The organism is Citrobacter sp. CK191 (genome assembly GCF_030333435.1).
Classification (GTDB): domain Bacteria; phylum Pseudomonadota; class Gammaproteobacteria; order Enterobacterales; family Enterobacteriaceae; genus Citrobacter_B; species Citrobacter_B koseri.
The window spans coordinates 173015-230685 of sequence record NZ_JAOWFX010000021.1 but is presented as its reverse complement, the minus strand read 5'-3'; the positions used below and the strand labels follow the sequence as shown (position 1 = coordinate 230685).

The following is a 57671-nucleotide window of genomic DNA, read 5'->3' as shown; positions in this document are numbered from 1 at the left end:
GACATCCCCACGGAGATAAAAAACAACCCCAGCAGCAGCCCTTTGAACGGATCGATGGCCGTTTCCAGCTCATGACGGTATTCGCTTTCCGCCAGCAGCACGCCTGCGATAAACGTACCGAGCGCCATCGACAGCCCCAGCGCATCCATAAATAAAGCAGACCCCAGCACCAGCAACAGAGTGGCGGCGGTAAACACCTCGCGCACGCCGGAATCGGCGATAAAACGGAACACCGGGCGCAGCAAATAGCGACCGCCAATCAGCATCCCGGCAAAGGCCAGCACCTTCATGCCGACCTTAATCCAGTCAAAATGTTCATCTGCCGAGCCAGCCAGCAGCGGCACCAGCGCCAACGCGGGGATCACCGCCAGATCCTGAAACAGCAGCACCGAAAAACCCAACTGGCCGGATTCGCTGCGGTTCATCCCCTTTTCCCGCATCAGTTGCAGCGCCATCGCGGTCGATGACATCGCCAGACCAATCCCGCCGATCACCGCCGCCTGCCACGAGAAATCGGTAAGCATCAGCAGCCCGGCCAGCACGACAGCGCTCAGCATCACCTGGGCCGCCCCGACGCCAAAGATAGAGCGACGCAGTTGCCAGAGTTTGGAAGGGTTGAGTTCCAGGCCGATGATAAACATCAGAAAGACAACGCCCAGCTCAGAAAAGTGGAGGATTTCATCAACGTCGCTGATAAATCCCAGCCCCCAGGGGCCAATCGCAATCCCTGCCAGCAAATATCCCAGAACCGCGCCAATACCCAGCCGCGATGCCAGTGGCACCGCAGCGACCGCCGCGAAGAGGAACATCACCCCCGCCGTCAATAAATCAGAACCTTCCATTAGCGACCTCCCGCCAGAACAGGGTTTGCCAGCCATTCGCCGTAGGCTTTCGCGTGGCTGGCCAGTTCCTGCTCACTTTGTCGCCTGGCCCAGTAGATAATAATCGGACTCATCCAGTGCATCCGGCACATCGCCGCCGTCAGCTCAAATGGCCGCAGCACATCGGTCATCGGATAGCGGTTCAGCGCATCGTAGCGATACGCGCTTTCCGGCTCGCCGGTGGTAATCACGCTCCGCCAGTACTTTCCCGCCAGTTGGTTCCCCCCTGGGCCACTGGCGAAACCACGGCTGAGCACGCGGTCTAACCACTCTTTAAGCAGCGCCGGACAGCTATAGGTATACAGCGGATGCTGGAAAACAATCACGTCATGTTCACGCAATAGCGCCTGCTCATGCGCGATATCGATAAAAAAATCAGGGTAGTGCGCGTAGAGATCGTGCACCGTCACATTACTGAGTTGCATGGCCGGTTTAAGCAGCACCCGGTTCGCGACCGAGTCCTGAGATTCTGGATGGGCATACAGCAGCAGTACCTTTGCTGGCTGGGACATCATCCCCCTCCCGGTTATTTTGTGTATCGTTATTGTTTTGGGCTACCATTGCGCTCCGGCGCGGCAGAATGCCCGCATATTACATTATCATAATGATAAATTAACATAGTCTGAACATACGGCGCCTTATGATTGTTTTCTCCTCGTTACAAATTCGTCGCGGCGTGCGCGTCTTGCTGGACAATGCCACCGCCACCATCAACCCGGGACAGAAAGTCGGCCTGGTGGGTAAGAATGGCTGCGGTAAATCTACCCTGCTGGCATTGCTGAAAAATGAAATCAGCGCCGATGCAGGCGGCGTGACCTTTCCCGGTAACTGGCAACTGGCGTGGGTGAATCAGGAAACACCCGCGCTTGCGCAGCCCGCGCTGGAGTACGTGATTGATGGCGATCGCGAATACCGCCAACTGGAAGCGCAGTTGCACGACGCCAACGAACGTAACGACGGGCACGCCATCGCCACCGTACACGGCAAGCTCGACACCATCGACGCCTGGACCGTGCGCTCACGCGCCGCCAGCCTGCTCCACGGCCTCGGTTTTAGCAACGAACAGCTTGAACGCCCGGTCAGCGATTTCTCCGGTGGCTGGCGCATGCGCCTTAACCTGGCCCAGGCGCTGATTTGCCGTTCTGACCTGCTGCTGCTCGATGAACCGACCAACCACCTCGATCTTGATGCCGTTATCTGGCTGGAAAAATGGCTGAAGAGCTATCAGGGCACTCTGATTCTGATTTCGCACGACCGCGACTTCCTCGATCCGGTGGTAGACAAAATCATTCATATCGAACAGCAAACCCTGTTCGAATACACCGGCAACTACAGCGCATTTGAAGTGCAGCGCGCGACCCGGCTGGCCCAGCAGCAGGCGATGTACGAGAGCCAGCAGGAGCGCGTGGCGCATCTGCAAAGTTATATCGACCGTTTCCGCGCCAAAGCGACAAAAGCGAAGCAGGCGCAGAGCCGTATCAAAATGCTGGAGCGTATGGAGCTTATCGCCCCCGCGCATGTCGATAACCCGTTCCACTTCAGCTTCCGCGCGCCGGAAAGCCTGCCCAACCCGCTGCTGAAAATGGAGAAAGTGAGCGCCGGGTATGGCGATCGCATCATTCTGGACTCCATTAAGCTGAATCTGGTGCCCGGTTCACGCATCGGGCTGTTGGGGCGCAACGGCGCCGGTAAATCAACGCTCATCAAGCTGCTGGCGGGCGAGCTTGCGCCTGCCAGCGGTGAAATCGGTCTGGCGAAGGGCATTAAACTCGGTTACTTCGCTCAGCATCAGCTGGAGTATTTGCGAGCGGATGAATCGCCGCTGCAACATCTGGCGCGGCTGGCGCCGCAGGAACTGGAGCAGAAGCTGCGCGATTACCTCGGCGGGTTTGGCTTCCAGGGCGATAAGGTCAGCGAAGAGACCCGTCGCTTCTCCGGTGGTGAAAAAGCGCGCCTGGTGCTGGCATTGATCGTCTGGCAGCGCCCTAATCTGCTGCTGCTTGATGAACCGACCAACCACCTTGACCTCGATATGCGCCAGGCGCTGACCGAAGCGCTCATCGAATTTGAAGGCGCGCTGGTGGTCGTCTCGCACGACCGTCACCTGCTACGCTCCACCACCGACGATCTCTATCTGGTTCACGACCATAAAGTCGAGCCGTTCGATGGCGATCTGGAAGACTATCAGCAGTGGCTGAGCGACGTGCAGAAACAGGAAAACCAGCCTGATGACGCCCCGAAAGAGAACGCCAACAGCGCCCAGGCGCGTAAGGATCAGAAGCGTCGCGAAGCCGAACTGCGTGCCCAGACCCAGCCGCTGCGTAAAGAGATCGCCCGTCTGGAAAAAGAGATGGAAAAGCTGAACGCGAAACTGGCGCAAGCGGAAGAAAAACTGGGCGACAGCGAACTGTACGACCAGAGCCGCAAAGCGGAACTGACAGAATGCCTGCAACAGCAGGCCAGCGCCAAATCCGGGCTGGAAGAGTGCGAGATGGCCTGGCTGGAAGCGCAGGAACAGCTTGAGCAGATGCTGGCCGACTAACTTCGGGAATATGACGATGAATCCGCTGATAACCAACGATATCACCTTTCGCAAGTTAAGCATCTTCATGACGTTTATGGAGAAAGGCAATATTGCCCGGACGGCGGAGGCGCTGGATATCAGCGGGGTCAGCGTTCATCGCGCACTGCATACGCTGGAAGAGAATGTACGCTGTCCGCTGTTCGTGCATAAAGGACGTAATCTGATCCCGCAACCGGCGGCGTGGACGCTGCTGGAGTATTGCCAGGAGGTCAGCCAGTTGATGGCGCGCGGGCTGGAAGAGGCGCGCAAAACGGCAGGGATCGGCCAGGGGCGTCTGCGCGTGGGTACGCTCTACTCTCTGACGCTGGAAACCGTCCCGCATCTGATCATGGGGATGAAACTGCGCCGACCGGATCTCGAACTGGATCTGACGATGGGCTCCAACGAAGCGCTGCTGAGAATGCTGGAAGACGGGATGCTGGATGCGATCCTGATCTCCATTTCGGAAAGCGCTATCGATCGCAACAGTCTGGAAGTGCTGCCGCTGTTTCATGACGATATTTATCTCGCCGCACCGGCGACGGCAACGCTTGACACCTCCTCGCCCGCCGATCTGCGTGATTACCGGGATCAGAAGTTTGTCTCACTGGCGGAAGGCTTTGCCACCTATGCGGGCTTCCAGGAAGCCTTTCATATTGCCGGGTTTGAACCAGAGATTGTCACCCGTGTGAACGACATCTTTTCGATGCTTAGTCTGGTGCAGGCAGGCGTCGGTTTCACTCTGATGCCGGGACGCATGAAGAAGATGTACGAGAATTCCGTACAGTTGCTGAAGTTGTCGCAGCCGTACCAGATGCAGCAGCTCATCGCCATTGTCTTTGCCCGCAACCGCGAGCGCGACCCTAATCTGCTGGCGCTGGCCGCCGAAGGGCGCATGTACGCGCGTAGCCTTAATCCGGGCGCCTGATCGCCGGATGGCGACGCTGCGCGCCTTATCCGGCCTACAACTACAACGGGTGCGAGCCGTAGGCCCGATAAGCGCAGCGCCATCGGGCAACCGCACTAGCCTCTAAGCCGTTTTGCCAGATGCACCGCGACATCCACCCCGCTGCGCTCCAGCGAAACAGACTCACCTTCCCACTCCGCCTGTCGCGTTAAGCAGGTCAACACGCCGCCGGGCGGCATTTCAATCGCCAGCCGCGCCTCGCGCTCGTTGGCGGAGATCGCCGCGTCCTGCCAGCGCACCGTCCGCGCCATGTTCATCGCCAGGTCGTCAGCAATACGTTCCGGCTGCCACAGCACGCGCCCGGTACTACCGCTGAGGTATGCACAGCGCGGACGGGAGAGCGTCACATGACGGAACGCCTCCACCAGCCGCTGTGCCGGTTCCGCCAGCAGAGCGCAGTGCGACGGCACGCTCACCGCCAGACGGTGGGCTTTACTCGCGCCTTTATCCAGCGCCCGCTTCGCAACATCCGCCATCGCCTCATCGCTACCGGCAATCACAATCTGGGTTTCCGCATTCAGGTTAGCGATAAAGGTTCCACTGCCTGCAACCAGCGACTCCACCTGCGGCAAGGTCAGCCCCATAATCGCCGTCAGGCCGTAACCGTGCGGATACGCCTGCTCCATCAAATCACCGCGCAGGGCCACCAGCGTCAGCGCGTCGGTAAACTCCAGCGCTCCGGCGATCACCGCCGCTGGATATGCGCCGATGGACAGGCCGCTGACAATATCCGGCGCAACGCCGCGACGTTCCAGCTCGCGCGCCCACGCCACCCCGGCAATCAGCAGAGCAAGCTGTACCGCCCGGGTGTGTTGCAGCGCGTCCGGGGTATCAAGCGTATTCGCCTCCGCCCCCAGCACCTCGCGCGCCAGCGCTAACTCCGTTCCCGGAAGGTTTTGCAGCATACCTGCATGCTGCGTCCCCTGTCCCGGAAAGGTAAACAGGATTTTCATTTACTCCTCCCTGTGCCACGGGTCGCTGACCAGCCGCGGCCCCTGCGACGTTTTTAACAGCGCTTTGCCATCGCGCAGCCATTCGTTCAGCGCAAACGCGCCGTGCGGCGTTTCCACCTGGGTATCCGCACGGCAAAGCCCGCCCGTCAGTTGCTGCCGCCATTTCTCCAGCAGCTCGCGAGAGAGCGGCTGCCGGGCGCGAATCAGCAAATCCAGATCGCTTGCGGCGTGGATCACCGGGAGCCCGGTCGCCAGCGCGTAGCCGGTACTGCCGGTAATCCCCCACGTCCACGGCCATGCCTGTTGCGTCAGTAATAACGCCACCTGAACCGGTGGCTGCGAGATAAAGGGCGAGCGCAGCAGCATCTGTGGGTCAACCAGCGATTCCGGCGTACAGACGCGGGTAATGGCGTCCGATTGAGCCCAGCCCGCCGCGCGCTGGTCGCGCTTTATGCCGCGAACGCCGACGGGAATGCGCCCCTGCGCATCAACATCACGCCGTACCACCACCGGCAGGCGGGTATGCCAGACGTCATCCACCCAGGATTCCGTGACACCTTCCAGCGCGCTCCGCGCGTTAAGCCAGATAAGATCGTGGGGGCGTAATGTTGTGTTCATGCTTTAGAGTCCTGAAGTCAACGAGATAAACAACGGCAGCGACAGGATACACAGGACCGAGCTTAACAGCAGCACGGCTTCTGCATCCGGCGACTGCACGCCGAAGCGATTACCGAACACCACGCCGAAGAAACCGGCAGACAGCGCAATCATCAGGATAGCGGTGATCGCCACCGAGCCATGCAGGCCGAAAATCAGCACGATCCCCCAGGCAATCGCCGGTTGAATCAGCAGCTTGGCAATGGTGGAGGTAATAACCATCGTGTTGATCTGCAACTTACGCGCAGAAAGGATCACCCCGGTCAGGAACAGCGCCGCCGCAGTGGCGGCCAGGCCCAGCGGTTTAATCGCCGCCAGCACCAGCTCCGGCATCTTGATACCGATAGCGGAGAGAACAACCCCCAGCAGCGGCCCCATCACGATCGGTTTCTTGATTGAACGCCACATCAGCACCGGCAGCATCGACAGGGTAGAACCCGAGTTGCCGCCTTCCGCACGCGCTTTCTCACGCTCCAGAATCAGCAGGCAGAACGGCGTCATCAGCACGGAACCGCAGGCGATGGAAACCGCGACGGAGAGCGACGTTGACGGCCCTTCGCCCAGCACGCTACCGAGAATCGGCAGGCCAAGCGCGGCGTAGTTTGGCAGAGCGACGGTCAGGGTCAGCACGGCCGCATCCTGCGGTGATTTTTTAAATACCTTCGTTGCCAGAAAATAGATAGCGGCGTAGGTGATCCACATCGCCAGCGTCAGCACCAGAATCAGCGGCGACTGCGCGACAATACCCGTCCAGGGCGTTTGTACCGTGGCGCTAAACAGCGCAGCGGGGAGTGCAAAATCCATGACGAAAATGTTGAGCAGGGAAACATTCTTGTTATCAACCATTTTGGCCTTCCCGGCCCAAAACCCCAGCAACATGATGACAAAAATCGGTGCAAGAGCATGAACAATCACGTAAGTCATAAATCACCTGTAATGAATAAAAGAGTTAGCACGGACGCGATGATTATTATTTTCAGGGTGCAGGTCGCCTCACGGACGCAACGGGCGCGCCCGTGGGGTTATGCATCTGGCAGGTCTCTTTTACTTACCAGCTCGCCCGCATGCGTTCGCGTACAAGAGCAGAACTACGACGATTGTCGGCACCCAGACGGTTTTTCAGCGTCGGCTCCTGACGAGCATCGCTGATGGCCTGTTGCAGAGTGGCCGTCACCAACGTCAGATCGTTTGCCGAAGGAGCATCTGGATTACTGATATCCAGCAGACTGGAGAGCAGTCCCAGCGTGGCGTAGTTACTGATGTCGTACGCCATCGGCGGAATGGTGGCCGCCAGTTTTTCCAGCGACTCGACGGTACGCAGGGTGATACGTGCCGCAGACTCTTTACCCATCGCGTGGATCAGCACGCCTTTGTCGTTGAAGGCAATCAGGCGGTTGGCCTGATAACCGTGCGCCAGAAACGCGCCGGACATCGCCTTGCCGACGATAAGGCCAATCACCGGATGCCCTGCCAGACGCGCATTGGCATACGCCGCTGCCGCACCGGCCAGCGCCTGGTGAATACCAAATCCCTCTTCACGGCGACCGTAGGCCTGGCTGGGCACATCAATCACCGCCACGATCGGGCGCTTAACAGTGTTATCAGCATCGGCAGCCACGGTTTCGCTGACCACTTTTGCAAGCGTCCAGCCTTCCAGCAGACCAACCTCGCCTTTTGCGGCGCGTGGGTAATGGTTGTTAGCATCCGGCACTACCGCGATAAAGCGCGCCGTTTCACCGTTCAGCTCACCGTCTGCGGCCTGCACGGAGGGGCACAGCCCTTCGAGCCGTCTGGCGTTCGGTACGAGGGCTTGCAGCCATAACTCGCCACGGCTTATTGCGTTACTCATCATTTCACCTCCCGGGCAAAGAGCGCGTTAATCTGTTCTGAATCGGCCTGTTTGCGGGTGTCGAAATGGCTCAGACGGTTCAGATAATCGTCGTAGTTATCGGTGCGGTGTTTTGCCGGAACGCCTTTCGCCAGCGCATCGTTCATCGCCGCTTTCACCGCGTTGATGCCATCGCCAACCAGCGCATCCACCAGCCCGCTTTGATAGCGCACTTCGCCACCGGTCATGCTCCAGATAAACGGGCGGTCACGGGAGTCATACTCTTCAATCCCGGCTTCCTGTTCGATAACCTGCGGGCCGTTCAGACCCAGACGCGCTTCGCGGGTGACAATCAGATAGCTACACAGCGCAGCGGCGATAGACATCCCGCCGAAGCAGCCGACAGTCCCGGCCACAATGCCGACCACCGGGGTGTAACGACGCAGGTCAACAATCGCCGCGTGGATGTCGGCAATCGCCGCCAGGCCGAGGTTGGCTTCCTGCAAACGCACGCCACCGGTTTCCAGACTCAACACCGCCTGCGTCGGAATGCCGTTACGGTTATCTTCCGCCGCCAGCTCCAGCGCCGCCGCCATTTTAGCGCCGGACACTTCGCCCATACTGCCGCCCTGGAATGCGCCCTCAATCGCCACAACCACCGCCGGTTTGCCGTTAATAGTGCCTTTCGCCACGACCATGCCGTCATTGGCCTGCGGCACGATGCCCTGCGCGCCCAGCCACGGCGACATCACGCCTTCAAACGGGTCGAGCAGTTCGCGGTAGCTGCCTTCATCCAGCAGCGCATGGGCGCGCTGACGCGCTTTTAATTCGATAAAACTGCGGTCATCACGCATAGCTCACCTCTTCAAATACCTGTTCGATACGAATGCGCGCTACGCCCGGCGTCGCGCCGAAGTCGTGGATGGTCAGTTTGCCTGCCGGCAGGCTGCTGACCGTTTGCAGACGGGTAAACAGCGCTTCCCAGCGGCTGCGGCTGTTATCGACGGAAGTAGTGATATCAATGGTTAACGTCTGGCCCTGGTCGGCGGTGAATAACACCTCCATATCCCCGGAGCCGACAACCCCTACCAGCGCCCTGCCGCGTAACGCGCGGCTGGCTGGCACGGTCAATGTGATTTTTTCCATAACATCCTCTTAATGCTTTGAATAAGACGTTTCGACGCGATCGAGAAACAGGGTGGCGGCGAGCAAGTCCGCCGCGCCGCCCGGCGAGGCGTTCAGCGCCAGCATCTGACGGTCTAAACGGGCCAGCGCCTGCGCCCCTGCCGGGTGCGCGCTGCCGCCCGCATGGAGAACGGCGCGCGCGCCGTGCTGCATGGCATCCAGCCCCTCCATCCCGGCGCGAGAAAGTACGCAGGTGTCGGTCAGCGAGGTCATGATGGCCATCAGCGCATCCAGCCGGGCGTGCATTTCGCTGCTGCCGTTCTGTCGGCTTAGCCGAAGCTGCGGCAGCGCACGCTGCATAATGTGTGGAAACGCCTGCTGTGCCTCTTCTCTGGCGCCCGGTACGCGATAACGGTGGGTGGCGCGCAGCCCTTTACTGAAGACTTTCGGCGCGGCGTCATCCGGCAGTTTTGCCAGTTCAGCGGCGGTTGCCGTCACCTGCTGCGCCCTGCCCGCGCCGCCGTGCATCGCCACGGCGCTCACCAACAGCCCCAGCGCCCAAATCGCGCCACGGTGGGTGTTCACGCCGCCCGTTGCCGCCATCATCAGTTGCTCGCCTTCGCGACCGAGTCGCCCTATGGTTTGTCTGAGCGCAATATCAGCCGGACGCCGCCAGCTTTGTTGCGCCAGCGCCTGAAACGTGGAGGTCAGGCTGTGCGCCGAGCGCTCCATCAGCGCAAGCGATAAATCGTGGTGCGCGCCGTTCCCCCGACTGTCCACCAGACCGGGTTTCGGGCTTAATCGTGCTTCGTCGATCAGACACTGCGTGGCGGTTCGCGCTAGCCATTCGGCACCGCCTTCAACCTGAATCCGGGGCAGAAGTTTCATTACCAGCTCCGAAATTTCACAGGTGGGTTGTAGAGCCCCCCGGACCATTCCACCAGGTCGGCAACGCTACCGGCCGCCAGCAGAGAACGGGTGGCGTCGGTACGACGAATGCCCATATCTTCCGGGTAAACCACCTTGCCGTTCTGACGCAGTTCGGCGACGCGCCGGGCGTCTACACCCAGACCGATATCGGTAATACCAGCCACCGCCGCAACCATCGCGCGGCGCTCTTCCAGACTTTCCGCCCGGTAGAGATAAGCGATACCTTCTTCGGTCAGAACGTGGGTCACGTCGTCGCCGTAGATCATCACCGGCGCCAGCGGCATACCGGAGGCTTTCGCCACGTCAACCGCGTCCAGTTTTTCCACGAAGGTCGGTTTCACGCCTGCCTGGAAAGTTTCCACCATCTGCACCACCAGCTTTTTACCGCGCTGCATGGGGTCAGGTTCGGTGATCATGTTCAGCCAGGCCGGGGTAGCATGACGGCGACCGTGCGGGTCGTGGCCCATGTTTGGCGCGCCGCCGAAGCCGGACAGACGACCGCGAGTCACCGTTGAGGAGTTAGCCAGGCCATCAACCTGCAACGTGGAGCCGATAAACATATCGACCGCGTACTGACCCGCCAGCTGACAGAAGGCGCGGTTAGAACGCATGGAGCCGTCGGCGCCGGTAAAGAACACGTCAGGACGGGCGCGGATGTACTCCTCCATCCCCAGCTCGCCGCCGAAGCAGTGCACGCTTTCCACCCAGCCGCTTTCAATCGCCGGGATCAGCGTCGGATGCGGGTTCAGCGTCCAGTGTTTACAGATTTTGCCGCGCAGACCGAGTTGCTCGCCCCAGGTGGGCAGCAGCAGTTCAATAGCGGCGGTGTTGAAGCCGATACCGTGGTTCAGCGACTGCACCTGATGCTCTGCGTAGATGCCTTTAATGGCCATCATCGCCATCAGGATATGTTCCTGTTTGATCAAGCGCGGGTCGCGAGTGAACAGCGGTTCGATAAAGAACGGTTTGTCGGCAACCACCACGTAGTCGATCCACGAGCCCGGAATATCGACGCGCGGCAAGTCGCACTCGTCATCCACCAGTTCGTTCACCTGTGCGATAACGATGCCATCGTGGAATGCGGCGGCTTCCACCAGCGCCGGGGTATCTTCGGTACTCGGCCCGGTGTAGAGGTTGCCTTTGCGGTCAGCTTTGTAACCGGCAATCAGCGCCACGTTTGGCGCCAGGTCGACGTAAAGACGGGAATAAAGCTCGATGTAGGTGTGGATGGCGCCAATTTCCAGCAGGCCATCTTCCAGCAGTTGCGAGATGCGCAGACTTTGGGTGCCGGAAAAAGAGAAGTCCAGCTTGCGGGCGATACCCTTTTCGAAGATATCGAGATGCTCGCTGCGCCCAACGCTTGGCATGATCATATGCAGGTCATGCACTATCTGCGGGTTGACCTCCGCCAGCATGCGGGACAGGAAATCTGCCTGCTTCTGGTTATTCCCTTCTAATACCACGCGGTCACCCGGCGCGATCAGTTTTTCCAGCATTGCGGTCAGGTCTGCGGTTGGCAGCACCTTGCCCTGCACCGGAACAGAAGCCAGACGCCGCTGCTTCTCGGTGCGGCGCGTGTTCCAGACTCGTGCTGGCGTTTGCCCAGATAACATTATTAACCTCCTGATTCAGCTAATCATTTTGATTGCTTAACACTGGAAAGAGTGTGCGCCCTGGTGAGAAAGTCATCAATTAAGCGTAGAGAGGAATCATTAGCCTGAGAGTAATAATTTGAGTAATGAATTGTGATTAAGATCAGCGTCAGGAAGGTGTAAATCCGCTCCCCCTGCCTCATTTTCATAAACACCAGGGGAAAGTGACGGTATAGTAGGCGGCAGATTTAAAAAAACATCGCATAATTTATGACTCAAATAACCTCCCCCGACCTTGATATCACTGGTCACGATAGTGCGGAGTTCGTGCCAATGCGCGGTATCCGCAACCGCCACCTGCAAACCATGCTGCCGCGACTCATCCGCCGCAAGGTGAAGTTCGATGCGCACTGGCAACGTCTGGAATTACCGGACGGCGATTTTATCGATCTGGCCTGGAGTGAAGATCCACAGCACGCGAAGCACAAACCGCGTCTGGTGGTTTTTCACGGCCTGGAAGGCAGCCTGAACAGCCCGTACGCTCACGGGCTGATTGAAGCGGCGCAAAAGCGTGGCTGGCTGGGCGTGGTCATGCACTTTCGCGGCTGTAGCGGCGAACCGAACCGGCTGAACCGCATTTATCACTCCGGCGAAACGGAAGACGGCACCTGGTTTTTACACTGGCTACAGCGTGAGTTTGGCGCCGTCCCCACCGCCGCCGTCGGCTATTCGCTTGGCGGAAATATGCTGGCGTGTCTGCTGGCGAAAGAAGGCCGCGAGATCCCGATTGACGCGGCGGTCATCGTTTCCGCCCCCTTTGTGCTGGAAGCGTGCAGCTATCATATGGAAAAAGGGTTTTCCCGCGTTTATCAGCGCTATCTGCTCAATCTGCTGAAGGCCAACGCCGCGCGCAAGCTGGCGGCATACCCCGGCACACTGCCGATTAATCTGGCACAGCTCAAATCCGTGCGCCGGCTCCGTGAATTTGACGATCTGATCACCGCGAAAATTCACGGCTTTGCCGACGCGATAGACTATTATCGTCAATGTAGCGCCATGCCGATGCTCAACCAGATCGCCAAACCGACGCTCATCATCCACGCGAAAGACGATCCGTTTATGGATCATCATGTGATCCCGAAACCGGAAAATCTGCCGCCGCTGGTGGAGTATCAGCTCACCGAGCATGGCGGGCATGTTGGATTTATCGGCGGGACGCTGCGTCGCCCGGAAATGTGGCTGGAGTCGCGGATTCCCGACTGGCTGACAACGTATCTGGAGGCGTCATCATGATGATCCCCTGGCAAGAGCTGTCTTCTGAGACGCTGGACAATTTGATCGAAAGCTTTGTGTTGCGTGAAGGCACCGATTATGGTGAACATGAACGTTCGCTTGAGCAAAAGGTCGCCGACGTCAAACGACAGCTACAGTGCGGAGAAGCTGTTCTGGTGTGGTCTGAACTGCACGAGACGGTCAACATTATGCCGCGTGGACAGTTTCGCGAATAATCCGCCGCTGACGGCCGACTATACTAAAACTTTTGTTGATTCATGGAGTTGTTATGTCTGCCAAACATCCGGTGATTGCGGTAACAGGGTCCAGCGGCGCGGGGACCACGACCACCAGCCTCGCGTTTCGAAAAATTTTCGCGCAGTTAAATCTGCGCGCAGCCGAGGTGGAAGGCGACAGTTTTCATCGTTACACACGCCCCGAAATGGACATGGCGATCCGCAAAGCGCGCGACGCCGGGCGGCATATCAGCTATTTCGGCCCTGAAGCCAACGACTTCAGCCTGCTGGAACAAACTTTTATTGAATACGGACAGACGGGCAAAGGCCAGGCGCGTAAGTATCTTCATACCTACGATGAAGCCGTGCCGTGGAATCAGGTGCCGGGGACGTTTACCCCGTGGCAACCGCTGCCGGAACCCACCGATGTGCTGTTTTATGAAGGGCTGCACGGCGGCGTGGTAACGCCGCAGCATGATGTCGCGCGTCATGTCGATCTGCTGGTCGGCGTAGTGCCGATCGTCAACCTGGAGTGGATTCAAAAGCTGATTCGCGATACCAGCGAGCGCGGCCACTCCCGCGAGGCGGTGATGGATTCCGTTGTCCGCTCAATGGATGACTACATTAATTTCATTACGCCGCAGTTTTCCCGCACCCACATTAACTTCCAGCGCGTGCCCACCGTCGACACCTCCAATCCCTTCGCCGCGAAAGGCATTCCTTCGCTGGACGAAAGTTTTGTGGTCATTCATTTCAGAAATCTGGAAGGGATTGATTTCCCGTGGCTGCTGGCGATGTTGCAGGGGTCGTTTATTTCCCATATCAATACGCTCGTGGTGCCGGGCGGCAAAATGGGGCTGGCGATGGAGCTGATCATGTTGCCGCTGGTTCAGCGACTGATGGAAGGGAAGAAAATCGAATAATCTGTTCGATGTTTGCCGGATGGCGGCTGACGCCTTATCCGGCCTACAGAGTGCGTTTGATATATGCCGGATGGCGGCTGGCGCCTTATCCGGCCTACAGGGTGCGAATTCGTAGGCCTGATAAGCGTAGCGCCATCAGGCAACCGGCATCACGCCGCAATCACTTCATACGAATGGGTAATATTCACCGCTTTTTCCAGCATCAGCGCCACTGAGCAATACTTCTTAGCCGAAAGATCGACCGCCCGCGCAACCGCCGCGTCTTTCAGGTCATTGCCGGTCACAATGAAATGCAGATTGATATGCGTAAACAGGCGCGGCGCTTCTTCACGGCGTTCGGACGTCAGCTTCACTTCGCAATTCGTCACATCCTGACGCCCTTTCTGCAAAATAGAAACCACGTCGATTGCGCTACAACCGCCTGCGGCCATCAGCACCATTTCCATCGGGCTTGGCGCTTTATCACCGGAGTTGCCATCCATTAAAACCTGGTGGCCGGAGGCAGACTCTCCCAGAAAGGTTAACCCTTCAACCCACTTTACACGCGCTTGCATATTCGGAACTCCAATGTGTCAATTTTCCTGACAGATTACGCGCACATAACAAATCTCGCAACGGAAGGCGACCTGCGTCATGCTGAAGCGAGACACCAGGAGACACACGGCGAAAGCTATGCTAAAACAGTCGGGATGCTACAGTAATACATTGACGTACTGCATGTATGCAGAGGACATCACATTCAGGCTGCAGTACATTTTCGACAGCCCCCTTCCCAGGAATTCGGGAAACCTATTTTTGCAAACCCAGAGGCAGTGTCGTGTTCTGGCTCTGGAGACAGCTTATAACAGAGGATAACCGCGCATGGTGCTTGGCAAACCGCAAACAGACCCGACTCTCGAATGGTTCTTGTCTCATTGCCACATTCATAAGTACCCATCGAAGAGCACGCTGATTCACCAGGGTGAAAAAGCGGAAACGTTGTACTACATCGTTAAAGGCTCAGTGGCAGTGTTGATCAAAGATGAAGAAGGGAAAGAAATGATCCTTTCTTATCTGAATCAGGGCGATTTTATTGGCGAACTGGGCCTGTTTGAAGAGGGTCAGGAACGCAGTGCCTGGGTACGTGCCAAAACGGCCTGTGAAGTCGCTGAAATTTCTTACAAGAAATTCCGTCAGTTGATCCAGGTAAACCCGGATATTCTGATGCGCCTGTCTTCCCAGATGGCTCGCCGTCTGCAAGTGACATCTGAGAAAGTCGGTAACCTCGCCTTCCTCGACGTAACGGGCCGTATCGCTCAGACCCTGCTGAACCTGGCGAAACAACCTGACGCGATGACTCACCCGGATGGCATGCAGATCAAAATCACCCGTCAGGAGATCGGCCAGATCGTTGGCTGCTCCCGTGAAACCGTGGGGCGTATTCTGAAAATGCTCGAAGATCAGAATCTGATCTCCGCTCACGGTAAGACCATCGTCGTCTACGGCACACGTTAATCCCGTCGGAATGGCGCATTACCGGGTAATGCGCCATTTTTGTTTGCACCGATGTGGCGAAGACTGATTTACCATCCTGAGATCAACTACGCACTACGGCAAACGCTGGTGCTGTGCCTGCCTGTGGCTATCGGCCTGATCATCGGCCAGTTGCACCTGGGACTGCTGTTCTCGCTCGTTCCCGCCTGCTGCAACATTGCCGGTCTAGATACCCCGCATAAACGCTTTTTCAAACGCTTAATCATCGGCGGATCGCTGTTTGCCGGATGCAGCCTGATTACGCAACTGCTGCTGGCGCGCGACATCCCCCTGCCGCTGATCCTCACCGGGCTGACGCTGCTGCTCGGCGTCACGGCGGAAATCAGCCCACTGCATGCAAGGCTGCTGCCCGCTTCACTGATTGCCGCCATTTTCACGCTAAGCCTGGCGGGGAACATGCCGGTCTGGGAGCCGTTGCTCATCTACGCGCTCGGCACGCTATGGTACGGGCTGTTTAACTGGTTCTGGTTCTGGCTGTGGCGCGAACAGCCGCTGCGCGAGTCGCTCAGCCTGCTGTATCGCGAGCTGGCCGACTATTGCGAGGCCAAATACAGCCTGCTCACGCAGCATATCGATCCAGAAAAAGCGCTGCCGCCTCTGCTGGTGCGCCAGCAGAAAGCGGTGGATCTCATTACCCAGTGTTACCAGCAGATGCACATGCTGTCGGCCCAGCACAATAATGACTACAAGCGTCTGCTGCGCGCCTTCCAGGAAGCGCTGGACTTACAAGAGCATATCTCCGTCAGTTTGCATCAGCCGGAGGAGGTTCAGAAGCTGGTGGAGCGCAGCCACGCAGAACAGGTTATTCGCTGGAATGCGCAAACCGTCGCCGCCCGCCTGCGCATCATCGCGGATGACATTCTGTATCACCGTCTGCCCAGCCGTTTTTCGATGGAGAAGCAGACTGGCGCGCTGGAAAAAATCGCCAATCAGCACCCAGAAAACCCTGTCGGGCAGTTTTGCTACTGGCACTTTAGCCGTATTGCCCGCGTATTACGCACTCAGCGTCCGCTGTACGCACGCGACCTGATGGCCGATAAACAACGTCGCCTGCCGCTGCTGCCCGCGCTGAAAAGCTATTTATCGTTTAAATCGCCCGCGCTGCGCAACGCCGGGCGAATCAGCGTCATGTTAAGTATCGCCAGTCTGATGGGCAGCGCCTTACATCTGCCCAAGCCGTACTGGATTTTGATGACCATCCTGTTCGTCACGCAAAACGGCTACGGCGCGACGCGCGTGCGCATTCTGCACCGTTCAGCGGGTACGCTGGCCGGTCTGGTGGTGGCGGGCGTCACGTTGCACTTTCGCATTCCTGAAGGCTACACGCTGGCATTAATGCTGATCATTACGCTGGTGAGCTATCTGACCATTCGCAAAAACTACGGCTGGGCGACGGTTGGTTTTACGGTGACGGCGGTCTATACCCTGCAACTGCTGACGCTCAACGGCGAACAGTTCATCGTGCCGCGATTTATTGATACGGTCATTGGCTGCCTGATTGCTTTTGGCGGGATGGTCTGGCTCTGGCCGCAGTGGCAAAGCGGCCTTTTACGTAAGAATGCCCACGACGCGCTGGAAGCGGACCAGGAGGCCATTCGGCTGATCCTCAGCAACGACCCGCAGCCAACGCCGCTGGCGTACCAGCGAATGCGGGTGAACCAGGCGCACAATACGCTGTTTAACTCGCTGAATCAGGCGATGCAGGAACCGGGGTTTAACACGCACTATCTGGAAGATATGAAACTGTGGGTAACGCACAGTCAGTTTATCGTTGAGCACGTCAACGCCATGACCACGCTGGCGCGCGAGCATACGATGCTGACGCCGGATCTGGCGCAGCGCTATCTGGAATCCTGCGAAATTGCGCTCCAGCGCTGTCAGCAGCGGCTGGAGTATGACGCGCCGGGCGGTTCCGGGGATGTGAATATTCTGGAGTCATCGGAGATGCTCTCCCACGGGCCGCTCAGCACGCTGGAACAGCATCTGCAACGCGTACTGGGGCACCTGAATACCATGCACACCATTTCGTCAGTGGCATGGCGCCAGCGCCCGCATCACGGCATCTGGCTTAGTCGCCGGTTACGGGATATGAAGGGTTGACGTTGTTTGCTGTTTGTTGTTTGTTGTTTGCCGGATGGCGGCGCAAGCGCCTTATCCGGCCTACAGGGAAAACGCGATTTGTAGGCCGGATAAGCGTAGCGCCATCCGGCAATCAGCCAGCCACTTTCGCCACCGCCTGCGCAAAACGCTGCATCCCTTCGTCAATATCCGCCTCTTCCACCACCAGCGACGGAGCAAAGCGCATGACATCCGGCCCGGCATTCAGCACCATAACGCCTTCATGCGCGCCAGCGTAAAGGAAATCCCGCGCCCGGCCTTTATACTGCGGCTTCAGTTCCGCGCCAATCAGCAGCCCCATGCCGCGAATATCGCTGAAAATGTCATACTGCTCGTCAATCTTCTGCAAATGCTGAACAAACCGCTCGCGTTTAGTCTGAACGCCGCTCAGCACGTCAGACGTATTGATGATATCGAACGCGGCCCCGGCAACGGCGCAGGCCAACGGGTTGCCGCCGTAGGTGGAACCGTGCGACCCAACGTGGAACGCGGACGCAATCTCCTGCGTGGTCAGCATAGCGCTGACCGGGAAGCCGCCGCCCAGCGCTTTCGCACTGGTAAGAATATCCGGCGTCACGCCGTAGTGCATATAGGCGAACAGATCGCCGGTGCGCCCCATACCACACTGAACTTCATCAAACACCAGCAGCGCCTGATGCCGATCGCACAGCTCGCGCAGGCCTTGCAGAAACGCTGGCGTTGCGGCGGTGACGCCGCCTTCTCCCTGGATCGGCTCCACCACCACCGCGCAGGTATGGTCATCCATCACCGCTTTCACCGCGTGCAGGTCGTTGAAAGGAACATGGATGATATCCGCCGGTTTAGGGCCAAATCCGTCGGAATACTTCGGCTGACCACCAACGGAAACGGTAAACAGCGAGCGGCCATGAAAGGCGTTATGGAAGGCGATGATTTTGGTTTTAAACGGGCTATGACGCACACAGGCATAGTGGCGCGCCAGTTTGAAGGCGGTTTCGTTGGCTTCGGTGCCGGAGTTCATAAACAGCACGCGCTCGGCAAAGGTCGCGTCGATCAGTTTACGCCCCAGACGCAGCGCAGGTTCGTTAGTAAAAACGTTGCTGGTGTGCCACAGCGTTTCACCCTGCGTTTTCAGCGCATCCACCAGCGCCGGATGGCAATGCCCTAAGGCGGTAACTGCAATCCCACCCGCGAAATCAACGTACTCTTTACCCTGCTGATCCCAGACCCGGCTGCCCTTGCCTTTTACCGGAATAAACTCTGCCGGTGCATAAATCGGCAGGATAACTTCATCGAAAGTCGCGCGCGTAATTGCAGTTTGTTCAGTTGCCATCTTATGCCCATCCAGCTAAATGAAATTTCAGTCATAAAATATGCATAAAAAATCACTGGATGGCAACCACAAATCAGCGCGACAGGAAATTAGCCAGCAGTTGATGTCCCTGCTCGCTCAGAATACTTTCCGGGTGGAACTGCACCCCTTCCAGATCCCACTCCCGGTGGCGAATCCCCATAATTTCCTGCGTGTCGCTCCAGGCCGTAACGTCAAAGCAGGCGGGAAGCGTTGCAGGATCGATCACCAGCGAGTGATAGCGCGTGACGGTGAGCGGGTTCGATAGCCCCTGAAAAACGCCCTGGCCGTTATGGGTGACGGGAGAGGTTTTACCGTGCATCACTTTAGCCGCCCGCACGATCGTCGCACCAAAGGCCTGCGCCATCGCCTGGTGTCCAAGACAGACGCCGAGCATGGGAAGGCGTCCGGCATAATGGCGGATCACCGCCAGGGAGATGCCCGCGTCATCCGGCGTACAGGGCCCCGGCGAGATCACGATTTTTTGCGGATTCAGCGCGTCAATTTGCGCCAGCGTCAACGCGTCATTTCGCCTGACCAGGACATCAGCGCCCAGTTCGCAGAAATACTGATACAGGTTCCAGGTAAACGAATCATAGTTGTCGATCAGCAGAATCATGGCGGCTCCGGTACGTAAGAACCGCGCTATTCTACTCAGTTTCCTGGGCTTCGCTTACCCCTTTACGAAATATTGCCTGTAATCCCGACAGGTCGCCCATCGCGCCGCTCTGGTTCGCCTGGCTCCATTCGGCCACCTGAATGCCGCTCCAGCTCAGGATATAACCGGCGTGGAGCGCCAGTTGCTCAAAGAAGATGCGCTGCGCCAGTCCGCTGCCGATGCGAAAAGGATGCAGCACGTTAATTTCACAGTAGTAGTGCGCCAGACGATCGGCGAATTTCTCTTTCGTCAGCCCGACCAGATATCCCTCTTCTTCCAGATCCTGCATCAGGGCGTTGCCCTCTTTTTCGATGTAGGCAAAATGGCAAAAACGGGTATCTCCTTGATATATATCGACCTCGCGCAGTTGTCCGGCCCAGTCAAAAACATCCTGATACAGCTGACGATGAATGGCGCGAAGGTGAGGCAGTCCGCGCACCAGGGGGCCAGGTTCAATCGTCGCGGCACGCAGTGCGGTCAGTTCATACGCCGCCTGCTCCAGACGCTGAACCTGCCGGATGCCTAAGCGGTTACGCATGATATTCAGGCCGGGATACAGATAGGGGTCGCGTCCATCACCAAACTTATCGCTCATAGTGCCTCCTTAATTCTGCCAGGCGCACCAGTGCTTCTTCGGCGGTCAGGGTAACTAACGGGATATCCACCCCTTCCAGACGTCGACTCTCCTGGAAATTGATATTTCGTCGTTGTTCCCAGAGGCGAGACTTTTGTTTATCGGTGAGTTTTTTCACGAGACCTCCCTGAATGTGCCTGCACTTGCCACAAGTATAAGCAGCAAATTCAGGTTACGCAGAGGTCAGGAATCGCGCGGGCATTGCTGGCCCGCGCAGAATGCCATTACGGCAGGACTTTGGCGGAAAGGATAACTATCGGTTTTGAAGGAACATTTTGGTAAGGGCCGACATCGTGCGTCTGCACCTGAGAGATTTTGTCAGCGACATCCATCCCTTTCACAACTTTACCAAATACGGCGTAGCCAAAATCGCGCTGGCCGTGATCCAGGAAGGCGTTGTCGGCAACGTTGATAAAGAACTGGCTGGTTGCGCTGTCTTTATCTGCGGTACGCGCCATCGCAATGGTGCCACGGGTGTTGCGCAGCCCGTTGTCCGCTTCGTTCTTGATCGGCGGGTTAGGTTTCTTTTGCTGCATCTGCTCGTTAAAACCGCCGCCCTGCACCATAAAGCCGGGGATCACACGGTGGAACGTGGTGTTGTTATAGAAACCGCTGTTGACATAATCGACAAAGTTTTGCACTGAAACTGGCGCTTTCTGGCTATTCAGTTCCAGTTCAATATTTCCGGCGGAGGTCGTCAGCAGAACATGTGGGTCACCTTTCGCTGCCAACGCTACAGGAGAGAGAGCAGAAAGAGCGAGAACAGCTGCAACAGCCGCCAGAGTCGATTTGAGCATGAGATTTCCTTAACGAGAGCAGTAACAAAAGCAAGTAGATTGATTCTAAAGAGCCTTCAAGGAGCAGGCCAGCCCTTTACCTAATTTTACGTATCTGAAACAAATGTAACCTTACGATTTTGTTGTGCTTTTCGGCATATTAATGTGATCAATGTCACGTTAAAAAATGTAACGCTTACAGTAATTGCTAATAAACATTTAAATACATCACTAAAACGCCTAAAATCTGCCCGCTCACGGCGCTGTCAACGCGCTTTACACCTCTATACACAGGCCAGTCATGACTAACAGCAATCGCATCAAGCTCACATGGATTAGCTTTCTCTCCTACGCCCTGACAGGCGCGTTGGTAATTGTCACCGGGATGGTGATGGGAAACATTGCAGAGTATTTCAACCTGCCCGTTTCCAGTATGAGTAACACATTCACCTTTCTTAACGCCGGTATCCTGATCTCTATTTTCCTGAATGCCTGGCTGATGGAAATTATCCCGCTGAAAACGCAGCTGCGTTTTGGCTTTGTGTTGATGGTGCTGGCCGTGGCCGGGCTGATGCTCAGCCATAGCCTGGCGCTTTTCTCTGCGGCAATGTTTGTACTGGGTCTGGTGAGCGGTATCACCATGTCGATCGGTACTTTCCTGATCACCCAGATGTATGAAGGCCGTCAGCGTGGTTCTCGCCTGCTGTTCACCGACTCCTTCTTCAGTATGGCCGGGATGATCTTCCCGATGGTCGCCGCTTACCTGCTGGCGCGCAGCATTGAGTGGTACTGGGTATACGCCTGCATCGGTCTGGTCTACGTGGCGATTTTCATCCTGACCTTCGGCTGCGAATTTCCGGCGCTGGGTAAACACGCGCAGAAAACGGAAACGCCGGTGGTAAAAGAGAAATGGGGCATTGGCGTCCTGTTCCTGTCCATCGCCGCGCTGTGCTACATCCTCGGTCAGTTAGGTTTCATCTCCTGGGTGCCGGAATACGCCAAAGGCCTGGGCATGAGCCTGAACGACGCCGGTACGCTGGTCAGCGATTTCTGGATGTCGTACATGTTCGGCATGTGGGCCTTCAGCTTCATTCTGCGCTTCTTTGATCTGCAACGTATCCTGACGGTACTGGCGGGTCTGGCGGCGGTGCTGATGTACCTGTTCATTAAGGCCCAGCCGGAGCATATGGCGTGGTTTATTCTGACGCTCGGCTTCTTCTCCAGCGCCATTTACACCTCAATCATTACGCTGGGTTCGCAGCAAACCAAAGTGCCGTCGCCGAAGCTGGTTAACTTTGTGCTGACCTGCGGCACCATTGGCACCATGCTGACCTTCGTGGTGACAGGCCCGATCGTGGCGCACAGCGGCCCGCAGGCCGCGTTGCTCACCGCAAACGGTCTGTATGCCGTAGTGTTTGTGATGTGCTTTATCCTCGGGTTTGTTACCCGTCATCGCCAGCATAACGTGCCAGCAGCGCACTGATGATGATTTGCCCGGTGGCGCAAGCTTACCGGGCCTACATGTAACTTGTAGGCCGGATAAGACGCATAGCGTCGCCATCCGGCTTTTTAGCCCGGCTTTTTAATCCTGCTTTTTCGCGCAATTTCCCCCTCCTCCTGACGGCGTAGACCTCGCATTCTTTAGAGGTAGACCTTCTTACGCCAATAACCCCTCATTTTGTACGTTATTTGCACAACAACGAAATGTCTGACAATTCCGTGACTTATAAAAATGCTGACAAATCAGCAATATACCTCTTAAGGAGTATATAAGGCCGAATTTGATTTACATCAATAAGCGGGGTTGCTGAATCGTTAAGGTAGGCAGTAATAGAAAAGAAATCGAGGCAAAAATGAGCAAAGTCAGACTCGCTATTATCGGTAATGGTATGGTCGGCCATCGCTTTATTGAGGACCTTCTTGATAAATCCGACGCTGCCAATTTTGACATTACCGTGTTCTGTGAAGAACCCCGCAAAGCATACGACCGTGTCCACCTGTCTTCCTACTTCTCCCACCACACCGCTGAAGAGCTGTCTCTGGTGCGTGAAGGCTTTTATGAGAAGCACGGCGTTAACGTTCTGGTCGGCGAACGCGCCATTACGATCAACCGTCAGGAGAAGGTCATCCACTCCAGCGCGGGTCGTACGGTCTATTACGATAAACTGATCATGGCGACCGGCTCCTACCCGTGGATCCCGCCAATTAAAGGTTCCGAAACCCAGGACTGCTTTGTTTACCGTACCATTGAAGATCTCAACGCCATTGAAGCCTGCGCCCGTCGCAGCAAACGCGGCGCGGTGGTCGGCGGCGGCCTGCTGGGTCTGGAAGCCGCTGGCGCGCTGAAAAACTTAGGCGTCGAAACCCACGTTATCGAATTTGCCCCCATGCTGATGGCAGAACAGCTGGATCAGATGGGCGGCGAGCAGCTACGCCGTAAAATCGAAAGCATGGGCGTGCGCGTACACACCAGCAAAAACACCAAAGAGATCGTTCAGGAAGGCACCGAAGCGCGTAAAACCATGCGTTTTGCCGACGGTAGCGAGCTGGAAGTCGATTTCATCGTTTTCTCTACCGGTATCCGCCCGCGTGACAAACTGGCAACCCAGTGCGGCCTGGACGTCGCTCAGCGCGGCGGTATCGTGATTAACGACGCCTGCCAGACGTCTGACCCGGATATCTACGCGATTGGCGAATGCGCCAGCTGGAACAACCGCGTGTACGGTCTGGTCGCGCCTGGCTACAAAATGGCGCAGGTTGCCGTTGACCACATCCTCGAAACCGAAAACGTGTTTGAAGGCGCAGACCTTAGCGCCAAGCTGAAGCTGCTGGGCGTGGACGTCGGCGGCATTGGCGATGCGCATGGCCGCACGCCGGGCGCGCGTAGCTACGTTTACCTCGACGAAAGCAAAGAGGTCTACAAACGCCTCATCGTCAGCGAAGACAACAAAACCCTGCTCGGCGCGGTGCTGGTGGGTGATACCAGCGATTACGGCAACCTGCTGCAACTGGTGCTGAACGCGATTGAACTGCCGGAAAACCCGGACTCGCTGATCCTGCCGGCACATTCTGGCAGCGGTAAGCCTTCCATTGGCGTTGATAAACTGCCGGACAGTGCGCAAATCTGTTCCTGCTTTGACGTCACCAAAGGGATGCTGGTCGCCGCCATCAACAAAGGCTGCCACACCGTTGCGGCGCTGAAAGCGGAAACCAAAGCCGGTACTGGCTGCGGCGGCTGTATTCCGCTGGTTACTCAGGTTCTGAACGCCGAACTGGCGAAACAGGGTATTGAAGTAAACAACAACCTGTGTGAGCACTTTGCGTACTCGCGCCAGGAACTGTTCCACCTCATCCGCGTGGAAGGCATTAAAACCTTTGAAGAACTGCTGGCGAAACACGGTAAAGGCTACGGCTGCGAAGTGTGTAAACCGACCGTCGGTTCTCTGCTGGCATCCTGCTGGAACGAATACATTCTGAAGCCACAGCACACCCCGCTACAGGATACCAACGACAACTTCCTGGCGAACATCCAGAAAGATGGCACCTACTCCGTGATCCCGCGTTCTGCGGGCGGCGAAATCACGCCGGAAGGTCTGGTGGCCGTAGGTCGCATCGCGCGTGAGTTTAACCTGTACACCAAAATTACCGGTTCTCAGCGTATCGGTCTGTTCGGCGCGCAGAAAGACGATCTGCCGGAAATCTGGCGTCAGCTGATTGAAGCGGGCTTCGAAACCGGTCACGCGTATGCCAAAGCGCTGCGTATGGCGAAAACCTGCGTGGGCAGCACCTGGTGCCGCTACGGCGTGGGCGACAGCGTCGGCTTCGGCGTCGAGCTGGAAAACCGTTACAAAGGCATCCGTACCCCGCACAAAATGAAATTTGGCGTCTCCGGCTGTACCCGTGAATGTGCGGAAGCCCAGGGTAAAGACGTGGGGATTATCGCCACGGAAAAAGGCTGGAACCTGTACGTCTGCGGTAACGGCGGGATGAAACCGCGTCATGCGGACCTGCTGGCGGCGGATATCGACCGCGAAACGCTGGTTAAATACCTCGACCGCTTCATGATGTTCTACATCCGTACCGCCGACAAACTGACCCGTACCGCACCGTGGTTAGATAACCTGGAAGGCGGCATCGACTACCTGAAGTCGGTCATCATCGACGACAAACTGGGCCTGAACGCGCATCTGGAAGAAGAGATGACCCGCCTGCGTGAAGCGGTGGTGTGCGAGTGGACGGAGACCGTGAATACACCGTCTGCGCAGGTTCGTTTCAGACACTTTATCAACAGCGATAAGCGCGACCCGAATGTTCAGGTGGTTCCTGAGCGTGAACAGCATCGTCCGGCAACGCCGTACGAACGCATTCCGGTAACTCTGGTGGAGGAAAACGCATGAGCCAGTGGAAAAACATCTGCAAAATCGATGACATTCTGCCGGAAACCGGCGTCTGCGCGCTGTTAGGCGAAAAGCAGGTCGCCATTTTCCGTCCATATCACAGCGACCAGGTGTTCGCGATCAGCAACATCGACCCGTTTTTTGAATCCAGCGTGCTGTCGCGCGGGTTGATTGCCGAGCATCAGGGCGAACTGTGGGTTGCCAGCCCGCTGAAAAAACAGCGGTTCCGTCTGAGCGACGGTCTGTGCATGGAAGATGAAAGCCATTCCGTCGCGCACTACGAAGCTCGCGTGAAAGACGGCGTGGTGCAACTGCGCGGTTGATGAATTTGGGGAGGCGCAACGCCTCCCTTTTTGACGTCTTTGTAGGCCCGATTTTGTAGGCCTGATAAGCGTAGCGCCATCAGGCAAAACACACCGCCGGATGGCGGCATGAATGCCTTATCCGGCCTACAGTTTTACGATTTTTATTGTTTTTACTTCAAGGACAATCAAATGGTTACAGGCCCGATTTTGTAGGCCTGATAAGCGTAGCGCCATCAGGCAAACATACCGCCGGATGGCGGCATAAATGCCTTATCCGGCCTACGGCTTTACGATTTTTATTGTTTTTACTTCAAGGACAATCAAATGGTTACAGGCCCGATTTTGTAGGCCCGATAAGCGTAGCGCCATCAGGCAAAAACATACCGCCGGATGGCGGCATAAATGCCTTATCCGGCCTACGGTTTTACGATTTCTTTTTTAATTTTATTGTTTTTACTTCAAGGATAATCAAATGTTTACAGACACTATTAACAAGTGTGCGGCTAACGCTGCGCGCATTGCACGCCTGTCGGCAAATAATCCGCTCGGTTTCTGGGTGAGTTCCGCAATGGCCGGCGCCTACGTCGGTCTCGGCATCATTCTTATTTTTACCCTCGGCAATCTGCTTGACCCTTCCGTTCGCCCGCTGGTGATGGGCGCCACCTTCGGCATCGCCTTAACGCTGGTGATCATCGCCGGTTCTGAACTCTTTACCGGCCACACCATGTTCCTGACGCTCGGCGTAAAAGCGGGCACCATCAGCCACGGTCAGATGTGGGCGATTCTGCCGCAAACCTGGCTGGGCAACCTGGTGGGCTCCGTGTTCGTCGCGCTGCTGTATAGCTGGGGCGGCGGCAGTCTGCTGCCGGTCGATACCAGCATCGTTCACACGGTTGCGCTGGCGAAAACCACCGCGCCCGCCACGGTACTGTTCTTTAAAGGCGCGCTGTGCAACTGGCTGGTTTGTCTGGCGATCTGGATGGCGATTCGTACCGAAGGCGCGGCGAAATTCCTCGCTATCTGGTGGTGCCTGCTGGCGTTCATCGCGTCCGGCTACGAGCACTCCGTCGCCAACATGACGCTGTTCGCCCTCTCCTGGTTCGGCCATCACGGCGACACCTACACGCTGGCGGGAATTGGTCATAACCTGCTGTGGGTGACTCTCGGCAATACTTTGTCCGGTGTCGTATTCATGGGATTAGGTTATTGGTATGCTACGCCAAAAGCGGAGCGTCCGGCTCCGGCAAAAATCAATCAAACTGAAGCTACTGCCAATAATTAAGAGGTAATGTCGTGGACCATTTGCCTATATTTTGTCAATTACGCAATCGTGACTGTCTGCTCGTCGGCGGTGGCGATGTCGCAGAACGCAAAGCGCGGTTACTGCTGGAAGCAGGCGCTCGATTAACGGTCAACGCGCTGGCGTTTATTCCGCAGTTCACCGTGTGGGCAAATGAAGGCATGTTGACGTTAGTTGAAGGGGCATTCGAAGAATCCCTGCTCGACGGATGCTGGCTGGCGATCGCCGCGACCGATGATGACGCCGTGAACCAGCAGGTGAGCGAAGCCGCTGAGTCACGCCGCATTTTCTGCAACGTGGTCGATGCGCCAAAAGCCGCCAGTTTCATCATGCCCTCCATTATCGACCGCTCGCCGCTGATGGTGGCGGTCTCCTCCGGCGGCACCTCGCCCGTTCTCGCACGCTTGCTGCGCGAGAAACTGGAGTCCTTGCTGCCCCAGCACCTCGGCCAGGTCGCGCATTACGCCGGCCAGCTCCGCGCGCGGGTGAAAAAGCAGTTCGCCACAATGGGCGAGCGCCGTCGCTTCTGGGAAAAACTGTTCATCAACGACAGGCTCGCGCAGTCGCTGGCGAATGCCGATGCGAAAGCGGTGTCGGAGATCACCGAGCAGATGCTGAGCGAACCGCTGGATCACCGTGGTGAAGTGGTGCTGGTGGGCGCGGGCCCTGGCGACGCCGGGCTGCTGACGCTGAAAGGGTTACAACAGATCCAACAGGCGGATGTGGTGGTGTATGACCGCCTGGTCTCCGACGATATTATGAATCTGGTACGCCGCGACGCTGACCGCGTGTTCGTTGGCAAACGCGCGGGCTATCACTGCGTTCCGCAGGAAGAGATTAACCAGATCCTGCTGCGAGAAGCGCAGAAAGGCAAACGCGTGGTGCGTCTGAAAGGCGGCGATCCGTTTATCTTCGGTCGCGGCGGCGAAGAGCTGGAAACGCTGTGCCACGCCGGTATTCCGTTCTCGGTTGTTCCCGGTATTACCGCGGCCTCCGGGTGCTCGGCTTATTCCGGCGTTCCGCTGACTCACCGCGACTACGCGCAAAGCGTGCGTCTGGTCACCGGGCACCTGAAAACGGGCGGCGAGCTGGACTGGGAAAACCTGGCGGCGGAGAAACAAACGCTGGTGTTCTATATGGGGCTGAATCAGGCGGCAACCATTCAGGAGAAGCTGATCGCGTTTGGTATGCAGGCCGATATGCCTGTGGCGCTGGTTGAAAACGGTACGGCCGTCAAGCAGCGCGTGGTCAGCGGCGTTCTTGCGCAATTAGGCGAGCTGGCGAAACAGGTCGAAAGCCCGGCGCTGATTATTGTCGGTCGGGTGGTCGCGTTACGCGATAAGCTAAACTGGTTCTCAAACCATTAATAAATATAGATGCCCTATATCAGGGCATCTTTTTTTTAACACTTTAACGATCATTCATTCTTACATTACACTTTAAATAAGCTAAACCCATTCATTGCGTAAATATAAAAAAGAATAACGCCATAAAATACCGCACAAAACAGCCATTATCTCTTTTTTATTCGCCAAATAAATTCACCGCACAAATATCGACAGAATAAAGGCTGGATTGACGCCCCCTGGGTAGTCAGTGGCAAAATAGCGCCATTCATTAATTTTGCAAATAAAGGTTGTCTGTCAGGGCCGCCTTATATTTCTTATTTTATTTACAGGATGGCAACTATGTTTATGCAAAGGAAAAAACTCCTTGCAGTGGGTATTGCGATTGCACTGCAAACATATTACTGCCCGGCAATTGCGGCAGAGAATACAGAAGATGAGAAAGAATGTCCGGTAAATATTTCGTCGTTATCTCAGGCGGAACGCAATAAGTTACCGGCGAAATGTCTGACGGCAGAAGCCGGGCAGGATAACCATTGGGCATGGGTCGCCAGCGGCGTAGCGGCTCTGGCGGCGGGCATCGCCATTGGCAATCACAGCGACGGCGACTCTCACCACCATTCAACAACGCCAGTCCCGCCAGACGACGGGGGCGACGTTACCCCAACGCCGCCGGATGACGGCGGAGATGTCACCCCAACGCCTCCCGATGATGGCGGCGACGTCACACCGCCCGATGATGGCGGTGATACGCCAGTACCGCCTGACGACACGTCCGTGACGACCTTCAGCAATCAGGTGACGCTGGATAAAGGCACAGACACCCTGCACTTCGACGACATCAAACTGGATAACGGCGAGCACCTCGGCGAAGCCACGCTCAGTTATTCCGAACAAGACGCGCAGTGGCAGTTAACCACCCAGGACGGCAAAACGCTGGCGATTTCCGGCTGGAACGTTACCGACAGCAACGCGGCCGTGATTGAAGGCGCTCAGGCCAACGGCTTTTACTGGAAGTACGACAGCCGGGGCTATCTGATCCTCGCGGATAACAATACCCAGGTTGTCACCGGAGACGGCAAGACGCACACCACCGATCGCGAACTGGATATCGGCGGGAAAAATCGTACCGGCGTCATTATCTCGGGCGATAACACCCGTAATACGCTGAACGGGGATTCCACCGTGACCAATGGCGCAGTTGGCCTGGTTATTAGCGGCGACGGCACAACTAACGCTATCTCAGGCAAAAGTACGGTAGATGGCGCTACCGGGGCGTTAATTTCCGGCAATGGCACCTCGACCTCGCTCTCCGGCGATATCACCATCAGCGGCGGCGGTACGGGCATCGTTATCGATGGTGATAACACCCTCATTGATAATGCGGGGACTTCCAGCATTAGCGGCGCAGGCTCTACCGGTTCCATCATTAACGGCAATAACATTCGCCTCATCAACGAAGGGGAATTAAACGTTTCTGACGGCGGCACCGGGGCCAAAATCACCGGTGACGATGCTATCGTCGATAACAAAGGCCATTCGACAACCCGCGGTGCCGGCTCTACGGGGTTGTACATTGAGGGTGATCATGCGCTGGTGATTAATGAAGGTAATCAGCTCATCGCCGATGGCGCGACGGGCGTACGCATCAATGGCGACAACGCCCGCGTACTCAATACCGGTAATATGGCCGTCGACGGCGCTGGCTCAACGATCGCCACCATTACGGGCAATAACGCTGACATGACGCAGAATGGCGACCTGCTGGTTATGAATGGCGCGACGGGCCTGACCATCAACGGCGAAGAAAGCGAACTCATAAACAGCGGCACCACCACCGTGCGTAACGACGGCTCAGTGGGCTTCGTTGTTGCCGGTACACAAAACACCTTCAACAACAAAGGTAATATCAACACCAGCCTTAACGGTACGGGAACGCTGATCAGCGGTACTGAATCGCAGGTCAGTCTGACGGGCGATATTAACGTGACTGCGGCTCAGGACAGCAGCGGCGTATTTCGTGGGGCAACCGGTCTTAACGTTTCTGGCGACACGAATACGACAACCATTCTGGGTAATGTGAACATTGAGGCTGGTTACGCGCAAGACGCTCAAATTAAAAGCGATGAGCAGTTACAAGGCATTACCGTCAACGGCAATCAAAATACGGTCAATCTGGATGGCGCGATGAATATCCATCTTGACAGTTCTGATGTCAGCTCTGGGTATGCGAGCGTTACCGGCCTCAATATCAGCGGCAGCGGTAACGCCGTGAATGTCGCCGGTGGTATAAACATCGACTTTTCCCAAAACGAAGCGTCTATTGGCTCTGAAGCTATCGGTATCAACATTGATGGTGACAACACGTTAACGCTAAGCGGTAAATCTACCGTGGATATGACCACTATCACAGGTGGCCAGGCCACGCTGGCAAACGTTAATAATGGCGGCTCTCTGCTCATTACCGATGACGCCACGATTGAAGTGAACGCCGACTATCTGAACTTAAATTACTCCACCGGAAGTAATGCCCTGCTGTCAGCTCATGGCCAGGGCTCGACGATTGAAAATCAGGGCGATATTACCACCCACGGAACAGTCAACGTTCTCCTTGCCGATAAGGGAGCGGAAGCGAGCAACAGCGGCAATATTCTCATCTACGGAAGCAGTGGCGATACGGGAGATGACCGTTCTGCCATCACCCGTGCAAATGGCGAAGATACGGTCGTACACAACAAAGCAGGGGCCGATATCACCCTCTTTTCTAACCAAACGCCAGAGTTCATTAACGGTATCAATATCTACCCGGAAAGATGGTATACCCACACGCTTTACGCCATGCTGGCGACCCAGGGCGGCAGCGTCGTTAATGATAAAGGAGCGACCGTCCATTTACAGGGCGCGGGAGCATATGGCGTCAGTGCCAGTGTAGGGACGGCGTTAAACGAAGGCGATATTTATCTGGACGGTTTTATCCCGACGCTGGACGATGAAAACAATATCATCAGCACAGACTACTGGCAGCCGACATACCTCTATTTGACCAGCTCGGCAATGGTTGCCGGTTCCTCAGACATCGGCTACGGTGACGCCACGGCCATCAACACCGGCACCATCACCGTCAACAACGCCGGGTTCGGTATGATGGCGCTCAGCGGCGGCACGGCCGTTAACCAGGGTACTATTACGCTGACCGCTGATGAAGGTGTGACCGGCGAGGAAAACCAACTGGTGGGGATGGCCGCATTAAACGGCGGCACCGTCGTGAACGACACCACCGGCACCATCAATATTGATGCCGACTACGGTCAGGCGTTCCTTAGCGACAGCAACAGCTACATCATCAATAACGGCGCCATCAACCTGAACGGCAGCCCGATGGACGAAAACGACCCACATATGGGTTCCATGCCAACCGACAAAATCTGGATACGGTCGCTGCCCGGCAGCGGCGACAGCGATAGCCAAACTTCAGAAGCGGGCTTTTTCACCACCGGAGCGCTGGCGAATTACGGCAATGAAACGCTGAACGGCGATCTCGATGTTAGCGGCTGGCTGTACAACGAAGCAGGCGCCACGCTGACCGTCAACGGCGATATGGCGATTAATAACGCTGGCAATATGGAAAACCACGGGACGATGCATGCCGATACGATCACCACGTATCACAGCCTGTTCAACCGCGCAGACGGCAGCCTGACCACTGACCTCCTGACGCTTAATGGCGATATCACCCTGTTCAACGAGGGCAGCTTTACCGGCTCAATTGCAGGAACCTCTTACGCCCAGGAAGTCGTCAATACCGGCAATATGACGGTGGCGGAAGATGGCAAATCGCTCATCAACGGCAGCTTTGCGTTTTATAACCAGGAAGGCGCAACGCTTACCAACAGCGGCAGCGCGGTAGAAGGCGGCGAAAACACCATCATCAACATGACGCGTACCAGCAGTTCCATCGCTCAGGTGAACAGCGGCACCATTACCGCCACCAACGGTTACAGCGCCATCACCACCGCGAATGCCAGCAACTCCCCGATGTGGATCTGGAACACGGAAACCGGCGTGATTAATGGTATTAACCCGGACGCCCCCCTGATCAACCTCAGCCGTGGCTATAGCTTTGGCAACGAAGGGACCATTAACGTCCAGGGCGACAATGCCGTGGCGATCAGCGGCGGCACCAGCAGTTATATCATCGACCTGGTCAACAGCGGCACCATCAACGTCGGCACCGAACAGGGGCAAATAGACGGAACCAACGGCACCGGACTTATCGGTATCAAAGGTAACGGCAACGCCACCACCATCAACAACACCGCCGATGGCGTGATCAACGTGTACGCGAATGACTCTTACGCGTTTGGCGGCCAGAGCAAAACCATCATCAATAATGGCGAAGTGAATCTGCTGTGCGACACCGGCTGCGGCATCTACGCCCCTGGCACTACGGGTACGCAGAACGATCACAACGGTACGGCGGATATCGTGATCCCGGATGCGATTGTCGCGCCGACGCAGGGTGATATTCCAGCGCCTCCGGCCGATCCGAACGCGCCGCAGATGTTAAGCAACTACATTGTGGGCACCAATGCCGACGGCAGTTCCGGTACGCTGAAAGCGAATAACCTGATGATTGGCGACGACGTGAAGGTGAATACCGGCTTTACCGCAGGTACGGCAGAGACCACCGTCGTGGTCGATAACGCCTTTACCGGCAGTAATATCCAGGGCGCGGACAATATCACCTCCACCAGCGTGGTGTGGAACGCCCAGGGCAGCACCGACGGCGACGGTAACGTTGACATCACCATGACCAAAAACGCCTATGCGGATGTGGCGACGGAGAGTTCCGTCAGCGACGTCGCACAGGCGCTGGACGCCGGGTATACCAACAATGAGCTGTACAACAGCCTGAACGTTGGCACGACCGCAGAGCTGAACAACGCCCTGAAACAGGTCAGCGGCAGCCAGGCGAACACCGTCTTCCGCGAAGCCCGCGTACTCAGCAATCGCTTTACGATGCTGGCGGACGCCGCGCCGCAGGTGAAAGACGGTCTGGCGTTCAACGTGATGGCGAAAGGCGATCCGCGTGCCGAACTGGGTAACGACACCCAGTACGACATGCTGGCGCTGCGCCAGACGCTGGATCTGACCGCCAGCCAGAACCTGACGCTGGAATACGGTATTGCGCGTCTGGACGGCGACGGTTCGCAGAAAGCGGGCGACAACGGCGTGACCGGCGGCTACAGCCAGTTCTTCGGCCTGAAGCACAGCATGACCTTTAATGAGGGTCTGGCCTGGAACAACAGCCTGCGTTATGACGTGCATAACCTCGACAGCAGCCGCTCTGTCGCCTATGGCGATGTCAATAAAATGGCGGATTCTGACGCCCGTCAGCAGTACATGGAGTTCCGCAGCGAAGGGGCAAAAACCTTTAACCTGATGGACGATGCGCTGAAAATCACGCCGTATGCGGGCGTTAAGCTGCGTCACACACTGGAAGAAGGTTACAAAGAGCGCAGCGCCGGGGACTTCAACCTGTCGATGAACAGCGGCAGCGAAACGGCCGTAGATTCCGTGCTTGGCCTGAAAATGGACTACGCCGGGGAAAACGGCTGGAGCGCAAGCGCCACGCTGGAAGGCGGCCCTAACCTGAGCTACACGAAAAGCCAGCGTAGCGCCACGCTGGCGGGTGCAAGCGACCAGCGCTTTAGCGTTGACGACGGTCAGAAAGGCGGCGGTCTGAACGGTCTGGCAACGATGGGCGTGAAGTACAGCGCCCAGGACAGCAGCCTGCATCTCGACGCTTATCAGTGGAAAGAGGATGGCATCAGCGATAAAGGCTTTATGCTGAACTTTAAGAAAACATTCCGTTAATTAAATAAACGCCACGGCCTGGAGAATATACATCATCTCCAGGCCGTTTTTTATTATGCTGAATCTACGCAAAGCATATTACCCGCAGAATAAGAAGTCCTTATCTGGACTACCTCGCTCCCTTATTAATTGATATGGTAACGTCCGCAAAATGGATTTTTCCATTTATCTCATACAATTAAAATTGTTTTATTTACAAGGATTTTGTCATGTTTAAAATTGCAAAGATTGCCGTTGTGGCAGGGATGCTGGCTACGCTCACCGCGTGTACGGGTCATATCGAAAACAAAAAGAATGATTGCAGTTACGATTATTTACTTCACCCGGCAATTTCTATTTCAAAAATTATTGGTGGTTGCGGCCCAGCCGCGGATCAATAATCGAAACCGTTGTCGCACGATACAAAAAAACCGGGGATTCCCCGGTTTTTTCATGTGTATCATTGTAGGCCTGATAAGCGCAGCGCCATCAGGCTTTCCCGCAAAATACGTAACACCGTTTCTTCGCCGCTGCGGTTGGGATTAATACGAATCGCATAACGCGCCAGACCCGGACGGGCCGCACGAAACGTACCGGAAAGGCGATAAAACAATGGCGGGATTTCATATTTGGACTCCGCGCCTACCGGGTAAGGCAACGCCCCGCGCTTTTGCGCCTCCTCCAGCACCTTTTCGGCAACGGGCTGGTGAAACTCCACAATCAACACTTTCGATTGCGCATTCGCAATCACCGCCTGCTTCACTTCCGGCACGACTCCACTGTTTAACAAGGCGAGTAAACGTTCCGTCACCCCGGCCTGCACTGCGTGCATCACTGGCGCGAAAACCAGGCCACGAAGCACCGCCAGCGCCTGTGCGCCCTGAATCTGGCTGCCGCCGGAATACATCGTCGCACGTATTCTGGCGATGGCTTCCGCCTCCCCCACCACCGCGCCGGTGCCTTCAGGCCCGAAGAGTTTAAAACAGGAAAACGTGGACAGCGTGGCCCCACATTCACAGCCAATACGCGCCACTTTCATCACCGCATAATTATCGTCGGTCAGCGTGGGGACGACGCATCGCGCAAGCTCCGCCAGCACCCCAGCCAGAGAATAGCAATCCTGCGGTTGCTGACGCGTATGTTGCACCAGCGCCGCATGGGGCCGATGCTCTGCGATAACCTGCGTTATCGTCGCCAGATCGTTGAAATCCGCTCTGACAAGCACAATCCCCATCTGCTCGACGATCCCCTGCGTTGTGGGATAAACCGGCGCATCATGCACCAGAAGGCGTTGCCCCGGTTTCAGCAGCACAGCCAGCCCGGCCCGAATCGCGCCGGTTCCCGCGCCCTGCACCAGCACCGCGTCCTCAGCATGAAACGCCTCCGCCAGCACCTTTTCCACTTGTCGGGTGGTTCCCGGCTGGTTAAGCCCCGGACTTAACCCCAGATCGCCACCCTTTAAAAAATCCGCGCCCGGAAAATAACGACACACCGTGTCCACCAGCGCAAACTGCTTCTGCTGCGCCTCGGCGAGCGTCAGGCTTTGCAGGGGGAAGGTTTTCATTTAGACGCCTCCTCAGGCCGGAATAAACAGACCGAACCAGTAGAGAATATTCAACAAGATACCGGTAATCATCACGGCCACGACCGGCGCGGCCATCTTCTGCACCGGGCGCCCCAGCGACTCGTTGAGGAAGTAGATAGCAATCGCAATCGAGAAGCCGGTATAACCCGCCATCTTGATCGCCGCAAAAATAGAGCCGATCAGTAGCGCGGTTTCCATCAGCATATTCATCGCGTTACGGATATTGTCCGACGCATTGCGCACCGACGGGTAGCGTCCGAGCCACTTCCCAATTGAGCGCAACAGCAGCACTTCCGCAGAAATCACGACCGCCCCCAGGATGGCGGCAATCCACGGATTCGGCGCCAGATAGCCCACGGAATACACAAAGGTAAAACCGGCCACCGCATACACGCCCGTCGCCAGCGCCGTTGTGGCGATCATCGGCACGAAGCCGAGCCCACGCATGAACTCCGCCAGCGCCGCCTGATGAAGCAAGGTCTGCGACTCTTCAGGCGTAACGCCAGCGGAATAGGCTTTCTCAAGGGTAAAGATCGACACCTCGCTGCCGGCAAAAATATTCATACTGGCAACCGCCGCAATCAACGCGCCGACGATTGCGATATACGGTAAGTTTTTAATAATGCGGGAGGTGCGCTCCTCAAAGACGGATAACCCACTGGTATCCATCTCCTCATCGCCACGGTGGCGCAGGTCGTGCGTAATCGCAATCGCCAGCAGCATCACCATGCCGATAAAAATCTCAATCGATTCCGGGTTCAGATGCGGGAAGTAGCGCACCACCAGGACACGCGCCATCAGCACCACAACCGCAGCGATAAGACTGTGTTTCCAGCCGAATTGATAAAAAATCGCCACCAGCGGGAACAGCGCAAAACCGGCGACAACCGGGGAACTCAACTCGCCAAGGCTCCCCAGCACGTCAACCGGCAAGGCGGTAAGCAGATGGTTCACCGGCAGCAAACAGGTCAGAATCAGCACGCCCCAGGCGGCGCCAAGCCCAAACGCCAACAGGCTATTGATCGCCAGTACGCCAAGAATATCGGTAGGTAAAAACAGCAGCCAGGCGTTAAGCAGCCCCGTTTTGAGGGTAAATGAGATCCCCACCGACGCCACAAAACCGATACTCAAACCAAACGCGATACTCCCCGCCTCCCGGCGGTTCATATAGCCTTCGATCAGTTGCGGTAAGATCGGGCGAATCCCGTCATGGAAAACGGCGGCTGAGCGATGCGCCAGTAGCGACGTCATCCCCGTCAGGCAGGCCACCACCAGAATCTGAATATACAGCTCCATAAGCATGCCTTTTATTTCAAGTGGTTAACCAGCATGGGAATCGCATGCTCAACATGTTCGACAGAGAGGCCAAACGCCACTTTCCCTTCCGCGACCATCTTTGCGATATGCTCGTCTTTCGCTTTGATACCCGGCTTAGCGATGGTGCAGCTTTTGTTGTAGCCAATCACCGCAATCGCTATCGACAACGCCGCGCCAGCGCCGGTATTACACGCGCCGATGTAATAATCCAGTTGCCCGGACTTCACTTTCATCGCCGCGTCCATATCGTTGTGAATGGACACGTCAAAGCAGCCGGGCGCCACGGTCTCGATGGTTTTTTTAATCTGCTCACGCTGTAAGCCAGCAACACCAATCTTTTTCATCTTTCTGTCCTTATTGGAAAAATTGTGAGGGGTTATCACGCAACATCGTGTCCACATCGGCCTGACTGAATCCTGACTGGCGCAGCTGTGGGATAAAGGTGGTTAACAGGTAGTCGTAGCCATTGCCGCCATTGGCTTTTAGATGGGAGCGGCGGGTAATATCCATCGAAAGCATCACGCGGTTGAGCAAACCACGCTGGCGCAGCGCATTCAGCATGTCGATGCGCTTTTCATCCGGGTAGTAGTTGTTTTTGCCGATGGTGTCGAACTGCACGTACGCGCCGAGATCGATCATCTGCAAAATGCCGTCGAGGTTATCTTTCAGATCGCAATGACCAATCACCACGCGGGAGAGATCGACGCCCTGCGCCTGCAACAAGGCCAGTTGCTCCAGCCCCATCGTACTGAACGAGGTATGGGTAGAGATGGGGCGTCCGGTTTCATTGTGGGCGCGCGCAGCGGCGATAAACACCTTCTCTTCCAGCGGCGTAATCACCCCTTCACTGGAGCCGATTTCCGCAATAATTCCGGCTTTCAGCGTCGTGTTATCAATACCGATGACAATCTCATCGATCATCTCCTGCGCAAGCTGCTCCACACTGCGGGTCGCGACATGCTCAGGGAAAAATGCGTCCTGGTAGTAACCCGTGCAGGCCACCACGTTTATCCCGCTATCCCGCATCAAATCGAGCATGAATTGCGGGTTGCGCCCCATATAGCGGTTAGTCATTTCAATGATGTTGCGCACGCCCAACGCCCGCAGATCTTTCATCTCCTGACAAATGAGATCGTACTGATCTAACCGGCAGTCGAGGTTATTTTTGAACCCGGAGAGATCGATGTGCAGATGCTCATGGGCCCAGGTGTAGCCTGACGTATCAAAATTCATACGGCGTCTCCTGTGAGCTGTAATGACGAAAAGAAAGAGGTGCCGTTTTGTGGCGCGGGCGCACCAAAGAACTCACAGACCGTCGCGCCCACATCCGACAGCGTGGCGCGAAGGCCTAACTGAACAGGCTTCAGCCCCTGCCGGTAGACCAGAATCGGCACTCTTTCACGGGTATGGTGACTGTGACCTATCGTCGGATCGTTGCCGTGGTCGGCCATCACCAGCAGACAATCATCGGGTGTCATCTCGCTTGTCAGCCGCGCAAGATTACGGTCAACTACCTGCAAACGTTCCGCATAACGTGCGACATCCTGGGCGTGCCCCGCCAGATCGGTTTCCTGGATGTTGGTGCAGATAAACGCGTGCCGGGCGGCACTGAATTCATCGCGCGTGATATCCATGATGCGCTGGCTGTCCACCAGGTTTTGCCAGCTACGTCCGTGAGGGTTCGCCACGATATCCGCCACTTTGCCGATCAGCACGGTCGGCACGCCAACCTCATGCAGTTTTTGCGGCACCTGAACCCGTTCATCCACGCCATAGCCCATATGAACAACCTGAAAACCGCTTTCATATGCGCCGGATCGCGGCGCATTGATGCCAATAAAACGCCCCTCTTTCGCTTCTGCGGCGTCCAGAATCCGCTGGCTGTCGTGAAGCGTGCCGCCGAATGCAATGACGCGCCCCACCTGCGCGTGTTCACGCACAATGCAGCCAATCTTCAGCACCTCGTCAAAGGCGATGGCGGAAAGGTTGGCGGTAATGTTGTAAACCTGCCCTAAATCCGCTTCGAGGTTATCGCCTATCGCCACCGACTCATTGACCCACAGGAACGCCAGTTCGCCGCCACGTCGCTCTACCTGCCAGCCCGCCGCCTTCAGCGCCAGCTCAACGCGATCAATCACCTCGCTAAACGGCATACGCAGCGGCGCCTGCGGACGCGTGCCTAAAATCTCCTGATGCCCCATGAAGGTATCCCCTCCTTCATGCTGCAATTCCGCGATCCCCCACACTGCCGATGCCGAGGGAGCCATAACGCCTGGCGCATAGCCCAGCGCGTTAATCAGCCCCAGTTTCTCCAGCGTCGGTAGATGTAGCTGCGGGAGCTGACGCAGAATATGTCCGCAGGTATTCGCCCCGACATCCTGCGGGCGAACCTCCGCCACATCCTTCATTGCGCCGACGCCGAAGCTATCAATCACCAGCACCACAAAACGAGCCATTACGCCTCCAGTACGTTTCCGAGACTGTCATAACGGGCGACGATTTCCGCCGCGCCGCGCTGAATGCCAGACACCAGCACCACGTCACTGCGCGTCACAAAAATTTGGGTACGAAAACAGAGCACCACGGCGCTGCTCACCGGAAACGTCCCTGCAAGCGGCAGGTAGTAGTCGATACTGCTGTCATCGACGGGTTCCAGCGTCGTTTTCGCGGGAACGTCGTTTTCCGGCGTAAAAACGAGCGCGTTGCGCGCATGTCCCCGGCGGTAATAGCCGCCGCCATAGCAGTAGCTGTTGCCACGAAAATGGTGCGAAATTTCACTCAGCCAGAGCATCGCAATGCGTTCAGGCTGATCGCCTTGCTGATTCGACGGAATGGTGCCGGTCAGCGCATGGCCCGGTTCGGCATGGGTGACGCCATACCGCGCCAACAGCGGCAAAGACGCGCAGCTGGTTGCAGAGGGCGCATTAAGCTGCTCAATGGCAATCTCCCGCTCTTCCAGTTGCTGCCTCGCCTTGACCAGGGAATGCAGATTGGGCGTCGGCCTGGTCTCACCTGATGCGTCATCCCACAGCAGGCAGGGGAAATGCGTTAACCCCGTGACATGGAGCCCCGGCAGACGGCGAATGTCATTCACAGCGTCATCAAGGCGCGCCAGCGGGAAGCCGCTCTCCTGCCCCGGATAAAGAAAATCCTGCTCGCCGTAAATCTTCAGCATTACCGCCTGTACGCGCCCGGCCTTCACCGCCGCCGCCGACACTTCACGCGCCTTCTCCAGCGAAAAGAGCGTAATCACGTCCGTCCCTTGCTCCACCGCTTCGTCAATCTGCCGGGAGGGGATCTGCACTAAATGCCCCTGATGCGCTACCGGCAATCCGGCGCGGCGCATGACCCTGGCCTCTTTGTAATCCACCGTGACAATTCCGGCATATCCCAGCGCCAGCAGCTTTTCCGCCAGCCAGGGATTGCGCCCAAGCTGTTTTGTCATCAGATACAGCGTGATGCCGTATTGATGAGCCGTATCAACCAGGCGCTTCCCGTTTTCCAGCACCTGATCAACATCAATCACCCAGCTGTCCGGGACGATCCTTCCCTGCTGCCAGAGTCGGATCGCGGCGGTAATCAGCGCCGGATTCTGGCGTTTCAATGCGTGTATAAACATCTTTGTGCCTCGGTTTCTAATCCCTGAATTAAATATTCATTTTTTTGAATATTTAAGGTGTGGTACGTTGATGTACGGTATTCCTCACGACGCTTCGTGCGCCGCCATCCACAGCCCATATAGATTTGCCAACAAATAGCCTTCCTCATTGGCATGAAGCGAAACCGCAAACTCCGCCAGCAGCGCCTGGTGCGCCAACAAAATCGCGGGCCAGTGGGGAGATTGCGTCAGTTCCGCCAACAGCTCGCGATCCAGCGCGTCAATCACCTCTCCCCGGCGACTGCGCATTAACGCGCTGGCCATGTGGGTTATCGCCATCGTCCCCTGCTCGGTATGCACCGGCAGCTTCCACTCCTCGTCCAGTCGTCTGACGACCTGCAACATGCCACGGCAAATATCTTCGTCGATAACCCCTGCGTCACACAGCAGGCTGAGTCTGTTTTCCATTTACAATGCCTTTGATTAACTTAGTAACTGGGTTCCTGTTCACCGCTGACCACACGTTGCTGATGGGCGAGCAGCGCCTGTTTGTCCACCACGGCGCGCAGCAGTTGCTGCATCGGGTAATCGTCCGACCGGGTCAGCACCACGGCTTCGGTGGCCTGCAAGAATCGAGGATCGCGGGTGAGCGGCGTCGCTTCTAACCCCAGCAATGCCAGCTCCGCTTCCGCCACCACATTCCAGATCACCGCATCCACATCACCTTTCACAATGCGCTGAAGACTTTCGTGATAAGAGAGGTCTATCAGCTCCACATCACTTTTGCCGAAACAGGCTTCGGTCATGATTTTCTGATCTGCCGAACGGTTATCCAGCCCCACTCGTTTCACCCGGTCGGATTCGCCTTTACGGCAGATCAACTGGTGCTCGCCGACATAGGTGTGGGGCCCCAGTTCCAGCGCGATGCGCAACCCGTTTTGCGCCAGGTAGCTCTCTGCGGCCAGACGCGACACCACGGCCATGTCGTAGACGCCATTCAGCAGGCACTCAACCCGGATGTCCGCCCCACGCATGTGTGCGTAATAAAATGGAATCCCTTCAAACTGCGCTTTCAGCCCGCTCGCCAGCCCTTCATACAGACGGGTGTACGGCAGCGGCATCGCGCAAACAACGTTGCTGATGTCCACATGCGACAGCAACGTTTTGTTATCCATCTCCACCAGGAAGCTGCCGTTGCGCCCACGACGCTCAATACGGATCGCCCCGGAAGACTCCAGCGTTTTTAATGCGGCCTGCGTTAACCCCACCGATGAGTGGCATTCGTTAGCCAGTTCATCTATCGTTTTCAAACGGTTACCGCATTTCTCACCAAGCAGGTAGCGGGCCAGGGTCGTCAGCACGACCCCCTCTTTTTTGATAAATGTTCGACGCATCATAAATTTTCAGTAAAGTGAATATTTATATATTCATTAAAATGAAGATATCGCGCAATGACGATGTGCGTAAATGGCGAGACGCCTCACAGTTTTTCGTCACGGGTACGCAGAGAGACAAAAAAACCGGGAAATCCCCGGTTTTTTAATGTGTGGTGTCGCATCACACTGTAGGCCTCGCCGTGTTTACGCCGGGTGGCGACGTAAACGCCTTATCTGGCCTATGGCGCGGTGCGCATTACGGCTTCGCGACAAAGCCGATCGCTTCGTAGACCGCTTTCAGCGTTTCGGAAGCACGGGCGCTGGCTTTTTCCGCCCCTTCTTTCATCACTTTCTGCAAGAAGGCTTCGTCGCTGCGGAAGCGATGATAACGCTCCTGCAACTCGGTCAGCATACCGGAAACGGCTTCAGCCACTTCACCTTTCAGATGACCATACATCTTGCCTTCGAAATGCTGCTCCAGCTCAGGGATGCTCTGGCCGGTTACGGCGGAGAGGATATCCAGCAGGTTAGACACCCCCGCTTTATTCTGGATGTCGTAGCGCACTACCGGCGGCTCGTCGGAATCCGTCACCGCACGTTTGATTTTTTTCACCACCGATTTCGGGTCTTCCAGCAGGCCGATGACGTTGTTACGGTTATCGTCCGACTTGGACATCTTTTTGGTCGGTTCCAGCAGTGACATCACGCGCGCGCCGGATTTTGGAATAAACGGCTCAGGAACGTTAAAGATATCGCCATACAGCGCGTTAAAACGCTGCGCGATGTCGCGGCTCAATTCCAGATGCTGTTTCTGATCTTCACCCACCGGCACCTGATTCGTTTGATACAGCAAAATGTCTGCCGCCATCAGAACCGGGTAATCAAACAGACCGGCGTTGATGTTCTCGGCATAGCGCGCGGATTTGTCTTTGAACTGGGTCATCCGGCTCAGTTCGCCGAAATAGGTGTAGCAGTTCAGCGCCCAGCCCAGCTGCGCGTGCTCCGGCACATGGGACTGAACAAAGATGGTGCTTTTCTCAGGATCGATACCACACGCCAGGTAGAGCGCCAGCGTATCCAGCGTCGCCTTACGCAACTGCTGTGCATCCTGACGCACGGTGATCGCATGCTGGTCAACGATGCAGTAAATGCAATGATAGTCATCCTGCATGTTCACCCACTGACGCAGCGCACCCATATAGTTGCCAATGGTCAATTCACCTGAGGGCTGTGCGCCACTAAAAACGATGGGCTTAGTCATTTTTCGATTCCTGATTTTCGCTATGCGGAAGCCCGAGAGCGGGCAGAAGGTCATTAATAGTGTCGTAAATCACATCCGGCTGGCTAAGAGCGATTGATTCGCCATAGTTGTAGCCGTACGTGAGGCCGACTGACGGGCAGCCAGCCGCTTTTGCAGCCTGAATGTCATTACGCGAATCGCCCACGAAGAGCATCTGTTCAGGCGCGACGCCCATCCGCTTTGCCACCAGCAGCAGCGGATCGGGATGCGGCTTTTTGTTCTGCACATCGTCGCCGCCAATAACCACGCTAAAGTATTTGGCGATATCCAGCGCTTCAAGCAGCGGCGCCACAAACGGCGTCGGCTTATTGGTCACCAGTCCAAGCGGCAGCCCTTTGGCATGCAGCGCGCCCAGCGTATCGGCTACGTGCGGGAACAGGAACGTCCCTTCTTCCGCCACATCGCCATAGTAGCGGTCGAACAGCTTACGCAAAATACGCACCTGCTCCTCGGCGGGGATCTCATCATCAACAGGCGGTTTGCCCATTGTTTTACGTAACGTAGCGCGTTCCTGTCGAGCCCAGGCGAGCGCACGCTCCATCAATACATCCGCGCCGTTACCAATCCAGGTAATTACGCGATCTTCGCCAGCGGTAGGCAGTTCCAGCGCGTATAACGCCATATCTACCGCAGCGGCTAATCCCGGCGCGCTGTCAACCAGCGTGCCGTCGAGGTCAAAGGCGACACCCCGAATATCCTGCAATTTATCCATGACTTACCTTTGCCAGTTCACTGCGCATTTCATCAATGACTTTTTTGTAGTCTGGTTGGTCGAAAATCGCGGAGCCTGCCACAAACATGTCTGCGCCCGCCGCGGCGATTTCGCCGATGTTGTTCACCTTGACGCCGCCGTCCACTTCCAGGCGAATGTCATAACCTGACTCATCAATACGACGACGCACTTCACGCAGCTTCTCCAGCGTGTGCGGAATAAAAGACTGGCCGCCAAAACCCGGGTTGACGGACATCAGCAGGATCACATCCAGCTTATCCATCACGTAATCCAGATAACTCAGCGGCGTGGCCGGGTTAAACACCAGACCCGCTTTACAGCCGTTTTCTTTAATCAGCTGCAAGGTACGATCGACATGCTCGGAGGCTTCGGGATGAAACGTAATGATGCTGGCGCCCGCTGCGGCGAAATCCGGCACGATGCGGTCAACCGGCTTCACCATCAAATGCACGTCGATGGGGGCGGTAATACCGTATTTGCGCAGGGATTTCAGCACCATCGGGCCGATGGTCAGGTTCGGCACATAGTGGTTGTCCATGACGTCAAAATGCACGACATCCGCACCAGCAGCCAGCACTTTCGCGGTGTCCTCACCCAGGCGGGCAAAATCAGCCGACAGAATTGAGGGGGCAATCAAATACTGTTTCATCCGCTTCTCCTTGAGAATTATTTTTTCGCAGGCGTTACGACTCCTGGTTGGTACAGAGCCAGCAGTTCGTCCACCTTTTTACGTGTGCCGCCATTGCTGCTTATACTGCGACGCACTTTGACCTGAAAATGTTTCGCCGCTTTGTACCACTCGCGGGTATCGGGCGTGTCATGGTTCGAAATTAACACCGGGATCCGCTTGCTGACCAGCTTTTCTGCCATCTCCGCCAGGCGCGCCTGCTCTTTTGGGCTGAAGCTATTGGTATGATAAGCGGTGAAATTCGCCGTCGCAGAAAGCGGTGCGTAAGGCGGATCGCAATAGACCACAGAATTGCTATCAGCACGATCCATACACTCTTCATACGAAAGGCAATGAAACTCTGCATTCTGCGCTTTTTTGGCAAAATGGTACAACTCCGTTTCCGGGAAGTAGGGCTTTTTGTAACGGCCAAACGGCACGTTAAACTCCCCACGCAAGTTATAGCGGCACAGGCCGTTGTAACCATAGCGGTTCAGGTATAAGAACAGGACCGCGCGACGGAACGGCTCCCGGCTCGTATTGAACTCTTCACGGAGTTGATAGTAAACCTCGGCCTGATTCGTCTCAGGCGTAAACAGCTCGCGGGAAGCCCGCACATACTCTTCAGTACGCGACTTCACGATGTTATAGAGGCTGATAAGGTCACTATTAATATCGGCAAGAATATAACGAGAAAAGTCGGTGTTAAGAAACACCGACCCGGCCCCCACAAAGGGTTCAACCAGACATTCACCTTTCGGTAAATGCCGTTTGATGTCATCAAGCAGGGGGTATTTCCCCCCTGCCCACTTCAGAAAAGCGCGATTCTTTTTCATGCTGACTAACTAATTACACCTTCTCCGGCTGTGGAGAAAGCTCCGACAGCATCCTGCGCTTTAACATGACTATTACTTCAGATCGGCCTGCACCTGATGCAACGGTTTTGCCCACGGGTTTTTCGCCTGCACATCGGCTGGCAACGTAGACACCGCACGTTTGGCATCATCTTTAGACGCATACACACCCGTTACCAGAACATACCACGGCTGGCCGTTACGCGTCGTCTGATACACCACATAGTTTTTCAGGTTTTCTTTCTTCGCCCAACCGTTCAGGTTGTCGTAGTTAGAAGAACTGCTGAGTTGCAGGGTGTAATGGCTGGAAGGCGCAGACTTCAGCGAACCCACGTTACCTGTGCTTTTCGTACCAGCCGCACTGCCGGCTGCCGCTGTGGTTTGCGCTGGCGCTGCGGTTTGTGCAGGCGCAGCGGTGGCTTTCGGCGCGGTCGTTGCCGCTGGCGCGGAAGTTGCTGGCGCTTTCGTCGTCGCGACCGGCGCGGCAGGTTCGCTACGTTTCGGCTGCGTGGTCGGCTTCGGTTCCGCTGGCGTCGCTTTCGCGGTGGTCTGCGGTTTCTTCGGCTCAATCACAACCTGCTTACGTTCCGGGCGCGTAGTGGCCTGACGCTCGCCCGATTGCGTCGCCGCCGTCTGACGCGGCGCATTGCCGTTGCGGATTGGCGCAACGGTGGCAGGTTCCGTCGGCAGCGTGGAGTTCGCCACCACATTGTTAACCTGTTCCTGGCCCTGCGGCTGAGTCAGCGCATTGTTCAGATCGCCCTGAACTTCCACACGCCGCTGGCCTTCGGTCGCGGCAGGCGCCTGACCCTGCGTTGGCGTTGAGGCGATCGGCGGCAGAGAAACATCCTGCTGCGTGTTTCCGGCGGTCTGTTCAGCGTCTGGCGCAGGCTGCGTGGCGCTCGCCTGATCGGTCGCGTTATTGCCGGAAAGATCGATGTTCTTCTCGGCAGACGCCGTTTGATCGCTGGAAGAGGAGGGTGAAGGGGCTTTCAGCGCGGAGCCAATACCGATGATCAGCAGCAGCAACACCAGAACGCCGACACCCATCATGATGTACTGACGGGAAGCGGGTTTGCTGGCGGCTTTCTTACGTTTGCGGGGACGACGCTCTACGCGCTCTTCATCCACTGCATCATCGGATTCATAATCGTCTTCGCTGTACTGCTCTTCCTCACGCGCCTTTCGCGCACGCCCTGGACGACGATCGTCCGTATCCAGGTCGACGTCATCGAAATTGATCTGTGGATCATTATCGCGTTCAGAAGATTGACGAGTACGACCAGTACGACGATCGCTGGGATCGGGTTTCAGCTCGTCTTCTGGTTTGAATTCATCCATTTAACACCCCACTCAAAGGTTAATGCTTACGACGTTGCAGTTAACCTGAATTTAAATGACCAATACCGTGCAGTATCAGTCCGACCTTTCTTGTTGTTACGCCTGCTGACAGTCAGCAATAGCGCTGAGAACGATTTCGTGCGGCACTCCGCCGCGTACTTCACTTTTCCCTATCGCCAGCGGGAGCACTAAGCGCATCTCGCCCGCCAGGACTTTCTTATCGCGCAGCATGTGTGGCAAATACGCCTGAGCAGACATCTCACGCGGCCCGTGTACAGGCAGACCTGCGCGCTGGAGCAGCGTAATAATGCGTTGCGTATCCGCAGCGCTAAACTGACCGAGACGCTCTGACGTACGCGCCGCCATCACCATACCAGCGGCGACAGCTTCACCGTGTAACCAATTGCCATAACCCATTTCAGCTTCAATGGCATGACCAAAGGTATGTCCCAGATTCAGTAAAGCACGTAAGCCCGTTTCGCGCTCGTCTGCTGCAACAACTTCGGCTTTCAGCTCACAACAACGGCGGATACAGTACGCCATTGCCGGACCTTCCAGACGTAATAACGCGTCCAGATTGTCCTCAAGCCAGGTGAAAAATTCACCGTCAAGAATGATGCCGTATTTGATCACTTCCGCCAGACCCGATGCCAGCTCACGCGCAGGAAGCGTTTTCAGACAGTCGAGATCCACCACCACAGAAGCAGGCTGGTAGAACGCGCCGATCATGTTCTTGCCGAGGGGATGGTTTACAGCGGTTTTCCCGCCTACGGAGGAGTCGACCTGCGACAGCAATGTCGTCGGGACCTGGATAAAACGCACGCCACGCTGATAGCTGGCGGCGGCGAAACCGGTAAGGTCGCCAATCACGCCGCCGCCGAGGGCAACCAGCGTGGTATCGCGACCGTGCGGTTTTTGCAGTAACGCGGTGAAAACCGTATCAAGTACCGTCAGGCTTTTATACTTTTCGCCATCGGGCAGGATAACGCTATCTACGTTAACCCCCGCCTGTTCAAGTACGCTACGGATCTTATCAAGGTAAAGGGGAGCCAGGGTTTCGTTGGTCACCAACATAACCTGATCGCCCGATTTCAGCGGTAAGAATGAAGCTGGTTCGTTAAACAAACCAGCCGCGATGGTGATAGGGTAACTACGTTCCCCGAGAGTAACTGTAATCCTCTCCATGACGCGACATCCACCTTAGTTACTTGTACCCGCTTACCGAGTATGTATTAAGCCAGAATCAGTTGCTTTCCAGCATATGAATAATCTGGTTTGCCACGACCTTAGCGCTCTGATCGTCGGTACGAATGGTCACGTCGGCAATCTCTTCATACAGAGGATTGCGTTCGTTGGCCAACGCTTCCAGAACTTCACGAGGCGGAGCTTCTACCTGCAACAGCGGGCGTTTCTTGTCGCGCTGCGTACGCGCAAGTTGTTTTTCGATTGTCGTTTCAAGATACACCACGACGCCACGCGCGGAGAGACGGTTACGCGTTTCACGTGATTTTACAGAGCCACCGCCGGTTGCCAGCACAATACCCTGTTTTTCCGTCAACTCGTTGATGACTTTTTCTTCGCGATCACGGAAGCCGTCTTCACCTTCTACATCGAAGACCCAGCCCACATCAGCTCCGGTTCGTTTCTCAATCTCTTGATCAGAATCGTAAAATTCCATATTGAGTTGTTGAGCTAACTGGCGCCCAATAGTGCTTTTTCCGGCACCCATAGGCCCAACCAGAAAGATATTGCGTTTCTCTGCCATTTTTTCGGTACTACTAAGACAATTCGTTAATGATAAACCCGCGTCGCAGACACCTTGCGCAGCAGGACATGAACTGAAACCTCATAAGATATTGCGAGAGTCAGACTGAAAATTATCTCAATACTCCAACGGGTTTGGCAACTGAATAAATTACCAAGACATATTGTAGACAACCCCGGAGGCAGCGTCGCCGGATAGCGACGAGAAGAACCAACTCTCAAATCGGTACTCCTTGTATGCTAAATACACCCCCACGTCAAATCCCTGAAACGTGTTCAGTGCAAAAACAGCGCGATTTCAGGCATAAATTATTCTGCCGCAACCAGTCTGGGGGTAATGAACACCACCAGTTCGCGCCGCTCGTTCTCTTTTCCATCATGGCTGAAAAGGGAACCAAGCCAGGGGATATCGCCTAACAGCGGGACGCTATCTTTAGCGGATTTGTTTTTGCGCGAAAAGATGCCGCCCAGCGCCAGCGTTTCGCCGCTTTTAACCTCGACCTGTGTGTCGATCTCCTGCTTATCGATCGCCAGCACTTCGCCATCCGCCTGCTGTAGCACCTGACCGGGAACGTTCTGGCTGATGTGAAGTTTCAGGCGAATGCGTCCCTTCGGCAAAACGGTGGGTGTCACCTCCATCCCCAGCACCGCTTCTTTAAACTCCACGGACGTCGCCCCGCTCTCGCCGCTGGAGACCTGATACGGGATTTCGCTCCCCTGCTTAATACTGGCGGGTTGCAGGTGCGAAGCCAGCAGTCGTGGGCTGGCGATAATATCAAGTTGCTGCTTCTGCTCCAGGGCGGAAAGCTCAAGATCCAACAAGCGACCGTTGATGCGCCCGATGTTAAACCCGACGCGAGACGTGGCGGCCGCGACGGACAGATCGCTGGCAAGCGACGTCACCTGCCCTGGCGACCCGGCCTGTTGCGCGTCCGCCAGCGTCCACTTTACCCCCAGCTCACGCAGGCTTTTTTCATTTATGGTGACGATATGCGCCGCCAGTTCAACCTGCTCAACGGGGAGATCCATTTGCGCCGCCCACTTTTCCAGCGCCGCCAGCGCGGCGTTGTTATCCCGAAGCAATAACCGGTTGGTGCGCTTATCTACCGTCATACTGCCTTTGGCGCTCAGCAGTTTTTCTCCCGCTTTTGCCAGTTCGGAGGCATCGGCGTATTGCAGAGAAATACTGCGATCCTCCAGCGGTAAGTTGGCCCGAAGCCTTGCCTGCTCGGCCTCCTGCCGCGCGGCGTTTTCGTTTTGCCAGTGAACCGAGTGAACATGCAGAATATTCCCCTCCTGGCGCAGCACCAGCCCGGCGCTTTTTATGACCGTCTGCACCGCCTGCTTCCACGGCACATTCGTCAGACTCAGCGACAGCGAACCGCTGACGTCAGGCGAGACCACCAGATTCTTCTTCTCCTGCGCGGCAAGCGCCTGCAACACCTGAACAACAGGAACATCATCCACCACCAGCGTCACGTTTTGCGCTTTCCCCGCCTGTACGGCGGGCATCACGGCGATCAACGCTGCGGCTATCCATCGCTTCATTCACTTCTCCTTGTCGTTGCCACCGCCACTGTGACGGTTCACAGCCTTTACCGGTCTCAAGCGTTATACTGTCTGCCGTCAGTCGGGAAATCGTCCAGCCGTTCTCCAGCACCTGATATTGTTCGACGCGCCGCCACTTCTGCTGGCTGTCTTTGAGAATGCCAGTCAGGCGCTCTCCCTGACTCACCACGCCCTGGTAACGCCACATCGGCAGTTCAGCGATCCGGCATCGGTCCTCCGGCGGTTTGAAGGGGTCGCGCATTCCGGTCAGCATCAGCAGGCAGCTACAGACCAACAGCCAGCGCTTAGTCATCAGTCAGCCGCTCCAGCTGTAGCGTCAACAGCAGCTCCGTCTCCTGCGGAACAAGCGAAAAGCGGTTAATGCGCATGCCACGCTCCGCCAGCCGACTGAACAGTTGCGGAACCGCCTCCCAGGTGGATGCCAGCGCCAGCTCGCCGCCCTGCGCGGAAGGCTGCCAGTGAAGAAGGCGTACCGGAGAGCGCTGAAAATCCAGAGGGGAAAAAGGCACGCGCTTGCTGGCCGACGCTAAACGAGACATATCCATTGATGCGGCGATCTGGCGCAGACCCCGCCACTGCCGGTCGATAGCCGCCCGCTGTTGCGCCAGCGCCGTTCGTTGCCGCTCCTGTTGCTGCGCGCCCGAAGAAAACGTGTATAAACAAACTAGTAATCCCAGCCCCAGGCTCCAGCCTAACCAGCAGAAGAGGCGGGTTCGCGGCAATAATCCGCACCAGAGGTCAAAAAGCGCGACCATCTGCGAGGCTCCTTTTTAACGGGTAATGAAATTGCCAGCGTCCCTGCGCATCCTGCTGCGTTGCCCCACTCCCGGCTAACGGGAAATCAGGATGATGACGCAACGCGGTTTCCAGCGTGTTTAACGCAAGAAATGTCGTCGCGTATCCCTCAAGTTCCAGCGTTCCCTGCTGCCAGGATAACCGGGTTAGCCACGCCTGCTCGGGCAACAGCGCCGCCATCCCTTCCAGCACGCTCTGCCAGCGCCGCGTCTGCTCATATTCCGTTTGCCGCTGCAACGCTTGCTGCCACGCGGTCTGCCGCTGCTGTAAGCGGGGTTGGATCGCCAGCAGCGCGGCGGCGCGCTCTTTTTCTGCGATCGACCACTGCGCATCCACCCGCTTTTGCGCCGTGAGCGTAACCTCATGGATGCACCCCAGCGCGATGGTCAGCAGCAGTGAACCGCTGAACATAACGCTCCAGAATCGCAGACATTCGCGCCGCCGGGACTGACGCCAGGGCAAAAAGTTGACCGGATGACTCATCAGCACGGCGCCCCCATTGCTAATCCCAGTGCGATGGCAAAGGTATGGCCTTCCGGCGGAACGGGAGGCTGGCGAATGGCAACCGCGCACCAGGGTTCGAAGCCGCCCGCGCCGCACACCGTCAGACTTTCCGGCTCAATGGACAACGTCGCGGCAAGACTGTCGGCGCAGGCCGCCTCTTGTAGCGGTTTTCGTCCCCACGCATAGCGCGTCGCCCACAGCCACTGTTCTTCGTCACGCCAGGCCAGACACTGCTGGTGCGCCAGCAGATAAGGAATAAAGCGCTGTAATGCGCAGGCATCCGGCGTAATCGCCGTCACCTGCATTTTCAGTTTTTGCGCCAGCGTTAATAAGGTCGCTACCTCCTTGCTTTGGGCGGCGGTCACGTTAAATGCCGGAGTCAGGGTATCTTCGCGATAGTCAAAGCACAGGGCGTCGGGGGGCATATCCAGCTCACGCGCCATCGCGCCGGTCAGCCACGCCGTTTGTTCACGTTCGCGCAGCGCCATTTCCGGGCGCGGAAAATGCTTTTGCAGCGTCCGGCAGGCAGGGAAAGAGAGATAAATATGATGCCGGTGAGGAAGCGAACGACGCCACGGAAGCAACGCATCGACGAGCTGTTCAGGCTCGCGAAGATGCCCGTCAACGAAGGTGCGTTCCGCCAGCGGCACCCGCCACCAGCGTTGTAAAGACCAGCCTGACGCGCCGCGAACCACGGCGACAGCCAGCGCCTCATGCTGCTGAATATGAAGGCCAATTTGCCAGAACCTGAAAGCCATTGCTTATGATCTCCTTATCAATGGTCGCTCTTACGGGTATATCAATGCGTCTGGCTTGCCTTTATACTACCGCGCGTTTGTTTATAAACTGCCCAAATGACACTAAATGGGAAATCTCCAGTGAAGTTCGTAAAGTATTTATTGATCCTTGCAGTATGTTGCATCCTGCTGGGAGCAGGCTCGATTTATGGCCTCTACCGCTATATCGAGCCGCAACTACCTGACGTCGCGACCTTAAAAGACGTGCGTTTGCAGATTCCGATGCAGGTTTACAGCGCGGATGGCGAGCTGATCGCGCAGTATGGCGAAAAACGTCGTATCCCGGTCACGCTTGACCAGATGCCGCCGGAAATGGTTAAAGCCTTTATCGCTACGGAAGACAGCCGCTTTTACGAGCATCATGGCGTCGATCCGGTAGGGATCTTCCGTGCGGCCAGCGTCGCGCTGTTCTCAGGCCATGCCTCACAGGGGGCAAGTACCATCACCCAGCAGCTGGCGAGAAACTTCTTCCTGAGCCCGGAACGCACGCTGATGCGTAAAATTAAGGAAGCGTTCCTGGCAATCCGCATTGAGCAGATGCTGAGCAAAGATGAGATCCTCGAACTTTACCTGAACAAGATCTACCTCGGCTACCGTGCCTACGGCGTCGGCGCGGCGGCGCAGGTCTATTTCGGTAAGACGGTCGATCAGCTCACCCTGAGCGAAATGGCGGTGATTGCCGGTCTGCCGAAAGCCCCTTCCACATTTAACCCGCTCTACTCGATGGATCGGGCGACGGCGCGTCGTAACGTGGTGCTGTCTCGTATGTTGAGCGAAGGCTACATCACCCAGGCGCAGTACGATCAGGCGCGCGGCGAAGCGATTGACGCCAATTACCATGCGCCGGAAATCGCGTTCTCAGCGCCGTATCTGTCGGAAATGGTGCGCCAGGAAATGTACAGCCGTTATGGCGAAAGCGCCTATGAAGACGGGTATCGCATTTACACCACGATCACCCGCAAAGTACAGCAGGCGGCGCAGCAAGCCGTGCGTAACAACGTGCTGGACTACGACATGCGCCACGGCTATCGCGGGCCGTCGAACGTGCTGTGGAAAGTAGGCGAAACCGCCTGGGACAACAAAAAAATCACCGACACGCTGAAAGCCCTGCCAACCTACGGGCCGTTGCTGCCCGCCGTCATTACCGGCGCGAATCCGCAGGAAGCCACCGCGATGCTCGCTGATGGCACCTCCGTGTCGCTGCGGATGGAAGGCGTACGCTGGGCGCGCCCTTACCGTTCGGATACCCAACAGGGCCCGACGCCGCGTAAAGTGACCGACGCCGTACAGACAGGCCAACAAATCTGGGTTCGCCAGATGGGTGATGCCTGGTGGCTGGCGCAAGTCCCGGATGTGAACTCGGCGCTGGTTTCCATCAACCCGCAAAACGGCGCGGTTCTGGCGCTGGTCGGCGGTTTTGACTTCAACCAGAGTAAATTCAACCGCGCCACGCAGGCGCTGCGTCAGGTCGGGTCGAACATCAAACCGTTCCTCTATACCGCCGCGATGGATAAAGGTCTGACGCTGGCGAGTATGCTGAACGACGTGCCGATTTCCCGCTGGGATGCTGGCGCCGGTTCCGACTGGCGGCCAAAAAACTCCCCGCCGCAGTATGCCGGGCCAATCCGCTTACGTCAGGGTCTGGGTCAGTCGAAAAACGTGGTGATGGTGCGGGCGATGCGCGCGATGGGCGTGGATTACGCCGCAGAGTATCTGCAACGCTTCGGTTTCCCGGCGCAGAACATCGTGCATACCGAATCGCTGGCGCTGGGCTCCGCGTCCTTCACCCCGATGCAGGTGGCGCGCGGTTATGCGGTAATGTCTAACGGCGGCTTCCTGGTAGACCCGTATTTCATCAGCAAGATAGAGACCGACCAGGGCGGCGTGATCTTCGAAGCGAAGCCGAAAATCGCCTGCCCGGATTGCGATATCCCGGTCATTTACGGTGATACCCAAAAATCCAACGTGCTGGAAAACAATAACGTTGAAGATGTCGCCATCTCTCAGGAGCAGCAAAACGCCACCGTGCCGATGCCAAAACTGGAGCAGGCTAACCAGGCGTTAGTGGCGCAAAGCGGAATGCAGGAATATGCTCCACATGTGATCAACACGCCGCTGGCCTTCCTGATTAAGAGCGCGCTGAACAGCAACATCTTCGGCGAACCCGGCTGGATGGGCACCGGCTGGCGCGCGGGTCGCGACCTGCAACGTCATGATATCGGCGGAAAAACCGGAACCACCAACAGCTCGAAAGATGCCTGGTTCTCCGGTTACGGCCCGGGCGTGGTGACTTCCGTGTGGATCGGCTTTGACGATCACCGTCGCGATCTGGGGCGCACTACCGCGTCCGGGGCGATCAAAGACCAGATTTCTGGTTACGAAGGTGGCGCGAAAAGTGCGCAACCCGCATGGGATGCTTACATGAAAGCCGTGCTGGAAGGGGTTCCTGAAGAGCCGTTGACGCCGCCTCCGGGCATCGTGACGATCAATATCGACAGAAGCACCGGGCAACTGGCAAACGGCGGTAACAGCCGCGCGGAATACTTTATCGAAGGCACTCAGCCAACGCAGCAGGCGGTGCATGAGGTGGGCACCACCATTATCGATAACGGTGAGACACACGAACTGTTTTGATCTTTTGCCGGATGGCGACGCCTGAGGCGTCTTATCCGGCCTACGTTTTGTTGTAGGCCAGGTAAAAGTCAGCCGCCATCCGGCAATATAAATTACAACCGCCCCTGCCCCTTCAGCCACTCACGGACCAGGAACAGCGCGCTGACGTTTCGCGCTTCACTGAAATCCGGTTCTTCCAGCAGATCCATTAAATGCGTCAGCGGCCAGCGCACCTGCGGCAGCGGTTCCGGCTCGTCGCCTTCCAGTGATTCAGGATAGAGGTCTTCCGCTATCACAATGTTCATTTTGCTGGAAAAATAGGACGGCGCCATGCTGAGCTTTTTGAGGAACGTCAGATCGTTCGCGCCAAACCCAACTTCTTCTTTCAGTTCGCGGTTCGCCGCTTCAAAAACGGTTTCGCCAGGGTCGATCAACCCTTTGGAGAACCCCAGCTCATAAGACTCCGTGCCCACGGCATATTCACGGATCAGAATCAGGTGATCGTCTACGATCGGCACAATCATTACCGCTTCACGAGTGGACGGACGCATACGCTCATAGACGCGGCGCACGCCGTTGCTGAATTCGAGATCCACACTTTCGACGTTAAACAGCCGGGATTTCGCGACAGTTTCAACTTTCAAAATGGTGGGTTTTTGTAATGATTTGCTCATCGTGAGAATCTATGCAGTGAAATCTGGTGCCATTGTGCGATATACAGCACGGTTTCGGCAATGTGAATTGCCGTTTATTTACATTTATGTAACGTAGCAAAAATTAATTCCCATTTAAAATTAAAAGTCAATAGGTTGAAATAACTCCAGGAATTTGCTGATATTCCGCTTTTGGTGGGTTTGCTATGATCCGCATTCACTGGGATGCGCGTAAAAATGCTCAAGTTCAACTCCACGCTTGCCGATAGCCAACCACAGCATCACATTTATTCGACAGGGTGCGACTGACCACGCCTGACAGACTTAGTAAGATGGGGAAAGCATGAGCACCATTTTGATTTTCTTAGCTGCTTTGCTGGCCTGCTCTCTACTGGCAGGATGGCTACTCAGAGTAAGAGCCAGGCGGCAGAATCTGCCCTGGATCAGCGCCTTTTCAGACGCCGCGACGCGCAAGCTAACGCCGGAAGAGCGCAGTGCGGTTGAAAACTATCTCGACAACCTCAGTCAGATTCAGCAGGTGCCGGGGCCGACAGGCGCCAGTACCGCTCCCGTGTCGTTAACGCTGAATGCCCAGAGTAATAACGTCATTATTCTGACCCATTCCATTACGCGTTACGGCATTACGACCGACGATCCCAATAAATGGCGATATTACCTTGATTCCGTTGAGGTTCATTTGCCGCCGTTCTGGGAACAGTACATCAATGACGAAAATAACGTTGAGCTGATCCATACCGATACGCTTCCTTTAGTCATCTCGCTTAACGGCCACACGTTGCAGGAGTACATGCAGGAGACGCGCGGCTATGCGCTACAGCATACCTCCTCCACCCAGGCGTCGATTCGTGGCGAAGAGAGCGAGCAAATTGAACTGCTGAACATTCGTCAGGAAACTCACGAAGAGTATGCGCTCAGCCGCCCCGCGGGGCTGCGCGAAGCATCGCTGATTGTGGCCTCATTCCTGCTGTTCTTCTGTTGCTTAATTACGCCGGATGTCTTCGTGCCGTGGATTGCGGGCGGCGCAATTCTGCTGCTCGCCGCAGGTCTCTGGGGGCTGTTCGCACCGCCATCTAAAACCTCGCTGCGAGAGATTCACTGCCTGCGGGGAACCCCGCGTCGCTGGGGGCTGTTTGGCGAAAACGATCAGGAGCAGATCAACAATATTTCGCTGGGAATTATTGACCTGATTTACCCTGCCCACTGGCAACCCTATATCGCACAGGATCTCGGGCAGCAAACGGATATTGATATCTATCTGGATCGCCACGTCGCGCGGCAAGGGCGTTTTCTCTCCCTGCATGACGAGGTGAAAAATTTCCCGTTGCAACACTGGCTGCGTAGCGCCGTTATTGCGGGCGGATCGCTGCTGGTGCTGTTTATGCTGCTCTTTTGGATCCCGCTGGATATGCCGATCAAATTCACCTTGTCGTGGATGAAAGGCGCGCAAACCATTGAGGCCACCAGCGTTAAACAGCTCCACGACGCCGGAGTTCGCGTGGGCGATACGCTGCATCTGAACGGCAAAGGCATGTGTAATATCCATCAGTCTGGTAGCTGGACTGCGCAGCCGAACTCCCCTTTTATGCCGTTTGATTGCTCGCAAATCATCTGGAATGACGCGCGGACGCTGCCGCTGCCCGAGTCCGATCTCGTCAACAAAGCCACAGCGCTGACCCAGGCCATCAACCGCCAGCTGCACCCGAAGCCGGAAGATGACTCCCGCGTTAGCGCGTCGCTGCGTTCGGCGATTCAAAAGTCCGGGATGGTATTGCTGGATGATTTCGGCGACATCGTATTAAAGACCGCCGATCTGTGCGCCGCCGAAGACGAATGCGTGCGCCTGAAAAACGCGCTGGTGAACCTCGGCAATAGCAAAAACTGGGCCGCGCTGGTCAAACGCGCGAATGCGGGCAAACTTGACGGCGTGAACGTTCTGCTGCGCCCTGTCAGCGCGGAGTCGCTCGATAACCTGGTGACGACCTCAACCGCGCCGTTTATCTCCCG

Annotated in this window: 53 protein-coding genes (2 of these 53 running past the window's edge); 16 read left to right on the top strand and 37 right to left on the bottom strand. The window is 56.5% G+C overall.

Going from position 1 to position 57671, the window contains the following annotated elements:
* Positions 1 to 842, bottom strand: partial view of a glutathione-regulated potassium-efflux system protein KefB gene (gene kefB / locus OGV82_RS05470; protein ID WP_047460805.1) — the 5' portion only. It extends 964 nt beyond the left edge of the window; the window shows 842 of its 1806 coding nt (coding positions 1–842); the start codon lies at positions 840 to 842; its stop codon lies beyond the left edge, outside the window.
* Positions 842 to 1393, bottom strand: a complete 552-nt coding sequence (gene kefG, locus OGV82_RS05465; RefSeq protein WP_024131006.1) for a glutathione-regulated potassium-efflux system ancillary protein KefG — start codon at positions 1391 to 1393, stop codon at positions 842 to 844. Before kefG ends, kefB begins: the two co-directional genes overlap by 1 nt.
* Positions 1394 to 1521: 128 nt before the next feature.
* Between kefG and OGV82_RS05460 the strand changes: the two genes are divergently transcribed.
* A complete protein-coding gene (locus OGV82_RS05460; RefSeq protein ID WP_286462613.1) occupies positions 1522 to 3423 on the top strand; it encodes an ABC transporter ATP-binding protein in 1902 nt (633 codons plus the stop codon).
* A 16-nt stretch (positions 3424 to 3439) separates the two neighbouring features.
* Positions 3440 to 4372: a LysR family transcriptional regulator gene (locus OGV82_RS05455; protein WP_024131007.1), complete on the top strand. Its 933-nt coding sequence runs from the start codon at positions 3440 to 3442 to the stop codon at positions 4370 to 4372.
* Positions 4373 to 4467: 95 nt separating this feature from the next.
* Here OGV82_RS05455 and mdcH read toward each other — a convergent pair whose 3' ends face one another.
* The 8 genes from mdcH to mdcA form a co-directional block, all read right to left on the bottom strand.
* On the bottom strand, positions 4468 to 5364 hold the full coding sequence (gene mdcH / locus OGV82_RS05450; RefSeq protein ID WP_047460795.1) for a malonate decarboxylase subunit epsilon: 897 nt from the start codon (positions 5362 to 5364) through the stop codon (positions 4468 to 4470).
* A complete protein-coding gene (locus tag OGV82_RS05445; RefSeq protein WP_101744218.1) occupies positions 5365 to 5982 on the bottom strand; it encodes a malonate decarboxylase holo-ACP synthase in 618 nt (205 codons plus the stop codon).
* A 3-nt stretch (positions 5983 to 5985) separates the two neighbouring features.
* Complete coding sequence (locus tag OGV82_RS05440) at positions 5986 to 6945, bottom strand: AEC family transporter (RefSeq protein WP_101744217.1); 960 nt, start codon at positions 6943 to 6945, stop codon at positions 5986 to 5988.
* Between the two features lie 124 nt (positions 6946 to 7069).
* Entirely contained in the window at positions 7070 to 7870 is an 801-nt protein-coding gene (mdcE, locus tag OGV82_RS05435; protein ID WP_101744221.1) for a biotin-independent malonate decarboxylase subunit gamma, read from the bottom strand.
* Positions 7870 to 8703 (bottom strand): biotin-independent malonate decarboxylase subunit beta, encoded by an 834-nt coding sequence (locus OGV82_RS05430; RefSeq protein ID WP_286462612.1) that lies wholly within the window; start codon positions 8701 to 8703, stop codon positions 7870 to 7872. Before OGV82_RS05430 ends, mdcE begins: the two co-directional genes overlap by 1 nt.
* Complete coding sequence (mdcC, locus tag OGV82_RS05425) at positions 8696 to 8995, bottom strand: malonate decarboxylase acyl carrier protein (protein ID WP_101744215.1); 300 nt, start codon at positions 8993 to 8995, stop codon at positions 8696 to 8698. Before mdcC ends, OGV82_RS05430 begins: the two co-directional genes overlap by 8 nt.
* A gap of 9 nt (positions 8996 to 9004) precedes the next feature.
* Positions 9005 to 9862 (bottom strand): triphosphoribosyl-dephospho-CoA synthase, encoded by an 858-nt coding sequence (locus OGV82_RS05420; protein ID WP_101744214.1) that lies wholly within the window; start codon positions 9860 to 9862, stop codon positions 9005 to 9007.
* Positions 9862 to 11517 (bottom strand): malonate decarboxylase subunit alpha, encoded by a 1656-nt coding sequence (mdcA, locus tag OGV82_RS05415; protein WP_101744213.1) that lies wholly within the window; start codon positions 11515 to 11517, stop codon positions 9862 to 9864. Before mdcA ends, OGV82_RS05420 begins: the two co-directional genes overlap by 1 nt.
* A 249-nt stretch (positions 11518 to 11766) precedes the next feature.
* Here mdcA and OGV82_RS05410 point away from each other — a divergent pair, with 249 nt between their 5' ends.
* Genes OGV82_RS05410 through OGV82_RS05400 form a run of 3 tightly spaced genes read left to right on the top strand, consistent with a single transcriptional unit; the run spans position 11767 to position 13927 of the window.
* Positions 11767 to 12789 carry a hydrolase gene (locus tag OGV82_RS05410; RefSeq protein WP_012135458.1) on the top strand — a complete coding sequence of 341 codons (1023 nt, stop codon included), beginning with the start codon at positions 11767 to 11769 and terminating at the stop codon, positions 12787 to 12789.
* Positions 12786 to 13004: a YheU family protein gene (locus OGV82_RS05405; protein ID WP_047460774.1), complete on the top strand. Its 219-nt coding sequence runs from the start codon at positions 12786 to 12788 to the stop codon at positions 13002 to 13004. The genes OGV82_RS05410 and OGV82_RS05405 overlap by 4 nt, the downstream gene beginning before the upstream one ends.
* A gap of 53 nt (positions 13005 to 13057) precedes the next feature.
* Positions 13058 to 13927: a phosphoribulokinase gene (locus tag OGV82_RS05400; RefSeq protein ID WP_012135460.1), complete on the top strand. Its 870-nt coding sequence runs from the start codon at positions 13058 to 13060 to the stop codon at positions 13925 to 13927.
* Between the two features lie 149 nt (positions 13928 to 14076).
* On the opposite strand, the gene OGV82_RS05395 is transcribed toward OGV82_RS05400, so the two are convergent.
* Positions 14077 to 14481 carry an OsmC family protein gene (locus tag OGV82_RS05395; protein WP_101744212.1) on the bottom strand — a complete coding sequence of 135 codons (405 nt, stop codon included), beginning with the start codon at positions 14479 to 14481 and terminating at the stop codon, positions 14077 to 14079.
* 307 nt (positions 14482 to 14788) lie between these two features.
* Here OGV82_RS05395 and crp point away from each other — a divergent pair, with 307 nt between their 5' ends.
* Complete coding sequence (gene crp / locus OGV82_RS05390; RefSeq protein WP_000242758.1) at positions 14789 to 15421, top strand: cAMP-activated global transcriptional regulator CRP; 633 nt, start codon at positions 14789 to 14791, stop codon at positions 15419 to 15421.
* Between the two features lie 51 nt (positions 15422 to 15472).
* Entirely contained in the window at positions 15473 to 17560 is a 2088-nt protein-coding gene (locus OGV82_RS05385) for a YccS/YhfK family putative transporter (RefSeq protein ID WP_012135464.1), read from the top strand.
* A gap of 112 nt (positions 17561 to 17672) precedes the next feature.
* Here the strand turns inward: OGV82_RS05385 and argD are convergent, their stop codons facing one another.
* The 5 genes from argD to ppiA all read right to left on the bottom strand — a co-directional run bounded on the left by argD (position 17673) and on the right by ppiA (position 20997).
* On the bottom strand, positions 17673 to 18890 hold the full coding sequence (gene argD / locus OGV82_RS05380) for a bifunctional acetylornithine/succinyldiaminopimelate transaminase (protein WP_101744210.1): 1218 nt from the start codon (positions 18888 to 18890) through the stop codon (positions 17673 to 17675).
* Between the two features lie 73 nt (positions 18891 to 18963).
* Positions 18964 to 19527 (bottom strand): aminodeoxychorismate synthase component 2, encoded by a 564-nt coding sequence (gene pabA, locus OGV82_RS05375; RefSeq protein ID WP_012135468.1) that lies wholly within the window; start codon positions 19525 to 19527, stop codon positions 18964 to 18966.
* 31 nt (positions 19528 to 19558) lie between these two features.
* On the bottom strand, positions 19559 to 20161 hold the full coding sequence (locus OGV82_RS05370; protein WP_012135469.1) for a putative adenosine monophosphate-protein transferase Fic: 603 nt from the start codon (positions 20159 to 20161) through the stop codon (positions 19559 to 19561).
* The gene (ficA, locus tag OGV82_RS05365; protein ID WP_012135470.1) at positions 20151 to 20318 is read right to left on the bottom strand and encodes a FicA/YhfG family antitoxin; all 168 of its coding nucleotides are present in this window, start codon (positions 20316 to 20318) and stop codon (positions 20151 to 20153) included. Before ficA ends, OGV82_RS05370 begins: the two co-directional genes overlap by 11 nt.
* Positions 20319 to 20424: 106 nt before the next feature.
* Complete coding sequence (gene ppiA / locus OGV82_RS05360) at positions 20425 to 20997, bottom strand: peptidylprolyl isomerase A (RefSeq protein ID WP_012135471.1); 573 nt, start codon at positions 20995 to 20997, stop codon at positions 20425 to 20427.
* A 280-nt stretch (positions 20998 to 21277) separates the two neighbouring features.
* Here ppiA and tsgA point away from each other — a divergent pair, with 280 nt between their 5' ends.
* From tsgA to OGV82_RS05325, 7 genes are all read left to right on the top strand, one after another.
* Entirely contained in the window at positions 21278 to 22459 is a 1182-nt protein-coding gene (gene tsgA, locus OGV82_RS05355; protein WP_101744209.1) for an MFS transporter TsgA, read from the top strand.
* Between the two features lie 370 nt (positions 22460 to 22829).
* Complete coding sequence (gene nirB, locus OGV82_RS05350; RefSeq protein WP_058668184.1) at positions 22830 to 25373, top strand: NADPH-nitrite reductase large subunit; 2544 nt, start codon at positions 22830 to 22832, stop codon at positions 25371 to 25373.
* Positions 25370 to 25696, top strand: coding sequence for a nitrite reductase small subunit NirD (gene nirD / locus OGV82_RS05345; RefSeq protein ID WP_012135476.1), 327 nt, complete (start codon positions 25370 to 25372; stop codon positions 25694 to 25696). Before nirB ends, nirD begins: the two co-directional genes overlap by 4 nt.
* A gap of 454 nt (positions 25697 to 26150) precedes the next feature.
* Entirely contained in the window at positions 26151 to 26960 is an 810-nt protein-coding gene (gene nirC, locus OGV82_RS05340; RefSeq protein WP_101744208.1) for a nitrite transporter NirC, read from the top strand.
* A gap of 11 nt (positions 26961 to 26971) precedes the next feature.
* Positions 26972 to 28345 carry a siroheme synthase CysG gene (gene cysG / locus OGV82_RS05335; protein ID WP_101744207.1) on the top strand — a complete coding sequence of 458 codons (1374 nt, stop codon included), beginning with the start codon at positions 26972 to 26974 and terminating at the stop codon, positions 28343 to 28345.
* A gap of 327 nt (positions 28346 to 28672) precedes the next feature.
* Entirely contained in the window at positions 28673 to 34201 is a 5529-nt protein-coding gene (locus OGV82_RS05330; RefSeq protein ID WP_101744220.1) for a pectate lyase-fold domain-containing protein, read from the top strand.
* Between the two features lie 209 nt (positions 34202 to 34410).
* A complete protein-coding gene (locus tag OGV82_RS05325; RefSeq protein ID WP_012135480.1) occupies positions 34411 to 34581 on the top strand; it encodes a YhfL family protein in 171 nt (56 codons plus the stop codon).
* Positions 34582 to 34640: 59 nt separating this feature from the next.
* Here the strand turns inward: OGV82_RS05325 and OGV82_RS05320 are convergent, their stop codons facing one another.
* The 20 genes from OGV82_RS05320 to OGV82_RS05225 all read right to left on the bottom strand — a co-directional run bounded on the left by OGV82_RS05320 (position 34641) and on the right by OGV82_RS05225 (position 52341).
* On the bottom strand, positions 34641 to 35744 hold the full coding sequence (locus tag OGV82_RS05320) for a PLP-dependent aminotransferase family protein (protein WP_101744206.1): 1104 nt from the start codon (positions 35742 to 35744) through the stop codon (positions 34641 to 34643).
* A 12-nt stretch (positions 35745 to 35756) separates the two neighbouring features.
* Positions 35757 to 37061 carry a YhfT family protein gene (locus tag OGV82_RS05315; RefSeq protein ID WP_024131010.1) on the bottom strand — a complete coding sequence of 435 codons (1305 nt, stop codon included), beginning with the start codon at positions 37059 to 37061 and terminating at the stop codon, positions 35757 to 35759.
* A gap of 11 nt (positions 37062 to 37072) precedes the next feature.
* Positions 37073 to 37426: a DUF2620 domain-containing protein gene (locus OGV82_RS05310; RefSeq protein ID WP_047460736.1), complete on the bottom strand. Its 354-nt coding sequence runs from the start codon at positions 37424 to 37426 to the stop codon at positions 37073 to 37075.
* Between the two features lie 10 nt (positions 37427 to 37436).
* The gene (locus OGV82_RS05305) at positions 37437 to 38315 is read right to left on the bottom strand and encodes a phosphotriesterase-related protein (protein ID WP_012135485.1); all 879 of its coding nucleotides are present in this window, start codon (positions 38313 to 38315) and stop codon (positions 37437 to 37439) included.
* A complete protein-coding gene (locus tag OGV82_RS05300) occupies positions 38312 to 39538 on the bottom strand; it encodes a phosphopentomutase (RefSeq protein ID WP_101744205.1) in 1227 nt (408 codons plus the stop codon). The genes OGV82_RS05305 and OGV82_RS05300 overlap by 4 nt, the downstream gene beginning before the upstream one ends.
* On the bottom strand, positions 39538 to 40701 hold the full coding sequence (locus OGV82_RS05295) for a YhfX family PLP-dependent enzyme (RefSeq protein WP_101744204.1): 1164 nt from the start codon (positions 40699 to 40701) through the stop codon (positions 39538 to 39540). The genes OGV82_RS05300 and OGV82_RS05295 overlap by 1 nt, the downstream gene beginning before the upstream one ends.
* 84 nt (positions 40702 to 40785) lie before the next feature.
* Positions 40786 to 41148: a hypothetical protein gene (locus OGV82_RS05290; RefSeq protein ID WP_047460724.1), complete on the bottom strand. Its 363-nt coding sequence runs from the start codon at positions 41146 to 41148 to the stop codon at positions 40786 to 40788.
* A gap of 20 nt (positions 41149 to 41168) precedes the next feature.
* A complete protein-coding gene (yhfZ, locus tag OGV82_RS05285; protein ID WP_024131011.1) occupies positions 41169 to 42074 on the bottom strand; it encodes a GntR family transcriptional regulator YhfZ in 906 nt (301 codons plus the stop codon).
* 238 nt (positions 42075 to 42312) lie between these two features.
* Entirely contained in the window at positions 42313 to 43317 is a 1005-nt protein-coding gene (gene trpS / locus OGV82_RS05280; protein WP_012135491.1) for a tryptophan--tRNA ligase, read from the bottom strand.
* Positions 43310 to 44068, bottom strand: a complete 759-nt coding sequence (gene gph, locus OGV82_RS05275; protein ID WP_012135492.1) for a phosphoglycolate phosphatase — start codon at positions 44066 to 44068, stop codon at positions 43310 to 43312. The genes trpS and gph overlap by 8 nt, the downstream gene beginning before the upstream one ends.
* On the bottom strand, positions 44061 to 44738 hold the full coding sequence (rpe, locus tag OGV82_RS05270; RefSeq protein WP_012135493.1) for a ribulose-phosphate 3-epimerase: 678 nt from the start codon (positions 44736 to 44738) through the stop codon (positions 44061 to 44063). The genes gph and rpe overlap by 8 nt, the downstream gene beginning before the upstream one ends.
* 17 nt (positions 44739 to 44755) lie before the next feature.
* On the bottom strand, positions 44756 to 45592 hold the full coding sequence (dam, locus tag OGV82_RS05265; protein ID WP_012135494.1) for an adenine-specific DNA-methyltransferase: 837 nt from the start codon (positions 45590 to 45592) through the stop codon (positions 44756 to 44758).
* Positions 45593 to 45664: 72 nt separating this feature from the next.
* A complete protein-coding gene (gene damX, locus OGV82_RS05260) occupies positions 45665 to 46951 on the bottom strand; it encodes a cell division protein DamX (protein ID WP_101744203.1) in 1287 nt (428 codons plus the stop codon).
* A gap of 96 nt (positions 46952 to 47047) precedes the next feature.
* The gene (gene aroB / locus OGV82_RS05255) at positions 47048 to 48136 is read right to left on the bottom strand and encodes a 3-dehydroquinate synthase (RefSeq protein ID WP_047460717.1); all 1089 of its coding nucleotides are present in this window, start codon (positions 48134 to 48136) and stop codon (positions 47048 to 47050) included.
* Positions 48137 to 48194: 58 nt separating this feature from the next.
* Complete coding sequence (aroK, locus tag OGV82_RS05250) at positions 48195 to 48716, bottom strand: shikimate kinase AroK (protein ID WP_012135498.1); 522 nt, start codon at positions 48714 to 48716, stop codon at positions 48195 to 48197.
* A gap of 308 nt (positions 48717 to 49024) precedes the next feature.
* On the bottom strand, positions 49025 to 50263 hold the full coding sequence (gene hofQ / locus OGV82_RS05245; RefSeq protein ID WP_101744202.1) for a DNA uptake porin HofQ: 1239 nt from the start codon (positions 50261 to 50263) through the stop codon (positions 49025 to 49027).
* Complete coding sequence (locus tag OGV82_RS05240; protein ID WP_012135501.1) at positions 50175 to 50576, bottom strand: DUF2531 family protein; 402 nt, start codon at positions 50574 to 50576, stop codon at positions 50175 to 50177. Before OGV82_RS05240 ends, hofQ begins: the two co-directional genes overlap by 89 nt.
* Entirely contained in the window at positions 50569 to 51039 is a 471-nt protein-coding gene (locus tag OGV82_RS05235) for a HofO family protein (RefSeq protein WP_101744201.1), read from the bottom strand. Before OGV82_RS05235 ends, OGV82_RS05240 begins: the two co-directional genes overlap by 8 nt.
* Complete coding sequence (locus OGV82_RS05230; RefSeq protein WP_180961902.1) at positions 51023 to 51562, bottom strand: PilN domain-containing protein; 540 nt, start codon at positions 51560 to 51562, stop codon at positions 51023 to 51025. The genes OGV82_RS05235 and OGV82_RS05230 overlap by 17 nt, the downstream gene beginning before the upstream one ends.
* The gene (locus tag OGV82_RS05225) at positions 51562 to 52341 is read right to left on the bottom strand and encodes a type IV pilus biogenesis protein PilM (RefSeq protein WP_101744199.1); all 780 of its coding nucleotides are present in this window, start codon (positions 52339 to 52341) and stop codon (positions 51562 to 51564) included. Before OGV82_RS05225 ends, OGV82_RS05230 begins: the two co-directional genes overlap by 1 nt.
* A 120-nt stretch (positions 52342 to 52461) precedes the next feature.
* On the opposite strand from OGV82_RS05225, the gene mrcA reads away from it, so the two are divergent.
* Positions 52462 to 55014 (top strand): peptidoglycan glycosyltransferase/peptidoglycan DD-transpeptidase MrcA, encoded by a 2553-nt coding sequence (mrcA, locus tag OGV82_RS05220; RefSeq protein WP_047460696.1) that lies wholly within the window; start codon positions 52462 to 52464, stop codon positions 55012 to 55014.
* Positions 55015 to 55106: 92 nt separating this feature from the next.
* Here mrcA and nudE read toward each other — a convergent pair whose 3' ends face one another.
* Positions 55107 to 55667: an ADP compounds hydrolase NudE gene (gene nudE / locus OGV82_RS05215; RefSeq protein ID WP_012135506.1), complete on the bottom strand. Its 561-nt coding sequence runs from the start codon at positions 55665 to 55667 to the stop codon at positions 55107 to 55109.
* A 322-nt stretch (positions 55668 to 55989) separates the two neighbouring features.
* Between nudE and igaA the strand changes: the two genes are divergently transcribed.
* Positions 55990 to 57671: the 5' portion of an intracellular growth attenuator protein IgaA gene (gene igaA, locus OGV82_RS05210; protein ID WP_101744198.1), read on the top strand. It continues 451 nt past the right edge of the window; only the first 1682 of its 2133 coding nucleotides appear in the window; the start codon lies at positions 55990 to 55992; its stop codon lies off the right edge, out of view.

Bases quoted from the DNA above. Each gene is read 5' to 3' on its own strand.
- kefG (WP_024131006.1), bottom strand. From the start codon at position 1,393: ATGTCCCAGCCAGCAAAGGTACTGCTGCTGTATGCCCATCCAGAATCT.
- OGV82_RS05460 (WP_286462613.1), top strand. From the start codon at position 1,522: ATGATTGTTTTCTCCTCGTTACAAATTCGTCGCGGCGTGCGCGTCTTG.
- OGV82_RS05455 (WP_024131007.1), top strand. From the start codon at position 3,440: ATGAATCCGCTGATAACCAACGATATCACCTTTCGCAAGTTAAGCATC.
- mdcH (WP_047460795.1), bottom strand. From the start codon at position 5,364: ATGAAAATCCTGTTTACCTTTCCGGGACAGGGGACGCAGCATGCAGGT.
- OGV82_RS05445 (WP_101744218.1), bottom strand. From the start codon at position 5,982: ATGAACACAACATTACGCCCCCACGATCTTATCTGGCTTAACGCGCGG.
- OGV82_RS05440 (WP_101744217.1), bottom strand. From the start codon at position 6,945: ATGACTTACGTGATTGTTCATGCTCTTGCACCGATTTTTGTCATCATG.
- mdcE (WP_101744221.1), bottom strand. From the start codon at position 7,870: ATGAGTAACGCAATAAGCCGTGGCGAGTTATGGCTGCAAGCCCTCGTA.
- OGV82_RS05430 (WP_286462612.1), bottom strand. From the start codon at position 8,703: ATGCGTGATGACCGCAGTTTTATCGAATTAAAAGCGCGTCAGCGCGCC.
- mdcC (WP_101744215.1), bottom strand. From the start codon at position 8,995: ATGGAAAAAATCACATTGACCGTGCCAGCCAGCCGCGCGTTACGCGGC.
- OGV82_RS05420 (WP_101744214.1), bottom strand. From the start codon at position 9,862: ATGAAACTTCTGCCCCGGATTCAGGTTGAAGGCGGTGCCGAATGGCTA.
- mdcA (WP_101744213.1), bottom strand. From the start codon at position 11,517: ATGTTATCTGGGCAAACGCCAGCACGAGTCTGGAACACGCGCCGCACC.
- OGV82_RS05410 (WP_012135458.1), top strand. From the start codon at position 11,767: ATGACTCAAATAACCTCCCCCGACCTTGATATCACTGGTCACGATAGT.
- OGV82_RS05405 (WP_047460774.1), top strand. From the start codon at position 12,786: ATGATGATCCCCTGGCAAGAGCTGTCTTCTGAGACGCTGGACAATTTG.
- OGV82_RS05400 (WP_012135460.1), top strand. From the start codon at position 13,058: ATGTCTGCCAAACATCCGGTGATTGCGGTAACAGGGTCCAGCGGCGCG.
- OGV82_RS05395 (WP_101744212.1), bottom strand. From the start codon at position 14,481: ATGCAAGCGCGTGTAAAGTGGGTTGAAGGGTTAACCTTTCTGGGAGAG.
- crp (WP_000242758.1), top strand. From the start codon at position 14,789: ATGGTGCTTGGCAAACCGCAAACAGACCCGACTCTCGAATGGTTCTTG.
- OGV82_RS05385 (WP_012135464.1), top strand. From the start codon at position 15,473: ATGTGGCGAAGACTGATTTACCATCCTGAGATCAACTACGCACTACGG.
- argD (WP_101744210.1), bottom strand. From the start codon at position 18,890: ATGGCAACTGAACAAACTGCAATTACGCGCGCGACTTTCGATGAAGTT.
- pabA (WP_012135468.1), bottom strand. From the start codon at position 19,527: ATGATTCTGCTGATCGACAACTATGATTCGTTTACCTGGAACCTGTAT.
- OGV82_RS05370 (WP_012135469.1), bottom strand. From the start codon at position 20,161: ATGAGCGATAAGTTTGGTGATGGACGCGACCCCTATCTGTATCCCGGC.
- ppiA (WP_012135471.1), bottom strand. From the start codon at position 20,997: ATGCTCAAATCGACTCTGGCGGCTGTTGCAGCTGTTCTCGCTCTTTCT.
- tsgA (WP_101744209.1), top strand. From the start codon at position 21,278: ATGACTAACAGCAATCGCATCAAGCTCACATGGATTAGCTTTCTCTCC.
- nirB (WP_058668184.1), top strand. From the start codon at position 22,830: ATGAGCAAAGTCAGACTCGCTATTATCGGTAATGGTATGGTCGGCCAT.
- nirD (WP_012135476.1), top strand. From the start codon at position 25,370: ATGAGCCAGTGGAAAAACATCTGCAAAATCGATGACATTCTGCCGGAA.
- nirC (WP_101744208.1), top strand. From the start codon at position 26,151: ATGTTTACAGACACTATTAACAAGTGTGCGGCTAACGCTGCGCGCATT.
- OGV82_RS05330 (WP_101744220.1), top strand. From the start codon at position 28,673: ATGCAAAGGAAAAAACTCCTTGCAGTGGGTATTGCGATTGCACTGCAA.
- OGV82_RS05325 (WP_012135480.1), top strand. From the start codon at position 34,411: ATGTTTAAAATTGCAAAGATTGCCGTTGTGGCAGGGATGCTGGCTACG.
- OGV82_RS05320 (WP_101744206.1), bottom strand. From the start codon at position 35,744: ATGAAAACCTTCCCCCTGCAAAGCCTGACGCTCGCCGAGGCGCAGCAG.
- OGV82_RS05315 (WP_024131010.1), bottom strand. From the start codon at position 37,061: ATGGAGCTGTATATTCAGATTCTGGTGGTGGCCTGCCTGACGGGGATG.
- OGV82_RS05310 (WP_047460736.1), bottom strand. From the start codon at position 37,426: ATGAAAAAGATTGGTGTTGCTGGCTTACAGCGTGAGCAGATTAAAAAA.
- OGV82_RS05305 (WP_012135485.1), bottom strand. From the start codon at position 38,315: ATGAATTTTGATACGTCAGGCTACACCTGGGCCCATGAGCATCTGCAC.
- OGV82_RS05300 (WP_101744205.1), bottom strand. From the start codon at position 39,538: ATGGCTCGTTTTGTGGTGCTGGTGATTGATAGCTTCGGCGTCGGCGCA.
- OGV82_RS05295 (WP_101744204.1), bottom strand. From the start codon at position 40,701: ATGTTTATACACGCATTGAAACGCCAGAATCCGGCGCTGATTACCGCC.
- OGV82_RS05290 (WP_047460724.1), bottom strand. From the start codon at position 41,148: ATGGAAAACAGACTCAGCCTGCTGTGTGACGCAGGGGTTATCGACGAA.
- yhfZ (WP_024131011.1), bottom strand. From the start codon at position 42,074: ATGCGTCGAACATTTATCAAAAAAGAGGGGGTCGTGCTGACGACCCTG.
- trpS (WP_012135491.1), bottom strand. From the start codon at position 43,317: ATGACTAAGCCCATCGTTTTTAGTGGCGCACAGCCCTCAGGTGAATTG.
- gph (WP_012135492.1), bottom strand. From the start codon at position 44,068: ATGGATAAATTGCAGGATATTCGGGGTGTCGCCTTTGACCTCGACGGC.
- rpe (WP_012135493.1), bottom strand. From the start codon at position 44,738: ATGAAACAGTATTTGATTGCCCCCTCAATTCTGTCGGCTGATTTTGCC.
- dam (WP_012135494.1), bottom strand. From the start codon at position 45,592: ATGAAAAAGAATCGCGCTTTTCTGAAGTGGGCAGGGGGGAAATACCCC.
- damX (WP_101744203.1), bottom strand. From the start codon at position 46,951: ATGGATGAATTCAAACCAGAAGACGAGCTGAAACCCGATCCCAGCGAT.
- aroB (WP_047460717.1), bottom strand. From the start codon at position 48,136: ATGGAGAGGATTACAGTTACTCTCGGGGAACGTAGTTACCCTATCACC.
- aroK (WP_012135498.1), bottom strand. From the start codon at position 48,716: ATGGCAGAGAAACGCAATATCTTTCTGGTTGGGCCTATGGGTGCCGGA.
- hofQ (WP_101744202.1), bottom strand. From the start codon at position 50,263: ATGAAGCGATGGATAGCCGCAGCGTTGATCGCCGTGATGCCCGCCGTA.
- OGV82_RS05240 (WP_012135501.1), bottom strand. From the start codon at position 50,576: ATGACTAAGCGCTGGCTGTTGGTCTGTAGCTGCCTGCTGATGCTGACC.
- OGV82_RS05235 (WP_101744201.1), bottom strand. From the start codon at position 51,039: ATGGTCGCGCTTTTTGACCTCTGGTGCGGATTATTGCCGCGAACCCGC.
- OGV82_RS05230 (WP_180961902.1), bottom strand. From the start codon at position 51,562: ATGAGTCATCCGGTCAACTTTTTGCCCTGGCGTCAGTCCCGGCGGCGC.
- OGV82_RS05225 (WP_101744199.1), bottom strand. From the start codon at position 52,341: ATGGCTTTCAGGTTCTGGCAAATTGGCCTTCATATTCAGCAGCATGAG.
- nudE (WP_012135506.1), bottom strand. From the start codon at position 55,667: ATGAGCAAATCATTACAAAAACCCACCATTTTGAAAGTTGAAACTGTC.